Origin of the sequence: Pacificibacter maritimus (genome assembly GCF_003814915.1) — a bacterium.
Classification (GTDB): domain Bacteria; phylum Pseudomonadota; class Alphaproteobacteria; order Rhodobacterales; family Rhodobacteraceae; genus Celeribacter; species Celeribacter maritimus.
In genome coordinates this window covers 1-57,671 of sequence record NZ_RKQK01000006.1, presented here as the reverse complement: position 1 = coordinate 57,671, position 57,671 = coordinate 1, and the positions used below count along the sequence as shown (strand labels likewise).

General features: G+C 51.4%; 53 protein-coding genes (1 of these 53 running past the window's edge). 13 read left to right on the top strand and 40 right to left on the bottom strand.

Annotated elements, in window-relative coordinates; translation table 11 throughout:
- The 4 genes from EDD53_RS14575 to EDD53_RS14560 all read right to left on the bottom strand — a co-directional run.
- On the bottom strand, positions 1 to 300 hold the beginning of the coding sequence (locus EDD53_RS14575; RefSeq protein ID WP_123794299.1) for a zinc-binding alcohol dehydrogenase family protein. Its footprint begins 702 nt before the window's first position; only the first 300 of its 1,002 coding nucleotides appear in the window; the start codon lies at positions 298 to 300; its stop codon lies off the left edge, out of view.
- A gap of 12 nt (positions 301 to 312) precedes the next feature.
- A complete protein-coding gene (locus EDD53_RS14570; RefSeq protein WP_123794298.1) occupies positions 313 to 1,593 on the bottom strand; it encodes a TRAP transporter large permease in 1,281 nt (426 codons plus the stop codon).
- Positions 1,590 to 2,135, bottom strand: a complete 546-nt coding sequence (locus EDD53_RS14565) for a TRAP transporter small permease (RefSeq protein ID WP_170162781.1) — start codon at positions 2,133 to 2,135, stop codon at positions 1,590 to 1,592. Before EDD53_RS14565 ends, EDD53_RS14570 begins: the two co-directional genes overlap by 4 nt.
- Positions 2,136 to 2,197: 62 nt before the next feature.
- Positions 2,198 to 3,190 carry a sialic acid TRAP transporter substrate-binding protein SiaP gene (locus tag EDD53_RS14560; protein WP_123794296.1) on the bottom strand — a complete coding sequence of 331 codons (993 nt, stop codon included), beginning with the start codon at positions 3,188 to 3,190 and terminating at the stop codon, positions 2,198 to 2,200.
- A gap of 98 nt (positions 3,191 to 3,288) precedes the next feature.
- Between EDD53_RS14560 and EDD53_RS14555 the strand changes: the two genes are divergently transcribed.
- Complete coding sequence (locus EDD53_RS14555) at positions 3,289 to 4,188, top strand: GntR family transcriptional regulator (protein ID WP_123794295.1); 900 nt, start codon at positions 3,289 to 3,291, stop codon at positions 4,186 to 4,188.
- Positions 4,189 to 4,215: 27 nt separating this feature from the next.
- On the opposite strand, the gene EDD53_RS14550 is transcribed toward EDD53_RS14555, so the two are convergent.
- From EDD53_RS14550 to EDD53_RS14505, 10 genes are all read right to left on the bottom strand, one after another.
- Positions 4,216 to 5,121: a homocysteine S-methyltransferase family protein gene (locus EDD53_RS14550; RefSeq protein WP_123794294.1), complete on the bottom strand. Its 906-nt coding sequence runs from the start codon at positions 5,119 to 5,121 to the stop codon at positions 4,216 to 4,218.
- Positions 5,122 to 5,310: 189 nt separating this feature from the next.
- A complete protein-coding gene (locus EDD53_RS14545; RefSeq protein ID WP_123794293.1) occupies positions 5,311 to 6,747 on the bottom strand; it encodes an aldehyde dehydrogenase family protein in 1,437 nt (478 codons plus the stop codon).
- Positions 6,748 to 6,778: 31 nt separating this feature from the next.
- Complete coding sequence (locus EDD53_RS14540; protein ID WP_246002427.1) at positions 6,779 to 7,165, bottom strand: YciI family protein; 387 nt, start codon at positions 7,163 to 7,165, stop codon at positions 6,779 to 6,781.
- Positions 7,166 to 7,228: 63 nt separating this feature from the next.
- Positions 7,229 to 8,188, bottom strand: a complete 960-nt coding sequence (locus EDD53_RS14535) for a Bug family tripartite tricarboxylate transporter substrate binding protein (RefSeq protein ID WP_170162780.1) — start codon at positions 8,186 to 8,188, stop codon at positions 7,229 to 7,231.
- A 54-nt stretch (positions 8,189 to 8,242) separates the two neighbouring features.
- On the bottom strand, positions 8,243 to 9,733 hold the full coding sequence (locus EDD53_RS14530) for a tripartite tricarboxylate transporter permease (RefSeq protein ID WP_123794291.1): 1,491 nt from the start codon (positions 9,731 to 9,733) through the stop codon (positions 8,243 to 8,245).
- A complete protein-coding gene (locus EDD53_RS14525; RefSeq protein WP_123794290.1) occupies positions 9,734 to 10,213 on the bottom strand; it encodes a tripartite tricarboxylate transporter TctB family protein in 480 nt (159 codons plus the stop codon).
- Entirely contained in the window at positions 10,210 to 11,247 is a 1,038-nt protein-coding gene (locus EDD53_RS14520; RefSeq protein WP_123794289.1) for an Ldh family oxidoreductase, read from the bottom strand. Before EDD53_RS14520 ends, EDD53_RS14525 begins: the two co-directional genes overlap by 4 nt.
- Positions 11,244 to 12,131 (bottom strand): alpha/beta hydrolase, encoded by an 888-nt coding sequence (locus EDD53_RS14515; protein ID WP_123794288.1) that lies wholly within the window; start codon positions 12,129 to 12,131, stop codon positions 11,244 to 11,246. The genes EDD53_RS14520 and EDD53_RS14515 overlap by 4 nt, the downstream gene beginning before the upstream one ends.
- Before the next feature lie 144 nt (positions 12,132 to 12,275).
- A complete protein-coding gene (locus tag EDD53_RS14510) occupies positions 12,276 to 13,178 on the bottom strand; it encodes a VOC family protein (protein WP_123794287.1) in 903 nt (300 codons plus the stop codon).
- Between the two features lie 111 nt (positions 13,179 to 13,289).
- Positions 13,290 to 14,138 (bottom strand): fumarylacetoacetate hydrolase family protein, encoded by an 849-nt coding sequence (locus EDD53_RS14505; protein WP_123794286.1) that lies wholly within the window; start codon positions 14,136 to 14,138, stop codon positions 13,290 to 13,292.
- A gap of 179 nt (positions 14,139 to 14,317) precedes the next feature.
- Between EDD53_RS14505 and EDD53_RS14500 the strand changes: the two genes are divergently transcribed.
- Positions 14,318 to 14,989, top strand: a complete 672-nt coding sequence (locus EDD53_RS14500) for an FCD domain-containing protein (RefSeq protein ID WP_123794285.1) — start codon at positions 14,318 to 14,320, stop codon at positions 14,987 to 14,989.
- Position 14,990: 1 nt separating this feature from the next.
- On the opposite strand, the gene EDD53_RS14495 is transcribed toward EDD53_RS14500, so the two are convergent.
- On the bottom strand, positions 14,991 to 15,851 hold the full coding sequence (locus EDD53_RS14495; RefSeq protein ID WP_246002425.1) for a LysR family transcriptional regulator: 861 nt from the start codon (positions 15,849 to 15,851) through the stop codon (positions 14,991 to 14,993).
- 138 nt (positions 15,852 to 15,989) lie between these two features.
- Between EDD53_RS14495 and EDD53_RS14490 the strand changes: the two genes are divergently transcribed.
- Together EDD53_RS14490 and EDD53_RS14485 are read left to right on the top strand one after the other, a co-directional pair.
- A complete protein-coding gene (locus tag EDD53_RS14490) occupies positions 15,990 to 17,189 on the top strand; it encodes an acyl-CoA dehydrogenase (RefSeq protein ID WP_123794283.1) in 1,200 nt (399 codons plus the stop codon).
- Positions 17,186 to 18,337, top strand: a complete 1,152-nt coding sequence (locus tag EDD53_RS14485; RefSeq protein WP_123794282.1) for a CaiB/BaiF CoA transferase family protein — start codon at positions 17,186 to 17,188, stop codon at positions 18,335 to 18,337. Before EDD53_RS14490 ends, EDD53_RS14485 begins: the two co-directional genes overlap by 4 nt.
- Positions 18,338 to 18,378: 41 nt before the next feature.
- Here the strand turns inward: EDD53_RS14485 and EDD53_RS14480 are convergent, their stop codons facing one another.
- From EDD53_RS14480 to EDD53_RS14410, 15 genes are all read right to left on the bottom strand, one after another.
- Positions 18,379 to 18,711, bottom strand: coding sequence for a RidA family protein (locus EDD53_RS14480; protein WP_123794281.1), 333 nt, complete (start codon positions 18,709 to 18,711; stop codon positions 18,379 to 18,381).
- Between the two features lie 17 nt (positions 18,712 to 18,728).
- Entirely contained in the window at positions 18,729 to 19,958 is a 1,230-nt protein-coding gene (locus EDD53_RS14475; protein ID WP_123794280.1) for an NAD(P)/FAD-dependent oxidoreductase, read from the bottom strand.
- 33 nt (positions 19,959 to 19,991) lie between these two features.
- Positions 19,992 to 20,519, bottom strand: coding sequence for a TRAP transporter small permease (locus EDD53_RS14470; RefSeq protein ID WP_123794279.1), 528 nt, complete (start codon positions 20,517 to 20,519; stop codon positions 19,992 to 19,994).
- 58 nt (positions 20,520 to 20,577) lie between these two features.
- Positions 20,578 to 21,552, bottom strand: a complete 975-nt coding sequence (locus tag EDD53_RS14465) for a TRAP transporter substrate-binding protein (RefSeq protein ID WP_123794278.1) — start codon at positions 21,550 to 21,552, stop codon at positions 20,578 to 20,580.
- 18 nt (positions 21,553 to 21,570) lie between these two features.
- Complete coding sequence (locus tag EDD53_RS14460) at positions 21,571 to 22,854, bottom strand: TRAP transporter large permease (protein WP_123794277.1); 1,284 nt, start codon at positions 22,852 to 22,854, stop codon at positions 21,571 to 21,573.
- A gap of 11 nt (positions 22,855 to 22,865) precedes the next feature.
- Positions 22,866 to 24,395, bottom strand: a complete 1,530-nt coding sequence (locus EDD53_RS14455; RefSeq protein ID WP_123794276.1) for an amidase — start codon at positions 24,393 to 24,395, stop codon at positions 22,866 to 22,868.
- 129 nt (positions 24,396 to 24,524) lie between these two features.
- The gene (locus EDD53_RS14450; RefSeq protein ID WP_246002423.1) at positions 24,525 to 25,466 is read right to left on the bottom strand and encodes a LysR substrate-binding domain-containing protein; all 942 of its coding nucleotides are present in this window, start codon (positions 25,464 to 25,466) and stop codon (positions 24,525 to 24,527) included.
- 95 nt (positions 25,467 to 25,561) lie between these two features.
- Positions 25,562 to 25,891 carry a hypothetical protein gene (locus EDD53_RS14445; protein ID WP_123794275.1) on the bottom strand — a complete coding sequence of 110 codons (330 nt, stop codon included), beginning with the start codon at positions 25,889 to 25,891 and terminating at the stop codon, positions 25,562 to 25,564.
- A gap of 168 nt (positions 25,892 to 26,059) precedes the next feature.
- Positions 26,060 to 28,183 (bottom strand): GumC family protein, encoded by a 2,124-nt coding sequence (locus EDD53_RS14440; RefSeq protein WP_123794274.1) that lies wholly within the window; start codon positions 28,181 to 28,183, stop codon positions 26,060 to 26,062.
- 27 nt (positions 28,184 to 28,210) lie between these two features.
- Entirely contained in the window at positions 28,211 to 28,987 is a 777-nt protein-coding gene (locus EDD53_RS14435) for a metallophosphoesterase (protein ID WP_123794273.1), read from the bottom strand.
- Positions 28,984 to 30,468, bottom strand: a complete 1,485-nt coding sequence (locus EDD53_RS14430; protein WP_123794272.1) for an O-antigen ligase family protein — start codon at positions 30,466 to 30,468, stop codon at positions 28,984 to 28,986. The genes EDD53_RS14435 and EDD53_RS14430 overlap by 4 nt, the downstream gene beginning before the upstream one ends.
- Complete coding sequence (locus tag EDD53_RS14425; RefSeq protein WP_123794271.1) at positions 30,465 to 31,127, bottom strand: hypothetical protein; 663 nt, start codon at positions 31,125 to 31,127, stop codon at positions 30,465 to 30,467. The genes EDD53_RS14430 and EDD53_RS14425 overlap by 4 nt, the downstream gene beginning before the upstream one ends.
- Positions 31,128 to 31,257: 130 nt before the next feature.
- Entirely contained in the window at positions 31,258 to 31,815 is a 558-nt protein-coding gene (locus EDD53_RS14420; RefSeq protein ID WP_123794270.1) for a hypothetical protein, read from the bottom strand.
- Positions 31,816 to 31,997: 182 nt separating this feature from the next.
- Positions 31,998 to 33,086 (bottom strand): ParB/RepB/Spo0J family partition protein, encoded by a 1,089-nt coding sequence (locus tag EDD53_RS14415; RefSeq protein ID WP_123794269.1) that lies wholly within the window; start codon positions 33,084 to 33,086, stop codon positions 31,998 to 32,000.
- Positions 33,073 to 34,488 (bottom strand): AAA family ATPase, encoded by a 1,416-nt coding sequence (locus EDD53_RS14410; protein ID WP_123794268.1) that lies wholly within the window; start codon positions 34,486 to 34,488, stop codon positions 33,073 to 33,075. The genes EDD53_RS14415 and EDD53_RS14410 overlap by 14 nt, the downstream gene beginning before the upstream one ends.
- Before the next feature lie 578 nt (positions 34,489 to 35,066).
- On the opposite strand from EDD53_RS14410, the gene EDD53_RS14405 reads away from it, so the two are divergent.
- Both EDD53_RS14405 and yaaA read left to right on the top strand, forming a co-directional pair.
- Positions 35,067 to 36,257 (top strand): replication initiation protein, encoded by a 1,191-nt coding sequence (locus EDD53_RS14405; RefSeq protein WP_123794267.1) that lies wholly within the window; start codon positions 35,067 to 35,069, stop codon positions 36,255 to 36,257.
- A gap of 87 nt (positions 36,258 to 36,344) precedes the next feature.
- On the top strand, positions 36,345 to 37,112 hold the full coding sequence (gene yaaA, locus EDD53_RS14400; protein ID WP_123794266.1) for a peroxide stress protein YaaA: 768 nt from the start codon (positions 36,345 to 36,347) through the stop codon (positions 37,110 to 37,112).
- A 10-nt stretch (positions 37,113 to 37,122) separates the two neighbouring features.
- On the opposite strand, the gene EDD53_RS14395 is transcribed toward yaaA, so the two are convergent.
- From EDD53_RS14395 to EDD53_RS14385, 3 genes are all read right to left on the bottom strand, one after another.
- The gene (locus EDD53_RS14395) at positions 37,123 to 37,881 is read right to left on the bottom strand and encodes an IclR family transcriptional regulator domain-containing protein (RefSeq protein WP_123794265.1); all 759 of its coding nucleotides are present in this window, start codon (positions 37,879 to 37,881) and stop codon (positions 37,123 to 37,125) included.
- A 351-nt stretch (positions 37,882 to 38,232) separates the two neighbouring features.
- Entirely contained in the window at positions 38,233 to 41,001 is a 2,769-nt protein-coding gene (locus EDD53_RS14390) for a methyl-accepting chemotaxis protein (protein ID WP_170162779.1), read from the bottom strand.
- A gap of 70 nt (positions 41,002 to 41,071) precedes the next feature.
- Positions 41,072 to 42,223 carry an ABC transporter substrate-binding protein gene (locus tag EDD53_RS14385; RefSeq protein WP_123794263.1) on the bottom strand — a complete coding sequence of 384 codons (1,152 nt, stop codon included), beginning with the start codon at positions 42,221 to 42,223 and terminating at the stop codon, positions 41,072 to 41,074.
- A gap of 308 nt (positions 42,224 to 42,531) precedes the next feature.
- Between EDD53_RS14385 and EDD53_RS14380 the strand changes: the two genes are divergently transcribed.
- Entirely contained in the window at positions 42,532 to 43,068 is a 537-nt protein-coding gene (locus EDD53_RS14380) for a YaeQ family protein (RefSeq protein ID WP_123794262.1), read from the top strand.
- Between the two features lie 87 nt (positions 43,069 to 43,155).
- On the opposite strand, the gene EDD53_RS14375 is transcribed toward EDD53_RS14380, so the two are convergent.
- The 5 genes from EDD53_RS14375 to EDD53_RS14355 all read right to left on the bottom strand — a co-directional run bounded on the left by EDD53_RS14375 (position 43,156) and on the right by EDD53_RS14355 (position 48,329).
- Positions 43,156 to 43,947 (bottom strand): SDR family oxidoreductase, encoded by a 792-nt coding sequence (locus EDD53_RS14375; RefSeq protein ID WP_123794261.1) that lies wholly within the window; start codon positions 43,945 to 43,947, stop codon positions 43,156 to 43,158.
- A gap of 24 nt (positions 43,948 to 43,971) precedes the next feature.
- On the bottom strand, positions 43,972 to 44,754 hold the full coding sequence (locus tag EDD53_RS14370) for an SDR family NAD(P)-dependent oxidoreductase (RefSeq protein WP_123794260.1): 783 nt from the start codon (positions 44,752 to 44,754) through the stop codon (positions 43,972 to 43,974).
- Positions 44,755 to 44,769: 15 nt separating this feature from the next.
- Positions 44,770 to 46,263, bottom strand: a complete 1,494-nt coding sequence (locus EDD53_RS14365; RefSeq protein WP_123794259.1) for a sugar ABC transporter ATP-binding protein — start codon at positions 46,261 to 46,263, stop codon at positions 44,770 to 44,772.
- A 38-nt stretch (positions 46,264 to 46,301) separates the two neighbouring features.
- Complete coding sequence (locus EDD53_RS14360; RefSeq protein ID WP_123794258.1) at positions 46,302 to 47,246, bottom strand: substrate-binding domain-containing protein; 945 nt, start codon at positions 47,244 to 47,246, stop codon at positions 46,302 to 46,304.
- A 105-nt stretch (positions 47,247 to 47,351) separates the two neighbouring features.
- A complete protein-coding gene (locus EDD53_RS14355) occupies positions 47,352 to 48,329 on the bottom strand; it encodes an ABC transporter permease (RefSeq protein ID WP_123794257.1) in 978 nt (325 codons plus the stop codon).
- Between the two features lie 189 nt (positions 48,330 to 48,518).
- Here EDD53_RS14355 and EDD53_RS14350 point away from each other — a divergent pair, with 189 nt between their 5' ends.
- From EDD53_RS14350 to EDD53_RS14335, 4 genes are read left to right on the top strand one after another with little or no spacing between them, the layout of a single operon-like run.
- Positions 48,519 to 49,340, top strand: coding sequence for a transketolase (locus EDD53_RS14350; RefSeq protein WP_123794256.1), 822 nt, complete (start codon positions 48,519 to 48,521; stop codon positions 49,338 to 49,340).
- On the top strand, positions 49,337 to 50,296 hold the full coding sequence (locus EDD53_RS14345) for a transketolase family protein (RefSeq protein WP_123794255.1): 960 nt from the start codon (positions 49,337 to 49,339) through the stop codon (positions 50,294 to 50,296). The genes EDD53_RS14350 and EDD53_RS14345 overlap by 4 nt, the downstream gene beginning before the upstream one ends.
- Positions 50,297 to 50,300: 4 nt before the next feature.
- Positions 50,301 to 51,764 carry an FGGY family carbohydrate kinase gene (locus EDD53_RS14340; protein WP_123794254.1) on the top strand — a complete coding sequence of 488 codons (1,464 nt, stop codon included), beginning with the start codon at positions 50,301 to 50,303 and terminating at the stop codon, positions 51,762 to 51,764.
- 33 nt (positions 51,765 to 51,797) lie between these two features.
- On the top strand, positions 51,798 to 52,754 hold the full coding sequence (locus tag EDD53_RS14335; RefSeq protein WP_123794253.1) for a sugar-binding transcriptional regulator: 957 nt from the start codon (positions 51,798 to 51,800) through the stop codon (positions 52,752 to 52,754).
- A 73-nt stretch (positions 52,755 to 52,827) separates the two neighbouring features.
- On the opposite strand, the gene cysN is transcribed toward EDD53_RS14335, so the two are convergent.
- Positions 52,828 to 54,735, bottom strand: a complete 1,908-nt coding sequence (gene cysN, locus EDD53_RS14330) for a sulfate adenylyltransferase subunit CysN (RefSeq protein WP_123794252.1) — start codon at positions 54,733 to 54,735, stop codon at positions 52,828 to 52,830.
- Positions 54,736 to 54,792: 57 nt separating this feature from the next.
- Entirely contained in the window at positions 54,793 to 55,695 is a 903-nt protein-coding gene (cysD, locus tag EDD53_RS14325; protein ID WP_123794251.1) for a sulfate adenylyltransferase subunit CysD, read from the bottom strand.
- A 103-nt stretch (positions 55,696 to 55,798) separates the two neighbouring features.
- On the opposite strand from cysD, the gene EDD53_RS14320 reads away from it, so the two are divergent.
- Complete coding sequence (locus EDD53_RS14320) at positions 55,799 to 56,824, top strand: helix-turn-helix transcriptional regulator (protein ID WP_123794250.1); 1,026 nt, start codon at positions 55,799 to 55,801, stop codon at positions 56,822 to 56,824.
- 261 nt (positions 56,825 to 57,085) lie between these two features.
- A complete protein-coding gene (locus EDD53_RS14315; protein ID WP_123794249.1) occupies positions 57,086 to 57,424 on the top strand; it encodes a hypothetical protein in 339 nt (112 codons plus the stop codon).
- The last annotated feature ends 247 nt before the right edge of the window (positions 57,425 to 57,671 follow it).

Sequence of the window (57,671 nt, the reverse complement as noted above, 5' to 3'; positions counted from 1 at the left end):
ATTGGGTCGATTAACGGAACAGGCACGACAGGCGCCGCATGTAATGTATGGGTTCACCACAACCAGATCACCGGGTTTAAAGTCGGTCCCAGTGTAGCTTTGCGCCACGCGGGCTGACACTTCATGACCCATGACACGCGGATAGCTTAGGTAAGGCTGCGTGCCTGAAAAGATATGGTAATCCGTTCCGCAAATGCCGACACGTAAGATATCCAACGGCACCCAGCCTTCGGGCACCACAGCTTCTTCGACCTCTTTGAGAACAAGTTTATGGGGTTCGATACAAACCAAAGATTGCATGGGATTACCTTTTTAAAGACCTTTGACCACAGAAGGCAGCCAAAGTGTGAGTTGGGGCACGAAAGTGAGCAGCAAAAGCACTGCCACCAGTGGAATGAGGAAGGGCATGGTCGCGCGCACACATTTTTCAAATGGCACGCCAGAGACCTTGGACAGCACGAAAAGAACCATGCCGACAGGAGGCGTTAGAAGCCCGATCATCAGGTTGAGAATAACGATGACACCCAGATGCACAGGGTCGATGCCAAGCTGCACAGCGATCGGCAACAAGACAGGCACCAGAATAGAAATCGCGGCAATCGTTTCCATGAACAGACCGACGATCAAAACGACAAGCATGATCATCAACAAGATCAGATGTTTGTTGTCTGTGATTCCAAGCAACAAATCGGCAAATTGCCCTGCGACCTGATTGGCGGTCAAAATCCATGCAAAAACAGTAGCTGTGCCGACAATCATCAAAACCGATGCCGTGGTTTCAATGGTTTCAATCGACACATTCACAAAAGATTTCAACGATATGGTGCGGTACACAAATACACCCAAAACCAAGGCGTAGGCGGCAGCACACACGGCGGCTTCGGTCGGGGTGAAAGCTCCTGACACAATACCGCCTACAATGATCACAGGCGTCATCAGCGGCAAAAAGGCCGATACAAATTTGCGCCCTACATTGGAGATCGAGAAACCTTCATCGGTTGGATAGCCGCGTTTGCGTGAAATATACCAGACCATCAGCATCAAAGATCCAGCCATCATCAGGCCAGGCACAATGCCCGCGACAAACAGATCGCCAATTGAAACCGAGGCCATCACGCCAAAAATAACCAAAGGCAAAGAGGGCGGAATGATCGGACCGATTGTGGATGAGGCAGCCGTGACACCAACTGAAAAATCATCGTCATAACCTGCTTCGCGCATGGCTTTGATTTCAATCGCACCAAGCCCGCCAGCATCGGCCACAGCCGCCCCTGACATGCCCGCAAAAATGATCGAAGCGCCAACGTTAACATGGCCCAAACCGCCATGCATCCAACCGACAATTGCACGGGCAAAGCCAAAAATGCGACTTGTCACACCCGACGAATTCATCAAAGCCCCCGCGAGAATGAAAAACGGGATCGCGAGCAAAGGAAAGCTATCCATGCCGTTGATCATATTGTGCATCAACAACACGGGCGGCATGCCTTCCAGCAAGATATATCCAACGGATGACAGCCCAAGCGCAAATGCGATTGGCACACGCAAAAGCATCAAGCCAAAGAGCGCAATAAACAGAAAAGCAAGGGTCATTTCTTGTCTCCTTTGACAAGCGCAATGAGTTGGCCTGCGCAGACGAGGCAAAAGATGCCAATAGCTGCAAGCACAACGGCGTAAAGGTAATATTTGGGGAAGGGCAAAGAAATCATTTGCTGATAACTTGTCCGCGCAATCAATTGCCAGATCGACCAAGCGGCAAAAGCGCCAAAGCCTGCAACCGCTACGAGAGAAAAGATTTTCAGCGGCTTCACCAAGCGCGGCATCATTTGATCGACCACTTCCAAACGGATGTGGCTGTCAAGGAGCTGGCATTTGATACTGCCGACAAAGGCCAAGCAAATCAGCAAATACCGTGCGGCTTCTTCAGTCCATGCAATGGAATCATTCAACACATAGCGTGTGAAGAACTGTAAAAATACAACTGCAAACAAGCCAACAAACAGTGCAAGGGCAACGGAATCGTACCATTTGAACGGCACGCGTGGGCCATCCAACGCCTCTTGTTGTTCTTGTTCTTGTAGCAAAGCCTCGATGCGATCATCGCTGACCGCATGTGCTGAATTCTCTCGTGTCATACTGTCCCTCCCAAGGGTTAAGAGGCCCCTCAAGGAGCCTCTTAAAATCATTTGCGACTGTCTTAATCTTCGATGGCTTGCAGACGCTCATAGATGGATGCGTCCCATGGCATGTCTGCGCTGGTCAAGGCTGGCGCGACGGCTTCAATAAATGGCGCGCGGTCAACTTCGTTGACATTAGTGCCTTGGTCTTTGAACCAACCAACCAGTTCTTCTTCTGATGCTACGATCGCATCTGTGGCCCAGCCTGCGGAACCTTGCAACGATGTTTCCAGCTTTGCGTAATCATCGCCAAGTTTGGCTTTGGTCATCGGCGACACGATTGTGACGAGTGAGTTGATGATATGACCTGTAAGGTTGATATCAGACTGCACCTCGTGGAATTTTTTGAACTGAATTGTGGGCAGCGGGTTTTCTTGCGCATCTACAACACCTTGTTGCAAAGCAAGATACACCTCAGCAAAGGCCATTGGTGTCGGGTTTGCGCCCGTTTCAGCAGGGAACAACTGGTATGCGGGGGCATTCGGTGTGCGAATTTTCAAACCCTCCATATCAGAGGGCGCCAAAATAGGCTTGTTCGCTGTCACATGGCGCGACCCATAATAGGTCATCGCAGCCACGACATTGCCTGTGACCTGTGTGTAGCCTTCAGACAATTCACCAAACAGATCAGATTCCGCATAGGCTTTCCAATGATCAACGCCGCGCAATGTGAACGGGAAATCGGAAATCGCAATCGGTGGATAGGACTGCGACATAAACGCAGGACCAGTGTAAATAATGTCTACAGTGCCAAGCGCCAAAGCTTCATTCAGCGCGCTTTCTTTACCAAGCTGTGATGCTGGGAAAACCTCGATCTTATGCTCGCCGCCTGTCGCTTCCTCAAACGCGTCAGCAGCCCGCAACGCGGCCTCGTGAAATGGTGTGCCTGTTTCATAGACATGGCCAAACTTCAAAACTTCGCCAGCAAATGTTGGTAATGCTGCTGTTGATGCCAATACCAAGGCAAGGCTCATCGTGACCCCGCGGCGGGTCAGTGTTTTGTGAATAGACATTGTTTCCTCCCTAGTCCTTCATGTCTTTAATCGATAAAAGACTTGAATTGCCATGGTCAACTGTCTTTAACTATTAAAAAACAGCATCAAGGACAATCATGGCCCGCTCAGACCGCCTTTACAAACGCTGCTACAACGACACGCTTGATCTGTTGAATTCAGGCCAAAGCTTTCGATCCGTATCAGATTTGGCCAACAGATTAGATGTCAGCCGCAACACAGCGCGCCGTGTTATTGAGGCCTTGCAAGACCATGAAATCATCCGACCAGATGGGACAAATTGGCATCTTATTCAAAGCCCTAGTGCGCAAGACTATTTCGCAGCCGATGCCATTCTAACCACAGATGAAAGCATCGAAGCTGCTTTTATGGAAAAGGTTCTGGCAGGTCGCTTTGATAAAAACCATCGGTTTTCAGAGACAGCTTTAGCCAAGGAATTTGGCGTTTCAAACTCTGCCGTTCGTGAATTTTTGCTGCGCATGAGCCGGTTTGAATTCATCAAAAAAGAGCCGCAAAAAAGTTGGATTTTGGAGGGTTTCAGTAAAAAATACGCCGAAGACCTGCATGAAGTGCGCAGCATGTTTGAGCTGCGTGCCATCGAAAAGCTCATTCTATTGCCTGATGATCACCGATTCTGGCCCATGTTGCACAGAATGCATACGGAGCACCTGAAATTTGTTGAGCAATACAAAACCAATTTCAACGATTTTCCTGCATTGGATTCACGTTTTCACAGGCTGCTAAATGACGCGGCAGACAACCGATTTTTCAGCAGCTTTCAAGACGCCATTACTTTGATTTTCCACTACCATTTCAGATGGAATAAATCAGACGAAAAGGAACGCAATTTGGTGGCAGCCAAAGAACATCTGCGCATCATCGAAGCCTTGCTTTTAAAACGCGAAGATGAAGCTCTCGAAGCCCTAAAGGTCCACCTAAGCTCGGCTAAGGCCACGCTGAATGCATCGGTTAATCGCAGCGCGAATACATTTGAATAGCGTCAGCCTTGGCGCATAATGTGGAGATCAATCCGCTTTCAGGTGCGCGTGCAAAGCCGCAATATGAGGGGCATCAATGCCACAGCATCCCCCCACAATTGTCGCGCCCGCCGCAATCCATTGATCCACCCAGATGCAATACCCCGCTGGATCAAGGTCTGCGCGCACCACATTCAGGGCTTCGTTGGCGGCAAGTGGTTCATCTACTGGCGCAAAGGCATTGGCATAAACGCCAATGGGAATTTCACGACCGAGGTCACGCAAAACTTGTGCTGCAACTTCAATGGCTTGCTTCATAACTTCGGGCATGGAACAGTTGAACAAAACAGCCTTAGCGCCCATATCAATGGCCAGTTTTACCGCATCTTCTACGGCTTCATTCGAGCGCAATTGTGGTGTGGGCATTTGCTCAGGCGCTAGATCATCGCGCAATGAAAAGGCCATCCACAAGGGTTTGTCTGACGCTTTGGCGGCTTGCGCGGTCACGCGGGCCTCTTCAAGGCTGCTCATGGTTTCAGCGATCCAAAGATCGACATTCGCATCCATATTTTCGATCAAAACAGACAGGATGGCACGCGCCTTATCGGCATCAAATTGATCGGGCACATATGACCCACAGGCGGGCGGCAAAGCGCCTGCAACCTTTACTGATGGGTTGATCTGAGTGGCTTCGCGCGCGAGCTGCCCTGCCAGATGTGCCAATGCACCGCCCTGAGCTGCAAACCGATCCTCACCCAAGTGAAACGGCACAACCGCATAGTTATTGGCGATGATAACTTCGGCGCCCGCTTTGATGAATTCTTCATGGGCTTTGCGCACGATTTCAGGCTGATGGATCAAGGCCAAAGCCGACCATTCAGGTTGAGCTAATGTGGCACCGCAGCGCTGCAATTCACGGCTCATACCGCCATCAATAAGGGTAATAACTGACATTGCCTGATCCTAGGATTTACGGTTAAAGCACGCTCTTTAATCGTAAAACATCATATCGTCACGCCCAAATTTACCACAGACACACTCCCACGAGATAGGTCAATTATGTCAGCAATACTTACCTAAAAAACGACTTTTTTCTAAGCAAATACGCATCACCCCATACACGCACAACTGGTCCCGCGCGCATTAGGCCAATGTGTAGGACGTTTTGACAGTGGTGAAAAATTCGCTGGCATAGGATCCCTGTTCACGCGGTCCAAAGCTCGATCCTTTGCGCCCCCCAAATGGCACATGAAAATCAACACCTGCGGTGGGCAGATTGACCATCACCATGCCCGCCTGCGAATTGCGTTTGAAATGGGTCGCATAGCGCAGGTTTGTGGTACAAATTCCCGCAGACAGACCAAAGGGGGTATCATTGGCAATCTCAAGCGCGTGATCATAACCTTTAGCGGGGATCACAGCGGCAACAGGGCCAAAAATTTCTTCGCGCGCGATAGTCATGTCATTTGAACAGTCCGCGAAAAGCGCGGGTGTCATGTAAAAACCTTCAGTGTCACGTTTGACCAACTCACCACCCGTGACCAAACGCGCGCCTTCGGCCTTGCCTTTGTCGACATAGGCCATATTTTGATCAAGCTGCGATTGGTCCACAACAGGGCCGATGTGACTTTCAGGATCAAGCGCATTGCCAACCCGTGTTGCGGCCAAACGTTCAGACATGGCCACGAGAAAACGATCATAAATCGGCTCATCCACAATGATACGTGATGACGCCGTACAACGCTGACCTGTAGAATAAAAAGCGGAGTTCACAGCCGTCGTGACGGCCAAATCCAGATCGGCATCTTCCAACACGATCATGGGATTTTTACCGCCCATTTCCATTTGCAATTTTCGCATGAACGGCACAGATGCTTTGGCAATATGCGCGCCTGTCCCGACCGACCCTGTAAAGCTGATCGCATCAACATCGGCGCTCTCAACAATCTCTTGACCGACGATGGACCCCTTGCCCATGACAAGGTTCATCACCCCTTCGGGCAGGCCCGCGCGGTGCAAAATATCCACGATAGCCCAAGCACTTGCGGGCACCAGTTCGGCAGGCTTGAACACGATGGTATTGCCGTAACAGAGCGCTGGCGCGATCTTCCATGCGGGGATCGCAATCGGAAAATTCCACGGCGTGATCAGGCCGATAACGCCCACAGGTTCACGGGTTATTTCCACGCCAATGTCAGGGCGCACAGAGGGCATAACTTCGCCCGCCAATCGCAAGGCTTCGCCTGCGAAAAAATCGAAAACCTGCGCCGCACGCACGGTTTCGCCGATCCCTTCGGCTAGGGTTTTACCCTCTTCACGGGACAGCAACGTGCCCAACTCTTCTTTACGGGCTAGAATTTCGTCGGATGTTTTGCGCAAAATCGCATGACGTTGCATGATACCACTGCGCGACCATTCGGGAAACGCCGCCTTGGCTGCTTGGATTGCGCGCTGGGTGTCCGATGCACTCGCCTGCGAAAAATGCCCCACGATGTCGGATGTATCCGATGGATTTACATTCGGCACGCTTGCGCCCTCGACCCATGATCCCGCGATGAGATTTAGTTTTGGATTTGTCATTTCTTGCCTCCTCGGGCTTCGCCAAATTGGCCTAAAGCACGCTCATGGTTTGGTCTGAATAATTCACTTTAAAGGTCATCGACCCTTCGTTCAGCTTCCAGCGTTTCAAGGTATAGCTGCGCAGGCCAGAGCTGTGAAAAGGGTCTGCATCGGCCAAGGCGCGCGCTTCGTCACGATCTTTGGCGCGCAAGATAATCAGCCCCGCCTCGGGCCTATCGTCATCCTCGCCAAACATCGGGCCAGCGCCAAAAAGCTTGCCCTCTTGTTCCAACTTAATCTGATAGTTCAGGTGATCTTTTAGACGTTCTGCAATGCCTTCGCCGCGCACAGGCTGGGTGATGACAACGTAAAGATTAAGCCCCAACATGGACGCCATCATATCTTGTGCTGTGGGTTGCGATGTATCGGACTGTGACACGGGCGATGTGCTCCTGTGAAATTGGCCCCGCATGCGAATAAACAGGCGGGGCGCACTATCGGTTTAACGCTTTTCTACGCCTGCATCTTTCACAACAGTCGTCCAAACCCCGATCTGGGTTTCAACCAGCGTGCGGAATTCTTCTGGCGTAGACGCGGATGGTTTCGCACCCAAGGCGGTGATTTTTTCTTGCACAGATGGTAAGGCCATCACGCGCGCCATTTCTGCACTCAAAGTCGCGACAACATCATCGGACAAGCCTGCTGGTCCGCCCAATCCAGTCCATGACAAAACGTCATAGCCCTCAGCCACTGTTTCAGAAATTGTTGGCACATCGGTAGCGTCATCCCAGCGTTCGCCAGATGTCACCCCCAGAATGTCAAATGTGCCCGCTTCGGCTTGGCCCCGCGTGCTGGTGCCTGCGTCAATCATCAAATCGACCTCACCACCCAGCAAAGCCGTGGATGCCGCAGCGCCGCCTTTATACGGAATGTGCAAAAACTCGGCGCCAGACAAAAGCCCCAACAATTCGCCAGACAAATGCTGGGTAGACCCCACACCCGCATGGCCAATTTTGATTGAACCTGGCTTTTCTTTGGCCTGCGCAACAAGGTCAGCCATATCGTCAAATGCCCCCGCCTGCGTGGCTGCAAAAAACGGGAATTTCCCGATGGTCGAAATAAAGGTGAAATCCTCTTTCGCGTCATAGGGCAACTCGTTGTAAAGCGCTGCTGCGACCGAATGCCCCCCAACCATAAGCTGCAATGAATACCCATCAGGATCAGCTTTTGAAATGAAATCAGACGCCACAGTGCCCCCCGCACCCGGCTTGCTTTCCACAACAACAGGTTGACCCAAACCTTGGCTCATTTCCTCTGCAACAATGCGCGCAACGGTGTCAGCGTTTCCACCTGGACCAAAGCCATGGTAAAGACGGATCGTTTTTTCAGGGTAATCCGCGGCAAAAACAGGTGCTGCAAGAGCTGCCAATATCGGCAAAGCAATTCGTAATTTGATAGACATAGTTTCCTCCCTTTGGTGCGTCTCATCAAAGCTCAGACGCGCGAGCATTTGGCCCTAAACAGACCTATTGGCTTTTCCCTTTTGCACAGTGCTAAAGATTGAAAAAGCGATAATCAGCGCGGCCAGCCCCGTGAAAACAGCGCAAATAGGACGCGTCAAAAAGACCGTGAAATCCCCACCGTAAAGCAACATTGTGCGGCGGAAATTTTCCTCAAGCATTGGCCCTAAAACAAAGCCAAGCAACACGGGTGCGGCTTCAAAACGGTAGCGCCGCAACACATAGCCCAGCACCCCGAACATGAGCGTCATGATCACATCAACGACGGAATTGCGGTGCGAATAAACGCCAGCCGAAATCATCAAGATCACGATGGGGTAAAGCTTGTTATACGGGATGCGAATAAGCATGACCCAAAAGCGAATAAGCGGCAGGTTGATCGCAAATAGAATGATGTTACCGATCAAAAAGCTGGCGATCACCCCCCAAAACAGCGCAGGCTCGTTGGTCATTAAATTCGGACCAGGGATCACGCCATTCAAGATCAGCGCGCCAATCATCAAGGCCATGACTGCATCGCCTGGCACGCCAAGGGTCAGCGTAGGAATAAAGCTGGTTTGCGCTGCGGCATTGTTTGCAGCCTCTGGTCCACTTAACCCCGCCAGCGCGCCTTTGCCGAATTTTTCAGGGGTTTTAGACACACGTTTTTCAATCGCATAAGCCATGAAAGACGCAATCGCAGCCCCTGTTCCCGGCAAGGCCCCAAAGAAACTCCCAGACCCGCCCCCGCGCAGCAACGGCCCGACCAGCCCTTTGGCTTCGGCTCGGCTGGGCAATATATCTTTAAGGGTGATTTTCACATCAATCGCACGGCGTTTTTTCTGGCCGATGTTTTTGATCACCTCACCCAAGCCAAACAAACCCATTGCCAAGGACACAAGGCTGATTCCATCCGCCATTTCAGGGATCAAAACAAAGCGGTAAGCGCCCGAACTGATGTCAGACCCGATCAGCCCGAAAAAGATCCCCAAAGCAACCATCGCCAAAGATCGAATTTGCGATCCCGTGGCGATCATTGTGGCCGCCAGAAGGCCTAAAAACACCAGTGACGCATATTCTGGTGCACCGAATTTCAGGGCAAAGATCGACATAGGGATAGCCGCCATAATCACGATGCCAACGCCGATACAGCTGCCAACAAATGAAGACGTAGCCGTGATAAACAGCGCCTTGCCTGCTTGGCCCTTTTGCGCCATCGGATAACCGTCCAAACAGGTGACAACCGATGAAGGTGTGCCTGGCAAGTTCAGCAAAATCGACGCAATAGAGCCGCCGTATTGCGAACCATAATAAATGCCCGCAAGCATGATGATTGATGTGGTCGCGTCCAAATGAAAGGTCACAGGCAGCAGCAATGAGATCGCCGTGATCGCGCCAATACCAGGCAAAACGCCAATCAACTGACCGATGATGACCCCAACCACAGCGTAAACAAAAACGCTAGGGTCCATGACTGTGTTCAGCCCAAGAAGAAAGTTCTCAAGCATCTACCCTCTCCCAAATGCCGAAAGCGGCAATTCCAGAACATGAATAAAAAGCCCCCATGCAAAAAGGCAGACGCATAGGGTGTAAATAAGCGTGGATTTGACACTGTTTTGAGAGTCCGCGATGGTGGCCAAGGCAACCGACACAAATGTGGCAGGCACCAAGCCAGCCCGATCAATCAGAGCCGCAAATGTTAGAATACTCGCACAGACAAAAGCCAAATTTCGCCATTCAAACCGCGTATTCGAAACGGTCGGATTGGTCACATCGCTATACAGCGACAAGGCGCCAAATCCCAAAAGAGCAAAGCCAACGATACGTGGAAAATACCCTGGCCCCATCTGCGTGAGTTTGCCTGCGGAATATCCCCAGCCAATCCCCAGCACAAAACACGCAGCCACAATCAACGCCAATGATCCAAACATCGGTTCGAGCCGTGCAAATTTTTTGCCTGTTTTCATGTCGCCTCCCTTATCCGTCATGAATGACCCGCCTTATACACAGATGGATCAATGCCTAACTTGTCGGCTAAGCTTATCAGCTTGTGCCATGTGCCATCCGCAAGCGGAATTCCGTTTTGCCCACGGGATTTCGCCGATGCAAATCCGCGCTCCCCTGGCAAGCGGATCTGATCAACGCCTTTGCTAGGATTGAGTGATTTCAGAGCGTTAGATAGGTTTTCAATATTTTCAACAAACAGCTCCAAGGCACCAAAGCGCGCAATATCTAACGCAATCGCGATGCCGTTCATCCCTCCTGCTTCGCCCCTAAGCACAGGCGCAATCACAGGGTTCGAGGCCAATAACGAACACATGATTTCAATCATCAGCGATAAACCCGACCCTTTTGGCCCTGCCATAGGCACGAGGGTTTTCACGCGATCCGATTCGGTTGTTGGCATGCCGTATTCATCGATCGCCCACCCCAGTGGAATATCTTGCCCCGCATCGCGCGCCTGCATAATTTTGCCCAAAGCAACAGCCGAAGTCGACATATCCAACACGATCGGATCGCCCGAACTTGGCGCTGCTATCGCGATTGGATTGGTGGAAACCCCCGCGTCGCAAGATCCATGATAGGCCATCAACGGTCCTGAAGCGGTCATCACAATGCCAATCATATTACCGCTTGCTGCCTGCGCTGCGTAATATCCAACAGCGCCCGCATGGCTGATATTGCGCGCCACACAGCAGCCGATGCCAAATTGTGACGCTGACTGCTGTGCCAAATCCATAGCTTGGCTCATTGATGACATGCCAGGGGCACGGTGTGCATCGAGCACTGAAATCGCACCGCTTTGACAATCCACCTCAGGCTTCGCCGTGGGATCAATGATGCCTTCAGTTATCATTTCAAGATAGCGCGGTATCCGCAAAACCCCATGAGATTCAGTGCCGCGCAAATTGGCCCAGACCAGAACTTCTGCCGTCTTTGCGGCATGTTCAGCTGCAAATCCGCCCGCTGTCAGCAAATCTTGCGCAAAGCCTTGCAACTTATCTGGCGCGATTAAAGTCATGCAGCCTCCCCAAGCGGGCTTGGGAAAAATTTCGACAACCAACTTTGGATCAACACATGGGTGCGCGGTGCATCCGCTTCGGACAGCGGAAAATGCGATGTGCCCGTCACGATCATCAATTCCGCATTCTTACCCGCCTTTTCAAACAACCCCAAAGATTGTTCCATCGGCGTAATCACATCACCAGCTGTGTGAAACAGCAACAAAGGCCGTGGCGCTATATTACCGACCACATCATTGGCACGGAAATCATGCATGCTTTGCGCGGTTTCCGCCGTCACTTCGAAAATAGCCTTCGGCGATAGATTTTTGCGCAAGGCTTCGGGGATTGGCACCACATCGAAACGCGAGACCCATAAGCTTTCCCCTGTCGCCTCTTTCTGCGCGCGTCCCTGTTCCAAGATACCTGTGAATTTGTTCCAGTCTTCAGGCGTTGGGTGCTGACCACGGAATTTCTTGTGACCATCGCCCCAACCGCAAGATGAAATGCAACAGGCAAGACGATCATCAATACCCGCGGTGTAAACCGCGACTGCAGCCCCGAAACTATGGCCGATGACACCAATCTGATCGCTGGCAACCTCTGGGCGTTGCGAAATAAAGGTCAGTGCATTTTTGGTATCCGCAACCTGATCAAAGCACCGCACATCGCCGCGCGCGCCTTCGCTTTGACCACAGCCACGCATGTCAAAGCGATAAGCGCAATATCCCATATCTTCCAACATTTGCGCTTGCAGTTCAGCGTGGGATTCATCTTTGGTACCAACAAATCCGTGTAAAACCAGAAAAGTGGGCAAAGGTTGACCATCAACATAGCCATCAGGCACATGAAGCACGCCTGATATGTTCAACCCGTCTGAGGTGTAATCTAATGGTATTTGCATGGTCTCTCTCCCTACCTTGCAAGCGGAATGTTGGAGTGTGTCCTCCGCGCAATTTGCCTTGGCCCAACACATTGGGCCGTGCGGATCACCATGATCTGCAAGTCTTCCCAAAGGGTGGAAACGGCATACGCGAAAGAGCGAATGCTACCCGTGTTTGGCCCACGGAAACTCGTGCTCTAACCATGGTTTTGGCGCAGGCGTGCCCCAAACATTCATGTCGCGCACATTTTCGGGGCGTTTCAAATTGGTGATGACATTGGGCTCAAACCGCGCCTCATCAGTGACCTTGGCCATGCCGTGCGAAATCTCGCAGATCGCGCCACAGGTATCGAAATAATACGCATAGTTATTGTCGCCCGGACGGTGCCGACCAGGCCCCCAGACATATTGTTTATCTATGGTGTCCAGCAAATCACCAAGACGGTTATAATCTGTGAATTCTTCGATCTCGAAGGAATAGTGATGCAGGCCCGTGATGCCGCGCACGACACCCAAAATATGGTGCAACCCATTGCCGCCGCGCATCCAAGACAGATTGTCATTGGCCAGTCGTTCTGAAAGGCGCAGACCAAAGATTGTTTCCAATTGGTTGCGTGTCGCAACGGGATCAGGCGACAGGATATTTACATGATCCAGACCGATGGCGTTGATACCTTTCGGCGCGACGCGCCCCCCATAGATGTGACCTTTGATCGGCGAATGCGCCTCAAACAAATGGCCCTCGGGTGTTGTGAAAGATACGCCAGCTTCGCAAACATCTAGGCTGGGCGTGTCGCTCACAATTTTACAGCCCGTTGCCTCAACCCGTTCTTTGATCAACGCTACGCTGTCAGCATCTGGCGTCTCGAACCCCAAAGAGCGCATCGAATTTTCATCGGCACGGTGCAACACGATTTCGACATCGCGCCCTCCTGCTGTCAGCCACATTTGATCCGCTTCAGCGCGTGTGACGCGCAGCCCTAAGATCTGCGTTGCCTCTTCCACGAAGCTTTCAACATCCACAACATTCAATTGAATATGCCCGATGTCATTTACCAGAAATGTCATCATTCCCCTCCAAAGTCCGACTTTCATCATGCGTAGCAGATTATTTTCTATCAATCAAATATTTTCGAAAATTTATTTAATTGCTGAAAGTTTTGTCGAAATATACGGCCCTTAATTGCTGTCAGGCGCGGCTTGCACTGTGTTGCGCAGCCGACCGATGCCGTCAATTTCCACTTCTACAACATCCCCAATTCTCAAGAATTCGGGCGGGTTCCGCGTGATGCCAAATCCAGTGCATGTCCCTGTTACGATCACATCCCCAGGGGCGAGCGGCGCAAAAGTCGAGATGTAGTTGATAAGATAGGGAACATCGAAAATCATCTTTGACGTATCGGTGCTTTGCTTAATCTCGCCATTCACTTTTGTGGTTAACGCCAGCCCAGACTCAAGCGCGGGCACAGCATCAGGCGTGACCATAAAAGGGCCGAATGCCCCCGTTCCCGTGAAGTTTTTTCCAGCTGTGAATTGATGTGAATGCTTTTGCCAATCGCGCACACTCGCATCATTATATACTGCATAGCCTGCGACATGATCATAAGCGTTTTCCCTAGAAATATAACGCCCTGCCTTGCCGATGATCACCGCAAGCTCGCCTTCGAAATCAAGCTTTTGCGACTCACGCGGCTGAATAAGTGGCGCTTCATGCCCAATTTGCGATGACGACAAGCGCAGAAAAAGAACAGGGAATTGCGGTGCAGACTCTGGGTTAACATCTCCCTCGCGATAATTCACAGCCGCAAGCGCAATCATATCCGATTTTGGAATCACAGGACAAAGAGAGACCTCACCCAGCGCAAATGTGCCACAGGCAAGTTCTGATAATTTTGGCCGCGGATCACAGTCCAAGTAAGACCGCAAACTGGGGACCGCACTGCCCGCTTGTCCCAAAGCCGTGATAACATCACCCTTCACCGTTCCCCACATCGCAACACCATCGATCGTGAATGAAACAAACTTCATGCCGCACCTCTTTATTTTCGAAAATATCTTTATTTACGAAATAATACATGTATCATCACCGTAATCAACCATCCAAGATTTCCAATATGGCTGGTATTCTTGTCGAGATAAGTTGAACTTCTGCGGAACACGCTGTAGAGAAAGCCAGCTAAAAAGGCCCAGCCCTGTGCGAGGAAAGAATGACCAAAAGATCTCAAACCGATCGTGACCTCGCAAGTCGCCTGCGCCTTGATATCGTCAGCAGCGCTTTTGAACCCGAAAGCCGCCTAAAATTCGCCGAACTAACCAAGCGATATGAAGTCGGTATCGGCACGCTGCGCGAGGCTTTGACATTGTTACTGTCCGAAGGCTTCGTCACCGTTGACGCTGGCAAAGGGTTTCGCGTGGCCCCAGTTTCTGCCACCGAACTTGCGGAGATTATTGAACTTTATCTCGAACTGGAAACCCGTGCTTTGGAACAGGCAATCAAGACGGGTGACGACGAATGGGAAAGCACGATTGTTGCCGCCCACCATCGCCTAAGTCTGATCGAAAGCCTGCCGTGGGAAAAACGCATGGAACGCCACGAAGAATGGGTCGAACGCCACCGCGAGTTTCACGAATCCCTGATTTCGGCTTGCAACAGTCAATGGCTGGTGCGTCTGCGTTCTATTATGTTCAACCAGTTGGATCGCTACCGTTTTATCACCAAGCTGGCGACGGCAGGGCGCGATCAAATTAAGCTTGCGGAACACCTAGAAATCAAAAATGCTGTGCTTGCCCGCGATGTGCCAAAAGCCAAATATCTGCTTGAAGCACATATCCGCGACACCGCTCAACATGCGATCCAAAAACTCACGCCCAAGCCCTAGATCACCCACCCCCTTGGCCACAAATCCAGTCACGAAACGCAGCCAAGGCTTGGTCTTGCACACGGCCTTCGGGCCAGATCAACCAATAGGCCCCAGACACAGGCACAGCTTGGCGTAACACAGGGGCGAGGCGACCTTCCGATATTTCTATTTGAGCTAAGTAATCTGGCAAAAGCGCGATGCCCAAACCCGAAATCGCAGCTTGGATCATCATAGAAAACTGATCGACAATCATTCCTTGATGATCCACATCCACGTCACCCTGCGCCCCCATCCAATCGCGCCACGCCGTTGGGCGACTTTCCAGATGCAACAGAGAATGATTGGCCAAATCTTGAACGCCGCGCACTGCAAATTGACGCAAATAATCGGGGGCGGCGCAGGCTGTCAGCTTTTCATCAAACAGCTTCACCGCATGCACCTCATCCCAATCGCTTGGGCCAAATAAAATCGCAGCATCAAAGGCCTCATCCGCGAAATCGAATTTCTGCAAACGCGTGGATAGGTTCACCGCGATACCAGGGCGCGTTTTCAGAAATTCCGCCAAACGCGGCCCCAACCAACGCGAGGCAAAAGTGGGCAAGACCGCCAAAGACAATGTGCCGCCGTCTGGATTTGCAACCACCCCCATGCTGGAGCGCTGCACAATATCCAAGGCCCGCGCCACATCATTTTGATACCGATGGGCGATGGTATTTGGCACCAGCTTACGCCCTGTGCGCTGAAATAAATCCTTACCAAGCTGCTTTTCCAAACTCAAAATCAAACGGCTGACTGCGCTTTGTGTCAGATCCAATTCCTGTGCTGCACGCGTGATCGACCCGTGGCGCATCACAGCATCAAAAGCGAGCAGTAATTTCATCGATGGCAAAAAACGTCTGGGGCGCATGACTATTCCATTTCAGAATGTATAGATGCAGTTTAGTCGGTTTTATTTGCCTGAAACAGAGATAAAATCAATGTAACATCATATATTATCACCCCAAAAGGGACTGAAACCATGACCAAACCGCAAGCGTCCAAAGCTGAATTCAACTGGCAAGATCCGTTTTTTCTGGATGCGCAACTTTCGCCAGAAGAACAAATGATCCGCGACACCGCCGCAGCCTATGCAGCTGATAAACTGCAACCACGGATCGAAGACGCTTATTTAAACGAAAAGACCGATCCAGAAATCTTTCGCGAAATGGGCGAAAGCGGATTACTGGGCATCACAGTGCCCGACACATATGGCGGCGCAGGGGCATCATATGTCAGCTACGGATTGGTCGCACGTGAAATAGAACGTGTCGACAGCGGCTATAGGTCCATGATGTCTGTGCAATCGTCTTTGGTGATCCATCCGATTTACAGCTACGGGTCAGAAGCGCAAAAACAGAAATTCTTACCCAACCTGATCGCAGGCAAAACCATCGGCTGTTTTGGATTAACAGAACCCGAAGCGGGATCAGACCCGGGCAGTCTGCAAACAACTGCGACAAAAACCGAAAACGGCTATGTGATCAATGGCGCCAAAACGTGGATTTCCAACAGCCCGATTGCGGATGTCTTTATCATCTGGGCCAAGTCCGATGCTCATAACGGCAAAATCCGTGGCTTTATTTTAGAGCGCGGCATGACAGGGCTTAGCACTCCGAAAATTGACGGCAAACTATCCCTGCGTGCATCGATCACGGGTGAGATTATCATGCAGAATGTCGAAGTTGGCGAAGATGCCTTGCTGCCCAATACTCAAGGTTTGAGTGGGCCATTCGGCTGCTTGAACGCGGCGCGTTTTGGCATTTCTTGGGGTGTTTTGGGCGCGGCTGAGGACTGTTTCTTTAGGGCACGCGATTACGGATTGGCGCGCCATCAATTCAACCGACCACTTGCCGCCACACAGCTTTACCAAAAAAAGCTGGCAGATATGCAGACCGAGATCACATTGGGATTGCAAGCCTCACTCAGAGTTGGCCAGTTGATGGATCAGAACAATCTCGCGCCTGAAATGATTTCGATGATCAAGCGCAACAATGCTGGCAAAGCCTTAGACATCGCCCGCCAAGCCCGTGACATGCACGGCGGTAATGGCATTCAAAACAGTTACCACGTGATGCGCCATGCGCAAAATTTGGAAACCGTGAACACCTATGAGGGCACCCATGATGTGCATGCCTTAATTTTGGGGCGCGCTATTACTGGCGAGCAGGCCTTTGTATGACGCAGGCTGCAAGGACACGCCCCCCGCTTGAAGGCATCAAAGTTATCGAACTTGCGCGCATTCTAGCTGGGCCTTGGATCGGGCAGACGCTGGCCGATCTTGGGGCCGAGGTGATCAAAATCGAAGCCCCCGAGGGCGATGATACCCGCAGGTGGGGCCCGCCGTTTTTTGACCGCACATGCGATGATCGATCAGTTGAAACTGTCTCGACATATTTTCATGCCGCCAATCGGGGAAAGTCATCACAGGTTTGTAATTTTTCAGACCCTAAAGCACTGCAAAACTTGAAAGCATTGATTTCAGAAGCCGATGTTTTGATCGAAAATTTCAAAGTCGGCGGATTGAAAAAATATGGGTTAGACTATGAAACGCTGGCCAAGGACAATCCGAAATTGATCTATGCTTCGGTCACGGGGTTCGGCCAAACAGGTCCGCGCGCACATCAACCTGGCTATGATTTTCTGATCCAAGGCATGAGTGGCATCATGGACCTTACAGGCGCACCTGATGGTGATCCGCAAAAAGTGGGCGTTGCTTGGATCGATGTTTTCACTGGGCTTTACGGCGTCATCGGCATTCAGGCCGCTTTGCATGACCGCGCGCAGTCAGGTTTGGGTCAGCATATCGATATGTCTTTGCTCGATTGTGGTGTCGGCGTTTTGGCCAATCAGGCCTCAGCGCATTTATTGACTGGCACACAACCAACCCGCATGGGCAATGCCCATCCCTCTATCGTGCCCTATCAGGTCTTTCCCAGTTCTGACGGGCATTTCATTATCGCTTGCGGCAATGATCGACAATTTGACATGCTGTGCCGTGCCCTTGATCGTGCGGATCTGGCGCAAGATCCACGGTATCAAACCAATGAAGCCCGTGTCGAACATCGTGATGCCCTTTGTGCTGAGCTCACCAAAATCACCACGCGCTATACCAAAGCGGATGCCATTGCGCTGCTTGAAAAAGCGGGGGTTCCCGTAGGGCCAATCAATTCAGTCGCAGAAGCTTTGGCCGAACCACAGATCGAAGCACGCGGGTTGAAAATTCAGCCTGATGGGCTGCCAGGCCTGCGCAGCCCGATCAAATTTTCGCGCAGCACCCTAAAACACGATTCCGCTGCGCCCTGTTTGGGGGCAGGCAAATCAGAATAAAACGAGAGGCGCGATATTTTGAAACCGCGCCTCTCGTTGTTTTAGCCCTTGGCAATCACATCAATTTCGATCAGCGCAGTGTCGAGCGCCAGCCCGCAAATGATGGTGGATCTCGCAGGCAAGTGATCGCCAAAAAACGCAGCATATGCCGCATCAAAAGCCGCGAAATTCGCAGTGTCTGTCAGGTATACACCACAGCGCATCACGCTGTTGCGGTCCACGCCATTGTCTTTCAAAACGGCTTCTAGGTTTTCCAAAGTCTTTTGCGTTTGTTCGGTAATGTCGCCAGAGATCTGGCCATCAGAACCGAACCCAAGCGCGCCAGACAAATACAAAGTTTCGCCATCGCGGTATGCGGGAGTCAAATGAGGCATCGCGTTTCCTTACTGTGTTAAATGGAAAATCTTGCAGGGCTCAGGCTGGTCGGCAAAGGCAAGTCTTCCAACAGTGCCTCGGCGATCATGCGACCCGAAACTGGCCCAAGTGTTAGCCCTTGGTGCCCATGACCAAAGTTGTACCACAGGCCATTGTGCTTGGTTGATGCCCCCATCACAGGCAGCATATCTGGCATACAGGGCCGCGCGCCGCTCCATGTTGAAACAGGATTTGGATCAACGCCAAACAAACGCTGCGCCACTTTAAGCGCACGGCGCAGTTGCGGGCTATTTTTACGCGGGCCCGCCCCACCAAGTTCAGCCCCCGTATGTATCCGAATATCAGCACCTTGTGGTGACAACACAACGCCTTGTTCAACATCCAGCAATGGCACTGACAGGGCAGCGCCCCCTTGCACGACAGCGTGATACCCGCGCTTGGCAATCATCGGCACCGATAGATCAAGGCCACGCAAAACCTCTGGCGTTTGCGCCCCTGTGGCGATGACTACTTTCGAAACATCCATAATACCCGTGCTTGTCGGAACACGCCAACCTTGCCCCCTAGGCTGCAGATCACAAGCATCGCCACGCGCCATTTCGCCGCCGATCGATTTGAAATAATCAAAATAGCTTTGCAACAACTCTTGCGGCTTGGCCACGCGCAAGGGGCCAGACCATTCAAAGGCCCCTACCCCCGCGTCAGTGATCCCTGTCTCTGCCTTTGCAAACTCGGATGACGATAAAATCCGATAGGGTAAATCGTGATCCTGCGCGATTTGTGCGTGGGCCTCACTGTAGGCATTGAAATCATCATGCGATGTGAACCGCATACGATAGCCACCCGTGTGAAACAGTTCAGACGCGCCAGAAAGTTTTGCCAAGTCCAAATGCGCTTGGGTCGCTTGACGAATTAAACCTGCATAGGTTTTCGAAGCATGCGCAACACCCGCATCAGTCGAGGCAAAATAATACTGCGCCAAAGCCTGTGAAGACTTCATCACAGACGGAAACCGTAGAGACACATTTGGATTCAAACCCAAGACTGTGCGTAAAATTGTAGGTAGATCGCGCGGCATGGGAAAGGGCGACAAGGCTTCGGATTGAATGATGCCCGCATTGCCAAAACTCGCGCCCGCGCCCAAGTCTGATTTGTCGATCAACACAACCTGCGCGCCGCGCATCCGCAGCGCTATGGCGGTTGATACACCCAGAAACCCCGCGCCAAAGATCGCCAGCTCAGTCATGGCTTAGACCCTAAAGCGTCAGAATATGCCTGATCAGTCAAGCTGCGCGCCCTGTTGGCTATCGCCAGCATCGCCAGCCCAACGCGCGGCCAAATGGATCAAAATGATGATCATTGCGATAGGGACAGAGACAGAAATCCACACCATTGGAATACCTAAAGTATCTGCTGTCAGCCCTGATTGGCGTGCCAAATAGCCCTTGGCAAATCCGCCTCGCAGCCCCATGAAACAAAAGTAAACCACAGGCAGGATAAAGGTCAAAATCGCTGTGCTTTGAATAATTTCTGAAACCAACCCCATAAAGTGGGGTCGCGCGGGAAAAACGCTATCCATCAAAGTTGCATCAGACCGCGATTTAAACGATAGGGTCGCCCCCAGAAGACCTGTCCAGACCATCGCATAGCGTGCCACGTCTTCGGTCCAAACGGGCGGTTGAGAAAACACGTAGCGCGCCACGATTTGAATCATCACCGTTACGAACATCAAGGCGACAGCAAAGACCGCGATCTGGCGCGTGACACTGTGAATGCCGTTGCTCACATTTAAGATCAAATTACGCATGATTAGGTCTCTTTCGGCAAAAAGAGCGGGCCAGATATTTGGCCCGCCACAATGGTTTTTAGCGGTTGCCTTCGGACAGGTCTGTCCAGATTTTTACATCTTCAGCAGGCATTAGGTCTGACTCGTACACAGGCTTGGACGCCTCGCGGAAGACAACGCGTTCTTCATCTGTTAGGCGTTGAACTGTGACACCATTTTCTTCCAAAGACGTCAAACCTTTTTCAGATGCTGATGCCAGCCATGCGCGTGTCGCCGCATCGGCGGTGACCACGGCTGCATCGACTGTCGCGCGCTCTTCATCGGATAGATCATCGTACCAAAGCTTTGACACCAAGACCGCACGCAATGGCCAAATAACGCGCGCATCTGCGAAGTTTTTAACAAAATCGGTTTGACCGAATGTCACAGGGATGAACGGCGAATTCAGGTAACCGTCGATCACGCCTGTTTGCAGCCCTGCGGGGACTTCGCTCCACGGCACGATTGTGCCCGCAGACCCCCAAGCTTCGTACATTGCGATCTGCGCATCATCCAAGGCGCGCATCCGCAGGTCAGACATATCAGCAGGGCTACGCACGGCTTGCTTGGTTGTGATCACGCCAGATGATGGCCCAAGCGGGGCCAAGGCCAAAAGCATTACATCTTGTTTGGCCAAGTTTTCATTGATGCGTTCGAACACATTCCCAGCAGCCAAGGCACGATCCATATGTGCGATGTCATCAAAGATATACGGCAAGCGAACACCATAGATAAATGGATCAACCTGTGCGATCGCACGCACATCTGACAAAGACACTTCCAAAAGGCCTGTCGACAGTTGGTCGAATTTTTCAGCTTCATTGCCAATCGCGCCGCGTGGCAATTCGCGCACATCCATGCCGCCTTCGATCAAGGCCGTGCCAAAGGCATTGGCCCAGTTGTAAGACCCAGATGCCTCAAGATCAGGGGCGCTGTCCAAGGCGATTTTAACCTCGGCGGATGCGGATGTGGCCATTGCAACAAGTGCGGCCAGTGTGAGTGCTTTAAGTTTCATGTTAGTCCTCCCTTAAATTTAATTCACAGAAAAGCCGAACAGTCGCGGCAATGCGAGACTAAGATCAGGCCAGTAGACAAGCGCCATAAGCACCAGAATTTGAACGATAATAAACGGCATAACCGTATAGGCCAAGCGCCAATAGTTTAGGTTGGTCATCGCTGATACCACGACCAAACACTTACCCAAAGGCGGCGTGATCAAGCCCACACAAAGGTTGAAACACAGCACAATGCCAAGATGGATCGGGCTGATACCTTGTTCTAAGGCTTGGGGTGCAAACAGCGGGATCAACAGCGTCAAAGCCACAGGCGTGTCCATAAACATACCTGCGATCAAAAAGACGCCGACAAGGAAAAACAGATATTTTGGCCCTGTAAGACCAAAGGCTGCAACCCAATCTGCCAAGGCCTGTGACCACCCCATTTGACCCGCCAAATAGCCCAACACAGAAATCGCCGCCAAAATAATAAAGATCGTGCCCGTCATGCGCGCTGTAGCTTCAAGCGCGTCATAAATCATCGCGCGACTGATCCCTGTGTAATATTGACCCGCAATCAAAGCGACCAAAACGGCGATAGCTGACCCTTCGGTTGGCGTCGCAAGGCCAAACACCAATGATCCCAAAATCACCACGGGCAAACATAATGCTGGGGCTGCGCGCAACAGGCTAGGAATGAACTTTGGTACATCATAGGCCGCGCCACCAGGATGGCCTTTTAAATGGGCGATCAACGCATTCAACGCCAACAAAGCGACAGCCAAAATGATGCCCGGCACAACGCCCGCCACAAACAAAGCCGCGACAGAGGCGCCCGTTAAACCACCGTACAAAATCATAATAATCGATGGCGGAATGATCGGCCCGATCATCGAAGATGCCGCAGTGATCGCACCCGCATAATAGGGGTCATAGCCTCGTGCTTTCATTTCAGGCACAAAGGTCCGCGACAAAGCCGCACTATCGGCAACCGCAGATCCAGAAATACCCGCAAAAAACACACTGGTCAGAATATTTACATGGCCCAAACCGCCCTTAAACCTGCCAACCAACGACATGGCAAAATCAATCAGGCTGCGGGTGACACCAGCGCGACTCATGATTTCAGCCGTTAGAATAAACAAAGGCATCGCCATGAAAGAAAACACATCAAGCTGTGCAAAAATCCGTTGCGGCAAGATCGACAGGAATTGCGTTTTGTCGACTGCGATAAATGTCACAACAGACACTGCCCCCATCAAATAGGCAAAGGCCGTGCCGCTGATCAAAAGGACCACAAAAACGATTGGAATGAACCACATGGGAAGTCTTTCTATACAGCGGTACTAAGGGCCAAGGACTCATCGCCTTGATCGGTTTTGAAAATCGGGGGGTGCGTGACAAAGGCGCGCAAATCCGTTTGGGTCGGCGGAATGTTTTGCAAATCAGGTACAGGTCGCGCAGTTTCTGGGCTGGCCGCAAACAAAGTCTCAACAGATTTTGCGATCGACAAAAGCGCCTCATCCCCACGTACAGCGCCTAACAGTTGCAAACCAAAGGGCATATCGTGGTGATCCCGCCCCGCTGGAAGCGTGATCGATGGCCCGCCCATCAATGACCCACGATAAGTTAAAGCCAACCAACGGTAATAGATATCCATCTTGGTTCCGTCGATCATTTCAGGATGCGATGTGGTCCATTCAAACGGTGACACAGGCACGGTTGGCATCAAAATCACATCAAACTCTGTCATCAGCGCATTAAATTTGCGCAAGATGCGGGTCTGTTCCAGATGCGCCCAAGCGCGATCAGCCAAGCTGAATGTTTGGCCCAATTCTACATTCTCAATGATATGCGGACCAAAGTCTTCAGGTGTGTCTTGCACGCCCTTGTCAAAGGCCGCGACAAAACTTTCAGCGCGCAAAATGTCAAACACGCGGTCCATGTCGCCCAAGTTCATATCAACTGCAACACAGGCTTTCACATGTGGGGCAAGATGCGCCACACGGGCCTTAAAGGTCTCTCGAATACCTTGATCAACCGCAGCGCCGCCAAAATCTTCGCTATATCCCACACGCAGACCGCTTAGATCGCGGGGCGTAATGTCCCCAAAACGACCCGCTTTCGCTGGAATAGACAAAGGATCATTGGCATCTGCGTTTTGGCAAATATCAAGCATCAACAATAAATCATCAATCGTGCGCACCATTGGGCCAAGCACAGAAATACCCGACCAGCCAACAGGACGGGTCGGATGCGCGATCACATCAACAGAGGGGCGATATCCTGGAACGCCGCAAAGGGCAGCAGGCAAACGCAATGATCCTCCTGTGTCGGACCCCGTACACATCGGCAATAGGTTTGCAGCCAAAGCCGCTGCCGACCCGCCAGAAGATCCGCCTGCCAGTTTATTTGCGTCGAACGGGTTCGCCGTTGCCCCCCACACAGGGTTGCGGCTGTTCCCCCCTGCCCCCATTTCGGGCACATTGGTTTTGGCCAAAACAATAGCACCAGCTGCGCGCAATCGTGCAACCAGCGGCATATCTGCGTCAGGCACATAAGCGCGTCCGCGTTGACTGCCGTGGGTTGTGAGCAGGCCTTTGGTGTCTTGCAGATCTTTTACGCCAATCGGCAAACCATCAAGCGGCCCTATTGGCTGGCCTTTTGCATAGCGCATGGTTGCCAGTTCGGCTGCCTTAACCGCAGCATCAGAATCCATCGCCGTCAGCGCATTAATCTGCGGATTGACCTGTTCGATGTGAGACAAGCAAGCGGTGAGATAATCACTTGGCGTCAGGGTTTTCTGTTTAAAACGCTTCAACACTTCTTTTGCTGGCAGCGCGACAAGCTCTGACGCGGTCATAGCTGCGCCACCCCATTGAAGGTCATTTTAAACATAGACGGTGTCCTCCCAAACAACCAAAAATTTCAGTTGGTTGTGTAGTTAATCACGGCTTAAAGAAAAGTAACAATAGATTTTGTAGGCGCAACCTTAACCAAATGGAATGGTTTTTAATTCATCGGTCGCCTGCTTGACGCATTTCAAAAATAAAGACAGTGCCCTGTTTGAGGCCAATTGATCGACCCGCCAAAAGCACCGTGCCTCAGACAAAAGCCCGTGAGTGTTAATTGGCAAGGGCACGACGTCACCGCGCGTGGCATAGGTTTGCGCCATGCCTTGCGGCAAAAATCCAAGCGCAGGCATTGTGCGCAACAGTTCCAAGTTCAAAGCCAGAGACCCCGAAGCGATAATATTGCTCGGCGGCCTTTGTCCGTTTTCCGCAAAAAGCGTATCAATCGCTTTGCGCGCAACTGAATCGGTCTGCGGTAAAATCCAAGGCACATCCGTCAGATCAGACCAGTCGAACGCGGCCTGTTGTGTGAGCGGATGACCGCGCCCTGCCACGACGACGACGGGTTCGGTAAACAGAGCCATTTGATCAATGCCAGGCAATTCTTGCGGCTGCCAAACGCGCGCAATCAAGACATCTAAAGTACCATCTTCGAGTTTGGGGTAGAGCTCTGAAAAGTGACCTTCCACAACCGACACAGTTGCTAAAGGTGTATTGCGTTTGAACAAAGCGATTGTATTGGGCAGCAAGGTGGTCGTGATGGAACTGACCACGCCGATAGACACCGCACCAGACACACCGCTGGCGGCGGCTTCGATATCGAAAGCTGCGCGGTCTATTTGATTTAAGGTCAGTTTTGCGTGCTCTGCAAGCCGTTCACCGATCGGCGTCAAAAATAGGCGGTTGCGATCGCGGATCACGATGGGCGCCCCGACGATACGTTCAAGCTCTGCTATTTGTTTCGACACAGCTGGCTGCGTGACATTCAAGGCCTCAGAAACCCGCGCGACCAATTTAAGGTCGGCCAAAGCAGAAATCACGCGCAGATGGCGTAGGGTAATTGATTTTTGAAAGTCATTCACAAACACAAAGGAACCCTCTTTGTCGCCTGAGCCCTAGAAACATAAAAAAACGCGACAGATTTCTCTGCCGCGCTCTAATTCTTATAGAAGTCAGCTTAGTTAGGGCTGCCCAATTGAGCGACAACTTGCGCGTCAACTGAACCGCTTTCAACTGCAGACGCTAGCTGTGTAAAGCCTTGGCTCAAAGCAGGGTTGGACGCAGCAACGGTCGCCGCAGCTGCCTGAAGCTGAGCAGAAACACCTGCGAGTGCCGCTGGTGACATGCCTGTCAAATCAAGTGCGCCGAGAACAGCAGCACAAGAAGCAGGCGTTGCAATGCATGCGTTGATCGCAGCAGAAACCTGCGCTTCAGTCACAGCAGCAAAAACTGGGGTTGAGAAAGTAGCAGCGATTGATACTGCACCGATTGCAAGAAGCTTTTTCATTGTTAACACCTTAAAGTAAGACGAGGTTACACAGAATCACGGCCACCCGCCGCACTCTTTCAGTCTCTAAGTACATCAGTTTTTAGAATCGGTCAAAGTAGATATCCCTAAGCGCAACCGAATAGTCTTATTTTTAACACAAAACGCGCGTTTTTCACGCATTTTCCTCTATGCACCGTAATATCCATCATATCCGTAGGTGCGGCTCTTACTTTCAGAACAACTCAACACGGCCATCGTCTTGGCCCGTCCACGCGATGCGGACATCAATTGTTCGGATGCGCTGCGCACTTCAGATTGGCTGGGCACACCGTAACGCACGCACATGACAGCCGCATCAACATGCGGCGCGATATAACGCGTGTCCACAACAGGCAACAACGGGGCGGAATCGACGATAATAATATCAAAGCTTTTGCGCGCTTGCTTGAGCATTTTGATAAAGGCCGTCGATTGCAAAGGTGCGTCAGTTGGAACATTCGGCTTTTTATGACCAATAATCACACCCAGATTGCACAAAGGGTCCAAAACATAAAACTGGTTCAAGGTCGTTGCATCCGCATCGACATCATCTCCATTCGCAGCTTTAGGTTTGTTTTGCGCGATCAAATAATCGATCAAACCGCTCTCAGGCGTTGCGTTGAAAAACTTGTGCAAACTCGGGTTGCGCAAATCGGCGTCAATCAACAAAACAGATTTACCAGCCGTAAAATAAGTGCGCGCCAAAGCCAATGCAGATGTTGATTTACCCTCCGCTGCCAAAGCAGAAGTCACCAAAATAACTTTGCTGCCTTCAACCTCATCCAATTCCTCGTCGATGCTCGCCCGCAATTTCCTGTAAGCCTCAGCAAAGGGTGACATCGGTTCTGTAATCACACGATCTGCCAAAGATTCCCCTACTTCAGCATTGGGCAGATTTGGAATGGCACCCGCAATTTTAACCGGCAAAACATTTTCAAGCTGATGCGCTGACGTGATGCCGCCAAAATAGAACTCTTTCAACAAAGCGATACCAATGCCGATCCCCAGACCAAGAATCAAAGCCAACGCGAGTGTCAGTTTTTTATTCGGGAAAGAGGGGCCATTTGGCACCAAAGCTTGCGAAACGACGCGGCTGTTGGCCACTTGCAAAACCGCTTGGGTTTCAAGGTCGCGGATGCGCGACAGCAACTGGTCATATTGACGTTGCGCGATTTGCGCATCTTGCTGCAATGAATAGATATCCGTCAAAGTCGCCGCACTCAGTTCACTTTCCAACACTGCATTTTGAGCGTCATCCAACAGGGCAAACCGCGCTTGCTCCGAATTGTCCAAATTCGCAACCGCCTGCGCGCCGCGTTGTTTTAACTGCTCTTCAAGACGTTCCAACCCTGAAGTCAAATCAAAAGCCTGATCACTTCCAGCTTCCGCCGTGCCCAAACGCGCCAGCAAAGCTTGGCGTTGCGATTCAATAGACATCATCGCATTATCACCGACTGCCTGCGCCAAACTTTGCCAATCTTGCGTTTCCAACGCGATTTGAGCTGTCGTGTAAGTTTCACTGGGCTGCCCAAGCGCCTGAAGCTGTTCGCCGATTTGCAACAATGTGGCGTTGCCACTTTCTTCAGCCAAACGCGTTAGGTTTTCGCTGATGTACTCACGCAATGAATTATTGCTCGCAGACAGGCTTTGACGCGCAGTTTCAAGTTGGCTTTGCAACACATCGCGCGACGCAATCGACACATCAGAGCGCCCTGAAATTTGATCTTCGATATATGTTTGCGCATGGGCATTGGCCACATCCGCAGAGAGCTTTGGATCAGATGTTGTGACGTCCACAGACACAATATATGTCAAGCCACGGCGGCGCACAGACATCGCGTCTTTTACCCGTCTTATGGACGCATTCATGAGTGCGTCTTGTGATGGGGTTGGGGGCAAATCAAACCCCAAAGCGGCTTTGAACTTATCTGTCAAAGAAATGGATGGCCCAAATTCACTCGAGGACACCAAGTTTAGTTTTTCAATCGTTTTTATAGCGAGACTACTGGATTTTAGGATTTCAACTTCTGTCTCAAGCCGAGTAGATTCGATTGATGAATTGGTATTACCAGTTTGTGTTGGGTTTAAAATATTGGTTTCTTGCGGATCAATTTTCAGTAAGGCAGATGCCGTGTAAAGCGGCGTTGCTTGTGTCACATAGATAAAGGCAAGAGCCACAAAGATTGCAGTCACAACAGCAATCAAACGCAATTGGCGGCGCAGCAAGGCAATCACATCACGCGGATCAATAAAATCTTGGGTGTCGGTCATAAATTTTTCCGCTTTCTAATCGTGACTTTAGAGTTTGCTTTTGGTGACCTCAATCACCTTATTCTCGCCTTTTATAGCGGTAAACCGCATCGCGGCAAGCCTGCCCGACTTGTAGGCGCCAAGATCCAAGTTGATGCGATTTTTTTGCACCTCAATGTCATCCACAATCACATGCCCATGGATTAAAATTTCATCACCGCTGTGACTGTCGACGCGGCTCGGTGGCCCCCATAACAGAAAGTCTGACAACTGTTTTTGCGCAGGTTTGGCCAAAGCATATCCAGCATGCGCAAACCGTAAATGGCCAACCTCAAGCGCGAGGGGCATATCATTGATAAAATTTAGGTGCTCTGCTGGAATGCCTGTACGCAATTTATGGCGCAAGAGTTTGCGTTCGGCACGAAATCCAGAAGAGGTATTGGGGCGAATGCCATAGGACGCCAGCGCTTCTTCACCACCAAAATCCAACCATTCCATCATGCGTTCTGGCGCGGTGATGAAAGACGCCATCATATCTTCGTGGTTACCACGCAAAACGAGACGCTCAAATCCTTCGGGCGCGGGGCCCATCAAGCGGTCCAACGTACCAGATGTGTTTGGGCCACGATCCACCACATCACCCAAGCAGATGATCAACTTTGGCCCGTCAAAGGCAGCGGCATCAGCAACGATTTCTTTTTCCAACGCATCATAAAGCGCCAAACATCCGTGGATATCACCGATAGCGTAGATGGCTGCGGGCATATCAGCCAAGCGTAAAATTTTACGAACAGGTGTGTTCTGGCTATGGTGGGATTTGCTCATTGTCCGCGCCCCCTGTTTTGGTAACGCCGGCGCGCTAGCCCCAAAGCAACGATAGCCACAAACACATAGGTGTTAGCTGCGATCTCCAGGCTGAAATCCCCCAAGGAATGCACAGCGCCAACAACAATCACGCCACTCGCAGCAGCAGCGGGCACCGCCGCGCGTTCTGGATCGCGCAGGGTTTTAATCATCAAAACAAAGGCGATTGCAGCGGCCAATGGGGGAAGACTACCCGCGATGACACCCAGCTCGGTCCAAAGTGTCAGATACGTGTTATGCGGCTTATCCCATACGAAAGCAGTCGATAGCTCAGGCGTGTGGAACAGCTCGAACGACATTTGAAAGCTGTCCAAACCAAAGCCTGCCCAAGGCCGCGATGCAATCATGTCAAGCGTTTGCCTGTAAATCTCGCTGCGCCCTTCTGCATTTACCAGCGTAAAAACCAAACGTTCCAACACTGCAGATCCCGCCAGTGTCAAAATAACCGCAAGCCCAATACCGCCCGCTAAGACAGACCCCCAAAGCACACGTGACACGCGCACCCCCGTGCGCAACATCAAAGCCGACGCCGTGAACCATGCGCCCAGCAATGATGCGAACAACCCCAAACGAGATGCCGATGCCAGCAATGCACCAAAAATCACACCAACCAAAAGCATCAAAAAGACGTTCTCAATCGTGATACCCTTATGCTTCGAACTGCGCTTTGACCGTCTATGTGTGGGCATCCGAATGTCCATCACAATCAAGGCAACCCCGATCACCATGCCCATCCCCATAAAGGTGGCAAACGAATTACGGTTGATAAAAGTGCCCGTCGCATAGCCCACATAATCTGTCTTGTCTTGAAACAGCAAAGTGTCGTTGAAAACGCCCAAAGACAGCAACGCCCAAAGCGCATGAGCCACAATTCCGAAAAACACCCATTTCAATAAACGTTCCGTGCGACGACGGTTCGAACACACCTCAGACACCAGCACAAACAACAAAGCATAGGACAACATGCGCAAAATACCCAACACAGTCGCAGATGGCGACACCGTTAAACTGTTGGGTAAGACCAGACTGGGCAGCTCCATCACACCGCCAAATGAAATCGGTAAAAGCTGCATCATCGCATAAACGATCGCCAACAGACCTGGCACCAAAACTTTCCAGTAATTGCGAATCTGCATGGGTTGGCGTGGTGATAAAATGGGAAAAACCACCAAATATACCAAAGCCATCGCAGATATAATTCCTATCGCGACCAACCATGCCAATGGCCTGTTGGCACCGTATGGCACAGGAACAAGAAACAAAAACATGCCCAACGCAATAGCCATGCGGTCATTCAACAAAGACGCCGCTCTGGGGGAATCTTTCCATCCACGCTCAGCAATCTCTACGACCTCGAAATCAAACAAGGATACGGGCTTTTCCTCATCCCGCGTAGCGATGTGTTGAACAGCTTGTGGGCGCAACCCATCAAAATCCATCATTGCCCTGCCCCCGGCGCTGCTTGTTTAATGGCGCCAAAAACACGCCGCATCTGCTGAGCGTCAAGCCCTTCAAGCACATTCGAAAGCCAATCACGATGATCTGGATAGGCCCAATAATATTGCGCCACAAACTGGCGGTAACGCCCTTGATCGACAGCAATCAAAACATCTTGTGCCGCAGCATCACCCAATGCATCAGAACCGATCAAAAACGCAGTGCGCAAGCGCCGTGTTGCCAGCGCGCCCTCACTTGGGGCCGTAGATTGCGATATTGCCAGCGCATTCACTGCCGCCGGAATATCGCCAAGCTTGCGCGCAGCGCCAGCCTTCACCAAATGAGCCGATGAAAAAGATGGCGAACTTGCTAAAATTTCTTCGGCCCGCGCGCCACAGGCCTGTGCAATATTTTCATGCGCATAGGCACTGGAAAACGCCCCAAAAACCGATGTCATCCACTCGTCGCACTGGAGCATTTGCTTATAGGCGGCGAAATTAGATCCCGCCTTTGGCAGCTGCAGCAGGCCCTGTTCAGCCTCGACAAATACCTCGGCGCCATCTGGCATCGAAAAAACCACTGAAAATTCTGAACGCCACAATACGCCGACGGCACCAAGTAACACCACCGCGATCGCAGCAATGATATGACGTAAATATTTCACCATAGCCCCTTTCGCCGCCCAGCAGCATCACACCTTTTTGTGTCGTGCCAGCTTTCAGTGGGGTTTACGCACGGTACTTTGAAAAATCAACGCTTTTGCCACTTTACAGGTATTTTACACCAAGGCTGCGCTAACAATAGCGCGCACCGCCCATGCGAACCAACTGCTGCGCCGATAGGGTCAAATGATTGTTGCCTGTCAGATGCGCCGCATTTTGCAAAAACCACCGACCGACGGGACGCGGCAATTTTGCCGCCATCACCTGTGCGGCATGTCGGTTTTGTGCGGCTGATCCGCCCCTTGGTGCGTGAAATGCCAAGGTCGCTCTGCGCGTCACACATGTGTAGGGCGATCCTAGATAAAGTGTGCAGGCCGAAGCGCACCACCCATCGATCTTCACCGCTTTGCCAAAGGCTGCAGCCGTTCCGACATCCATCAGATAGCGGCTCACATTGCCACCTGCATCGTTGCGAATGATTTGGGCCTTTTGTGCCTCGGCTTGTGGCGCCAATAAAATTGCACAAAAGAAACAGAAGCGACTAAATTGCGCGACGCCAGCCCACCCTGTCCTCTTATCTTTTTTGACGCGCAGGCCGTCCACATTGCGTTCAGCCTGCGCGGTTTTACCCCACGCCAATCTCAATATTGACCAGTCACCATGACCGCCCCCTTCACCCCGAGTACCCATTGTTGCCCCCAACACTTGAAAAACCTGAGGGTAGAATGGCGGTAAAAAGTTAACAGCGGCTGGAGAGAGCGATCCTATCTTATTCAGATTTACCCTAAATTTGAACGATCCCACCCTGCCCTATCTGTTTGAGCAATCTGATTCAGTCATCCAATTTCACGCTCATCGTCGGGGCGAAATGATCAATCCGCATCAAGCAAACGGCTTAATTCACCCATTGCGACTTCGATCAATTCCCGATCCACGCGGCTTCCATTCACACGGATCAACCACCCCGAACCATCATGGTCACTGGTCAATTGCACACCCGACTTTAGCGTCACCGACCGCCCTGCCCCCGCGGTCGTTTTCTTCGGACGCCCCCCCTTTTTTGGATTTGGCTTTACAGGGTCTAACCCAGCCAAAGCAGTGTCTAGAATGGCGGCCTCATGCGCGGGGTCAGTGGGGGAATGAAGCGCCAATTCGTTGCGCAGTTTTGCCTCATATCCGTCACGCAAAGCGGCGGCAATTTTCAGACCCTCTTTCTCTTTGATGAGATCGGGGAATTTCAGCATATCGCCTAGCTCTTCAAAGATTAGCGCAAAGGAGCGAATTTTAGACCGTTTGGCTTTTGACGCCATTGGGAACAGACCGTTCACGGCTGCTTCGGTGTTTTCAAAAACGCCCTGCTGAGCGGCAATCACAGAAATGCGGCCGCGTTCGAAATGGCTTAATGCGGCGCGAATTTCGTTTTCTTCGATCATAGCCGCAAAAGTTCCACCCATTGCGTCGGGGTCGCGCAGGATGGCTTTTACCGTGTCATATTTCGGATCGCCAGTCAGGTCACGCAAGGCTTTGATCGCATGCAAACGGCGGTAGCCCGATAGCAACCCGTAGGGTTGATCCGTATCCGTCTGGGCCAGTTCGAACACCTCAATCGGCAATCGCAAACCACTTTTGGCGATTGACAGTTGCAACTCGTTCATTTGTTCTGCGTCTAAGACGACGCGATCCCGAACAAGCGCATCTGCGTGGATGTCAGAGACTGGTATTTCTATTATAATCAGACCTTTAGACTGGGCCTCGTGCAAAGTTTTAGCGTCAGTTTCATTTTTGGCCGCTTGCGCCCGCATTTCCAAGCTCCGCGGGTCATGGGCGCTGGCGGCTTCGGCAGCAACCTGTGCAATTGGGACGCTGAGCGGACTGCGCGATGGGGTTTCGCCGCGAAACTCTTGTTCGATTTGATCCAGATCTGTCGCAGATGGTGCAACCAATTTTCTACGCTTTGCCATTGTCATCACCCTCTTGCTTTTCGGCTTCTGCCATTTGAAGATCCCGCCACCATGTGCCCAAAATCACTTGCTTAATCTCGGCCCAAGTTTGATCAAATGTCTCGCGTCCGCGCACATAAGTATCGCGATTGAAGTCCCGATAATCGGTCTCGTAAATGCCCGACACTTGTTCACCCGCTTGTCCAACCATGGCCGTGACATCTTGGCGATAGGTGGTCATGAAATCCCCGAAATAGGCTTGGATGACATTGGCCAAATCAGTTTGTTGCGAGGCATCAAAGCGCGTAATCAAAGCGCGCACGGCATCCCATTCAAAGCGCATTTCTGGCAGACCATCAGCGCGCCTGATCCGGTTTTCGCCCTCTTCAATTGAGGCAAAGGTAGAATAGATCATATCAAAGAAACGCCCCGTGGAATCGAATTCCAAGAAGGACGCACCAAGCGGTACAAGTAAGATATCAGAAGCCGCCAAAGCGTTGATGGTCAGGTACCCAAGTGCGGGGGGCGTATCGAGCAAGATGATGTCGTATTCATCCAGTAGCCCACCTTCATCTAAGGCATTTGACAGTGAATCCCACAAAGCCCAAGACCTCAATTGCATACGCCAAACAGGAACCTGAAATTCCGCCCAATACAAATTCAGCTGTGCACCGATGAGGTCGATATTGGGCCAATGGGTCTTCTGCACCAAGTTTCGCGGCGAAACCTCAAGCGCTTCTGTCAGGGTTTCGTCAAATGGAAAAGGCGCCTGACCCGCAGCTTCACGCACGGTATTTTCACGTTGCAAAGCCTGCGCATAATCCCGTGCCAAAAGCGGGAAAGCTGTTTCCCATTCATCAGCAACTTGCCCGCCCATGATGGATGTCATTGACCCCTGGCTGTCCAAATCGATGACCAAAACTTTGTAGCCATCAAGGCCAGCTGACATGGCCAAATGAGCTGCTGTTGAGGTCTTGCCAACGCCCCCTTTAAAATTTGCTACAGCAACGACCTTTGCTGGCAATCCTTCAGGGCGCCAAGAGGTATATTCGCGATTGGGTGCGCCTTCTTTGGCAAAATGTTCGCGCAGCGTTAAAACGTCTTCTAGCGTGAACCACTTGGAATTACTGGCCCCGTCGCCTTGTGGCAAATCTGGATGTGCTTTCAAAACGCGCCGCAAATGCGCGGGCGCAACAGGTATGAGATATTTACAGATTTCCCAAATCGAAAACTTACGTAGACGCTTTTTGCCGTCTGGGGCATAACCTCGTTTCGCCAGATCATCACGACCACGCCCCGCGAAAGCTGCCGCTTTGGCAAAACGCGCTGTGTGAATAGGCTCTGCCAGTTTTTCTGCTGCCGCCTTAGGATCAATATTGAAATATGGGGGAAGGGACTCTTTACCCTTAGGACCTGTTGCCATCTGTTCCGTACCTGCTCATGTTCGCATTTTTATGCTATGTTCTATATTTTATAGCACGTAAGAGAGGTAAAGTGAATCCAATTGAAGCTTAACCCAGATCATAATTTAAAAATTAGAAAACAACAGACCCTGTTTAGTTCTTTTTAGAAGAATTTAAGAATCTTTACGTCGGTATAAATGTATATATTACAATAGCTTAAATGTATATTGGTGCCTGTATACAGGCTGACAGGGGACCAAATACAGGATCAAAGGCACCCTTTTGCGGGATTTTAGGTGCCGATTCTCGGGTTCAGCGCGGGAAGTCGAAGATTAGACACTCAAAATGATTGTTTAGTGTCTCTTTCGTGCGAATCGGTTTGCAGGCAGTGAATCATTGATCGCATTATTTCCTGTATTTGGGTTCCTTTAAAAGGCGCTGGGGCTTTAAGGTACCTGTCTACGGGGAGCAGTGTTCAGGTGCCAAAACAAAACTTGTTTGCGGGCACCTTATGCGAAATACTGCTAACACGTAAAAGAATACGAATCGTAGATGAGGCTTGAACAAACAAGCCCAGACGGATGAGGGCAAGCAGGCCATGGACAGTATTGAAAAAGATAAGCTCTCGGGGTCTTTGCGCCGCGGGGCGGTGAAAAAGAATGTCGCCGCTATTCACGTATCAGGAAAGCTGACGCTATTACAACGCAAGCTGTCGAATGTTTTGTTGCTCAACGCCTATGACACTTTGATGAGCCAGCAAGTGCATCAGATTGATGCGCGGACTTTATGCATGATGATCGGCTATAATTCCAACGATATGGAGACGTTGAAACAGTCATTGCGCGGCTTGGCAGAAACCGTAGCCGAATGGGATATGCTGGATGAAGAAGGACGCCAAGAATGGGGCGTTTCGTCTTTGTTGAGTTACGCCAAATTGAAAGGCGGCATTTGCGAATATGCCTATTCGCCTGCTTTGGCGCAGAAGCTGGATGATCCAAAAGTCTTTGCTTTGATCAATTTGAACATTCAACGCAAATTCACATCTGGCCATGCCTTGGCGCTATATGAAAATTGTTATCGGTTTGTGCGCACGGGCTCGACAGGCTGGTGGTCTTTGGATTTGTTTCGCAGGCTCATGGGGGTGTCTGACAGCCCGTATTATGAGGTTTATAAACATCTGAATGCCAAGATCATCAAACCCGCTGTGGCTGAGGTGAATAAAACATCGAATATTGTGGTGACGCCTGAAACCAAAAGGGTCGGGCGGTCTGTGTCTGAAATTCGGTTCAAGATTGCCGAAAATCCGCAACTGTCGATTTTGGATTTGGACGATGGCGAGGGGGTGCGCAGGTCTGATTTGTACAAACGCATGCGTGCCTTGGGGGTCAGTGATCGTTTGGCTTTGCAATGGATGAAAGAACATGACGAAGCCTATGTGCGCAAACAATTGGATTACGTAGCGGGGCAGGGGAGTGTTAAGAACCCTGTCAGCTATCTGCGCGCAGCCTTGACTCAAGATTTTAGCGGCACCACGGTTTCGCCGCGAAACCAAAGCGCGCCCGTGACCTTAAGTGCCCAAGGGGCAGAGCGTGCGCGGCGTTTGGAAATTTTACAAGGTTTGGTGAATGGGCGCAGTCCAACGCAACGCGATGCGGACAAACGTTTGTTTAGCTCTAAGCTAGAGGGTGCGGCCTTATTGGATTTTGAAAACTACGGCTGGGTGTCATCACTGAACCACGCAGAGATCATCGCCTTTTGGCAAGAAATTGATCCCGAAGCCTTTGCATAGGGTGCAGCTGATCTTGCCCTTTGTCAGGGGGCCTCTATGTAGTTGGTCACCGATGCCCAGATTGAACAACCGATTGAGAGAATGCCAATGCTTGCCGTGATATCCCCAGCGAAAAAACTTGATATGGATCCTGTGATCGGGCGCGACCGAACTGATCCAAGCTTTACCGCTGAGACCAAGGAATTGGTGCAGATTGCGCGGGGGCTTGATGTGGCGGATCTGCGCAAACTGATGGGGATCAGTGAAAAACTGGCTGAATTGAACGTAAAGCGCTTTGCTGATTTTTCTGATGACCCTGATTTTGAGACGGCAAAGCAGGCGATGTATATGTTTGCGGGTGACACATATACGGGGCTTGATGCGCAAAGTTTGGATGAGGATGCAGTGAGCTATGCGCAGGATCATTTGCGGATTTTGTCTGGGTTATATGGCGTGCTGCGCCCGCTGGATGCGATCCAAGCTTACCGTTTGGAAATGGGCAGTCGTTTGGCATCACCCAAAGGCAAGACCCTATATGCCTTCTGGGGTGATAAAATCGCAAAAAGTCTGAATGAAACGGCGAAAGCGGCAGGGGCCGATTTTGTGGTGAATTGTGCATCGACGGAATATTTTTCAGCCGTGAATCAAGATGCTTTGAAACCCAAAGTGATTACGCCTGTGTTTTTAGAGCGCAAAGACGGTACTGAAAAAGTGATCAGTTTTTATGCCAAGAAAGCCCGCGGTGCTATGGCGCGTTTCATAGTTGAAAACCGTGTGCTTGACCCAAAAGGATTGCAGGATTTTGATGCGGGTGGATATGTCTATCAAGCCGCGCAATCTGACGCGAAAACAGTTGTGTTTTCACGCGACATCTAAAGGGCAGGGGCTAGGGCAGAACGCGCCGCAAACCGTCTTGCATTTTAAGCAAGGCGGGCAAATAGGTGTCACCGATGGTGTCAGGCGTGGCGTGCAAAGCGGCCATGCCAGTGTTGAGGGCTGCGACCATGCGCCCGCGAGCATCATAGACGGGTACGGCGATCGATTTCAGGCCCAGTTCGATTTCTTCATCAATCACAGCATAGCCCTGATCGCGCACACGGCCAAGTTCGGTCATAATGTCATCGGGATCATTGAGCGAATGCACCGTGCGCGGGGTCAGGTCCATACGGTCTATTAAGGCGCGGGCTTCGGCTGGGGGCAGGGCGGCCAAAAGTATACGGCCCATAGAGGTGCAATGCGCAGGCAAACGCGATCCTGGCATCAATCCAATCGACATCACGCGGCGTTGCGCAGCACGCGCCAGATAAACGATATCGGTGTCGTCAAGGATGGATACTGAACAAGACTGGCCGATCTGATCCGACAACTGATCCAACCAAGGTTGCACAATTTGCGGCAAGGGCAGGGCGGCCAAAGTGCCCATGCCAAGGCGCAACACCCGTGGCGTTAGGGTGAAATATTTACCGTCATAGGCGGCATAACCTTCGTGGTGCAGCGTCAGCAAACACCGCCTTGCAGTGGCGCGATCAAACCCCGTCAGAGCGGCCACTTCTGCGATCGCAAGGCGCGGTCGATCTGCCCCGAAACATTCCAACACGCGCAATCCCTTGGCAAATGATCCGATAATGTCCGTGGCGTTGGTCATAAAAACCCCTTTGAGCGCAATGTGAACAAACATCATTATCCGAACTTTGATGCTAAAGTAAACCTGCGCCGACTGCGATTGTGGGCCATGATTGCAACTATCTGACGCCGATACCAAAACAGGGGGCACCTCATTTGTGACGTCTTCGTCCTTTGATTAGAGAGTGTTGAATAATAAATGTGATCAGCTGCTTTCAGCCGCAAAACCTTATCCGCGCTATTGTCGATGCCAATCGCAGGCGCTCTCGGTTTAGAGATTTTGGTGTACTGCGGACTAGAAATGCCTCTGCAAGGTGCGAGGGCATTTCTAGTTTTTTAGTCATTGCGCAATTTTTGATGCGCAGCAGGCGCGCTATGACGCGATGCGCGTATCGCTATTATGCGCTTCAATCTGTGCAATTTCCCCGATTGAGAACGATTTAACAATCTGCGATAGCGCGAGTGCTTCTGAATTGAGCAAGTGATTTGACGCCGATGTCTCTTCGAACATTGCAGCATTGTGCTGCGTTGATTGTTCCAAGTTCTGCACGGACAAGTTGATCTCTTTTAGACTGATGGCCTGCCCCGTTGCCGATTTGGTGAGGCTTTCGACAATCTGTGAAATTTGGTCAATTCCCAAATTAATCTCACCCATGGCGCTGTTTGCGTTCACGGCCAATTCTACCCCTTTGCGAACGGTTCTGGTGCTTTCTTCTACGACAGAGCTCACCTCACTGGCGGCTTGGCTGCATCGTTGTGCAAGCGTACGCACTTCTGAGGCCACAACCGCAAACCCTTGACCTGCTTTGCCGGCACGCGCCGCTTCAATCCCCGCATTTAATGCAAGCAAATTGGTTTGGAATGCGACCGAGTCAATTATGTCAACAATAGACGTGATTTTTTCGGAGGCCGTTTCGACTTGCTCCATCGCAGATTTAGCTTGATTCATGATGTCGTGATTGATTTTGGCTTGTTTTCGAACATGTTGCAGCGTGTTGTTGGCGTCATCGGCGCTTTGTGCAGCTTCGGTCACGCTTTGGGTCAATAGATCCACGGATGCAGCCGTTTCCGCCAAAGTTGACGCATTTGTTTCGGCGCGGCGCGCGAGATCGGTGGATGCTTCCGCGATTTCCATGCAGTTGCCTTCTATTGTATGCGAGCAGCCTTTAAGCTGATGAACAATCTGAGCGAGGTTTTCGATCGCCGCGTTGTAGTCATTCCGCAAAGCTTTATATGCTTCAGGAAAGTCGCGTTGAATGTGGAAGGTGAGGTCACCACTTGCCAATTTTTTGAGCCCTTGCGCGAGGTCGTCGACAACAATTGCTTGCTCTTCCATGCGTGCAATACGGTCCGCCATTTCCAATTGCTGGCGCTCTTTTGTTTCAGCATCTCGTTGAGCTTCTTGTTCGCGTTCAAGTCTTTGACGCTCCGCTTTTTCAGTAGCTCTTTGGCGTTCGTCTTGCAGGCGCGTTTGTTCAAGTGTGCGCTCGGCTTCCAATAAGGCGCGTTCGCGTTCGCGTTCTTCTTGTTGCATTTTGATTGCATCCAACGCCTTGTTACGAAAGACATGCAGCGCCAGCGACATGCGGCCAAGTTCGCCTTGGTTGGCAGGCAATCCTGTGATTTCGGATAGATCGCCACCAGCGAGACGTTCGGTAACTGCGGTCACGCGCGAAATTGGACGCGTGATGTATATCCAGAGGAAAACTGGAACAATCATGACGATTGCCAAAGCGATATAGGCGATATTGACAAGCTGAGCACGGGCACCATCGACGCTTTGGGCCAAGTATTCAGCGGTGTCTTCAATTTTTGTGAACACAGTTTCTGAGAACCGAGATGTTTCGGCTGCAATAGCGTCAACGGCGAGTGTCGCATCTTGTGCCGCGCTGAGTGCGGCCGATCGTGCATCAAGGACCAATAAACGCTTGGCGCGCAAGCCTGTTTCGGAATCCGCCAGCGCAAGCAGCGCTATGAGGTCGGCTTGTTGGTCAAATTCAGTATCGGCTTTTAATCTTAAGATGTTCTCAGCCAAAGCGGATAGATCCGATTGGCGTAGATCCAATTCTGCGATGCTTTGTGCAGAGGAAACCTGCAAAAGCAAGGTAAAGTAGTATTTTGTGGCGGCGTCTAAGCTTGCGTTGACCCGCATGCTTTCGACACCTCCCTCGACCAATTCTTTAAGTGCCGCTTGGTTCGTATCTTTGGCCTCATCACTCGCAATAACAAGGTCGAAATAGATATCGTCGAGGGCAGGGGACAGAACTGTGTCTACGGCCAAACGCGCAGAGAGCACTTCTGATTGATTTCTGCTGCTTACACCGCTTTTGAAAACTGTGCGAAATGTTGAAATTGCGTTCTCGGTCGTTGGGACCACTTCAGCAAAAGCAGGAATATTTTGCGCCTGCTCAAGCAAGTGTTCCAATCGGTCGATCGACGATGCTGCGAGATCCGCGATAATTGTGCTGATATTCGAACGGCTGTCCTGACTGTATGCAATGGCAAGGCCTGCAATCAGATTGGTCTCACCGCGGATGGCGAGGGCAGCCTGAAACTGGCCAAAATTATCGTCGACAAGACGAGTCAGGGTCTCGTCGATAGTCGCTATGCTGTCTTCGCTATTTAATGTCATGTCAAAGAATGCGTTGTCATTCGCTTCCTCGATCAGAATGCTCGTCATCTCTGCGCTTGTTGCTGCGGATTGGATCGCTTGGATCATCGCTGCGCTGACGGCAAATTCTTGGGAGCGGGCCTCTAAGAGATCAGATACCGCAACTTTTGTTTCTTCCAAAGTAGGTCGCATTGAGGCGGCAGTCGCGGGCGAGAGGCTGGCGACGGCTGCATTGAAATTTGCAAAAATATCCTGTGCAGCTTTGGCCTGAATTTCTAAGGCTGCTTGATCGTGAGCGAATAGAGTGGATGTTAGGAGGCCACGGGTCGCATCCGTTGCCGCAATGACATTTGAACTACCTTCCAGTTCGGGCATACGCTCGGCCTTAAGGACGGTCATTTGAGTGTCGATTTTTTGAAAAACAAGCCAACTGGTAAGAAGCACTGCGACGATCAGCCCCGCCAACACCATTAAAAGGAGTGCGGATCTAGCGACCAAAGAGTGAAAGGTACGAGAAATAATACGGGGCATAGCCGATGTGTCCATGATTCAAATTTGTGGCAAGTCGTTGGGCCGCCTGTTTGCCGCCCAACGCAGATGTTTAGCTTGTAGGTGAGACCGATTCGAAAGACCCATCTGGTAGGATTCTTGTTAAGAAAACGCCGTCTGATCCTTGGTTATCACCGGGGCCGAAAACCATTGGAAAGCCGCCGAAGTCGACATCCCGAAGGCCTGACATCGCCGATAGATAGGTCTCGCGGGTGAGGTCTGATCCAGCTGCTTTCAGGGCTTCGATTGCGAGGCGACCTGTCAAATACCCTTCGAGTGATACAAATCCAGGCTCGACTGATGGGTCATGAGCTTTTAGCGCAGCTTGATAATCTGCAACGACGGGGATTGAAGTGTCCCATGGTTGCGGCACCACTTGGCTGATAATCACGCCTTCACCATCTGTGCCGAGTTCTGTGGAGAGGGCTTTCGATCCCACAAAGGATATCGTTACAAAGGTGGGATCCATGCGCATTTTTTTTGCTAGCTTTACAAACTCACTCAAGGGTTTGTAGGCGCCCACCATAACTATGGCTTCGGGTTTTGCTTTGCGAATTTCCAGCAATGCAGATTTTACAGCGACGGTGTTTCGCGTGTAAGTACCTGTGGCAGAAAGTGCCATGCCGCGTGCATCAAGAGCTTTTGTCACACCGCTCAGTCCGACACGCCCAAACCCATCATCTTGATAGAGGATTGCAATATTACTATAGCCCAAATCATCAACAAGGTGGTCGACCCATGCAGCTGTTTCAGCATCGTATGATGCACGCATATTGATGACGTTTTTCAACGCGGGGTCACGCAAGAAACCAGCCCCAGTGAAAGGGCCAATGACAGGCATATCGGCCGCGGTCGCGATAGGTTGCGTTGCCTTGGTTGTTGGGGTTCCTACAGGGCCGATAAGCCCCAGATACTCGTCCGACTGAATGACAGATTTGACGGCGTCGATTGAACGGCTTGGTTCATAACCATCATCAATACTGTCCAAGGTTAGGGTGCGGCCAAACACGCCGCCTGCACTGTTAACTTCTGCGAAGGCTGCAAGAATGCCTGATTGCATTCCTGTCCCTAGGGCTGCGGCGGGGCCTTCGATGGCTGCCACCTGTGCAAATTTGATTTCTGTATCGCTGACGCCTTGATCCGCGCTTGCCGCAGTTGCAAAGCTAAAGGCCGCAACCGTGACTATTTTCGCAAAATTCCGCATTTAAAACTCCCGAATATGAATGCAATATGTGGAAGGTGTAGCGACCAACCATTTTTTTCTGGTTAAATGTAAAAGGCTAACATTCTGAAAGTTTGTCATGTCGGAACATGGCGAATAATCAAGATTATGTTAAATTCTAATGTGCGCAGCCGATGAGTTTATGCGCCATCAGGCCACACAGAAAGATTATAGGCCTGCTGTGTCTCTCGATTGCTTGGATGTGTCTGCCAGACGAAAAGTGCTTTTGCCTTTCACAATAGTGGCGCAGGCCGTAAGCACGGACATCTGAATTGGTTTAGGGGCAAAACATGGCGCAAAAAGCCACGATTTACAAAGTTGAGCTATCTGTTTGTGACATGGATCGTCACTATTATGAGACTCATAAGCTGACGGTTGCCAAGCATCCTTCTGAAACCGACGAACGTTTGATGGTGCGCTTGCTTGCTTTTGCGCTGAATGCCAGTGAACAACTTGAAATGACCAAGGGTTTATCGACCGATGACGAACCTGATATTTGGCAAAAAAGTCTAAGTGACGAGCTGGAACTGTGGGTCGCTTTGGGATTGCCAAGTGAAAAGATCGTGCGGCAATCTTGCGGTAAATCCAAGCAGGTGATCGTCTATTGCTATGGCGGGAATCCTGCTGCGGTGTGGTGGGATAAAATCAAAAACAGCACCACCCGTTTTGACAATCTGCAAGTGATCAATCTATCACAGACAGACACCGCCGCTTTAAGTGATTTGGCTGGTCGATCCATGCGGTTACAGGTCAATATTCAAGACGGCGAAATCATGGTCAGTGCCGATGACAGCATCGTCTATATTACGCCTGAACAGTTGAAATAAGGGCACGGAGCCGCTGAGTTTCATAGCGCAAAGCCCGCCCACGAGGGAGCGGGCTTGCGGCAAACTCTAGGGCTATTCAAGCGCAGCCTACCAGCAGCAAAATCCACCATCGACCAAAAGATCGACACCTGTGCAGTAAGAGGCGGCATCGGACAGTAAAAAGACCGCAGGGCCAACCATTTCATCGACGTTGGCCATACGTTGCATCGGGGTTTGGCTTTCAAATTCTTTGGTTTGATGCACCATTTCTGGACGGGTGTTCATGGGCGTGGCTGTGTAACCTGGACTGATGGTGTTAACACGAATGCCGCGATCGACCCATTCCATCGCCAAGGATTTTGACATATGGATAACGCCCGCTTTTGAGGCATTGTAATGGGCCTGCATCAGGCCACGATTGACGATGACACCCGACATAGAGGCGATGTTCACGATAGAGCCGCCAAGCCCGTGCGCGATCATTGCGCGGCCTTGCGCACGGCATGTGAGCCAAATCCCCTTCATGTTGATATCCATCAAGGTTTGATATTGATCTTCTTCCATGTCTTCACAGGCATTGGCATTGGCTATTCCTGCGGCGTTCACGGCCAACTGTAACGGGCCAAGATCTTTTTGCGTTTGAGCAACAGCATCTGCAAGGGCCGATTCTGACGTGACATCTGCAGCGATTTGCAAGGATTTACGCCCAAGGGCGGCAATGAAATCGGCAGTTTGGGCCAGACCGTCATCTGTGCGACGATCGAGTAAAGCCACATCCGCACCGCATTGGGCCAGACCCATGGCGATGCGTTGCCCGATGCCGCTGCCTGCGCCTGTCACAAATGCGACACGGCCAGACAAATCGAACAGAGCGGGTGCATTTAAAGTTGGTGTCGTCATGTTGGTCATCGCCTTTTAAGTGGATCAGGACATTATCAAGCCGCCATCAACATTGATGGTTTGGCCTGTGATATAAGATGCATCTTCGCTGGCCAGAAAGGCGATGAGGGCGGCGACATCTTTGCCTTCGCCAGCGCGTTTCATTGGGATGTTTTGCACCCAGCTTTCCATCAATTCGCCCGGTCCAAAATTGCCCATCATCTTGCCCCAAACGCGGTCATTATAGTCCCACATATCCGATTGGATGATGCCGGGGCAGACCGCATTCACAGTGATATTATCAAGGGCAACTTCTTTGGCGATGCTTTGGGTCATGCCCATGACACCGTATTTGGAGGCGGCGTAATGCGGTGTATAGATGAACCCATCGCGCGCCTGACCTGAGGCCATGTTAATCAACTTGCCGCCCTTGCCAGATTTGCGCATCCGCTTGATCGCCTCTTGGCAACACAGGAACGCCCCTTTTGTGTTGACGTTTAGGTTGGCATCCCATTCTTGTTCGGTCAGATCTTCGATTTTGGCGATGGTGATGACACCAGCGTTTTGCACTGAAATGTCGATGCTGCCGAATTCAGTTTCGGCGCGCTCATACATATCGATCACGGCAGATTTATCTGTCACGTCACAGATAACACCGATGGCAGATGCCCCTGCTTTGCGCAATTCTGCTGCGGCTTCATCGACCTGCGGCTCAAAAGATCCGATCACCACATTGGCGCCTTCATCGGCAAAGCGTTTGGCAATCGCAAAGCCGATCCCTTTGTTGCCACCTGTCACAACCACTGTTTTATCTGTGTATCGGTTCATGGGAAATCCTTACTTTTAGGCTGTTGCCAATTCAATTATTGAGACATCATTTGCCTCGCTGTGATCCAAAATGCCCGCTTGGCGCCCCGCTGCCATGACCAAAATGCGATTGGACACGCCAAGCACTTCTTCAAGGTCAGAGCTGACCACAATCACAGCAACGCCTGCCTCGGCAAGCTCGTGGATAATTTCGTAGATTGAAGACCGCGCACCGACATCAATGCCGCGCGTTGGTTCATCAAGCAATACAACTTTGGGGTTGCGCGCCAGCCATTTGGCAATCACGACTTTTTGCTGATTGCCCCCAGACATTTCGCCGACATTCTGGCGACCCGAGCCTTTGACGCCAAACTTGGCGATGTTTTCATCGGCAAAGGCTGTTACCTTTTTGGTACTGATCCAACCTGCGGTGCTAACGGCGTCAAAGTTCGAATAGGCGATGTTTTCGCGAATCTTGTGATCGACGATGATGCCTTGCAATTTGCGATCTTCGGGCACCAAAACGATGCCGTTTTGGATTGCCTCTTTGGGGGATCGAGGCGTGACATCTTTACCGTTCAGGGTGATCGTCCCAGATTTGATAGCGTCGGCACCAGCAATGGCGCGTACCAATTCGGTGCGCCCTGCCCCGACCAGCCCTGCGACCCCCAGAATTTCACCTTTTTTCAGCGTAAAATTCACATCTTCAAATTGACCTGTCGGCGATGACAGTCCTGCGATTTCAAGCACGGTTTCACTGGTCGGTGTCGCCAAAGGTGGGAACATTTGATCCATACTGCGCCCCACCATGGCTTCAACGATTTGGCGCACGGGGACATCGGCTGATGGGAATTCTTCGACCTTTACGCCATCGCGCATTACAACGATACGGTCAGCGATTTGTCTGATTTCTTCCAAACGATGCGAAATATAGACGATGCCCACACCTTCGGCTTTGACCCTTTCGATTTGCTTGAACAAAAGCTTGGTTTCTTCGCCACCAAGGGCCGCTGTCGGTTCGTCCAAGATCAAAAGTTTCGACCCTAAAGTCAGGGCTTTTGCAATTTCAATGAGCTGTTGGCTGGCGGTGGACAGCCCTTCTACAAGGCGCTTGGGCGAAATATCCAACCCCAGACGTTGCAGGCCCGCGCCTGCACGGCGTTCCATTTCGCGCCGATCAAGACGGCCAGCTTTCATCGGGTAGCGCCCGACAAACATATTTTCAGCGATAGACATATGCGGTAGCAACAGCAGTTCTTGGTGGATCATGCCGACGCCTGCATCAATGGCTTCGCGGGGGTTGGCGGGCGCATAGGGCGCGCCCTGCCAAGTCATTTCTCCAGCACTTGGGAGGACCGTGCCAGACATGACATTTGAAACCGTCGATTTTCCTGCGCCATTTTCACCTAGCAGGGCCACAACTTCACCTGGGGCAACATCCAAATCAATCCCGTGCAACACTTGGATAGGTCCGTAAGATTTACGAATTCCGCGCAAAGATAGGATCGGTGTTTTTCCAGTTTGGGTCATGGCACTGCTTTCTGATCTATGGGTTGGGGACCTGCGGTTTATGGGTGCTTTTCGACAAAGGCAGCCGCATCGTCACAAGTGGTCAAAACCGCATTCGGAATTTGACGCGCGGGTACGGATGCACCGTTGGCCACAGCAATCGCCGAATTCACAGCCAAGACGCCCATAGCCTGCGTGCTTTGCGTTGCGGTCACGATAAACGGCGTGTCGCATGCGACCAGAGATTCCAGCGCTGCGCCGTCACCATCATAGCCGCCAATGATGACTTGGTCCGCAAGGCCCGCAACTTCGACGGCTTTTGCAGCGCCCATTGCCAGACCATCAGCTTGGCCAAAGATGATGGTGATGTCTGGGTTCGCTTGCAGCATGTTTTGCGCGATGTTGAAGCCTTCGTCAGGTGACCACTGTTGGCTCCACTGTTGGGCGACGAGTTCCACGCCAGGATTTTCATCGATGGCCATTTTACAGCCTTCAAAACGCTGAACTTCTGGAGTTGTTCCTTTTTGACCGTGGATGGTCACCATTTTGCCTTCGCCGCCCGCGAGTTCGATGATGTGATTACACACTTGGTAAGCTGAGACGACATTTTCGCCATAGATCACTGTATCACCTGGCGCGCCATCTGGTTCGCGGTCTACGTTGATCACGGGAATACCTTCTGCGCGGGCCAAACGTGTTGGCACTGCGGCGGCAGCCGCCCCTGCTGGGATATAGATAAAGGCATCAATGCCTTGCGTGATCAAATCTTGGACTTGGCTTACTTGGGTCGCGGTGTCGTTTTTGGCATCTACAACGATAACTTCGATACCCAGCTTGGTTGCGTAGCTTTCGACACCCAGCTTGATCTGGTTGAAAAAGTCGGCTTGCAAATTTGGCACAGCGAGGCCGATTTTATTGATGCCACCGACACCTTCTGCGGTGGCTGCGCTTGTGGCACATGTTGCGACCGAGGCGATAAGAGCTGCCTTTAGGGTAGATTTCATAAGTGTTTCCTCCGTGTTGAGTGATGCCAAAGACTTGCTTTGGTCTTTAGAGCGCTCGGATATGAGCGTAGGTTCCTGCGCCGCCTCCCCGCGGCGCCGAAAATTTTAGCGGCGGTGTTTAAAGGTTTCCGCCACCACAGCCAGCAAGATGACAGCGCCAATAATGACCGCCTGCAAGAATGGCGAAACGCTGAGCAGGTTTAGGCCATTGCGCAGAACGCCGATGATCAAGACACCGATCAAAGTTCCGCCAACGCCGCCAGTGCCGCCCGATAGGCTGGTGCCGCCGATGACCACTGCCGCGATGGCATCGAGTTCATAGGCCACGCCAGAGCTGGGTTGTACGGAATCTAGGCGTGCTGCTAACAAGACCCCCGCAAGGCCAGCAAGCACACTGCACGCGGTATAAACAGCGATGGTTTTGCGCTTTACGCTGATACCCGCAAGGCGGGCGACTTCTGGGTTTCCGCCAATTGCATAGAGTTCGCGCCCGCCTTGACGGTAGCGTTGAAATAAGATTGCAGCGGCAAAAACGACCAGCATCACGGCGACAGTCATGGTTAGAAAGCCGCCATATCGAATGATCGCGCCCATATTGAACCAAGCTGGGAAACCGATGATCTGAGATCCGTTCGTAATCATATTGGCCACACCGCGTGCGATAGACATCATTGCGAGGGTCGCGATAAAGGCAGGCACTTTGAATTCAGCGATCATAATGCCTGCGAAAGCTCCAGATAGGGCGCAAGCGAGCAAAGCGCCTGAGATAGCAATCCCCATTGGCAGGCCTGCGGTGACATTAAGATAGCCAAGCACCATCATCGCGAGGGCCAGAACAGATCCAACGGCCAAGTCGATTCCGCCGATTAAGATAACAAAGGTCATGCCGACGGCCAGAATGCCAAGAACGGTGATCTGATCCAGAATGTTCAGAAAGTTCCGAAAGGACAGAAATGAATCTGTTGCGATGGACAGAAAGACGCAGAGTAAAATCAGGCCTATGAAAGGGCCCGTTGCGCCACTGAGTGAGAAAAGCTCACGTATATTAGGTTTTGCATCCTTCGGAATAGGCGCTGCGGTCATCATATCCTCCCTTGCAAGCATAAATATTCACACTTGATGAAAAATGCCTAGCTGAGGTATTTTCATCTGTCAAGCTTGCCAAGAGTGGAAATTTGCAAAAATGGCATAAAGAAATTTCTGAGAATCTCACTTGACGTTTGGCTATTCGCATGAATAATGATGGACGAATAATTATGCAGAGGCCGAAAAATGACCCCAACAGAGCTCAGCAAACTCGCCAATCGAAACCGTGCCCGTGATCTTAGGGGCGTCTTTGAAGCGGGCGCTGGCCACATTGGTGGCGAAATGTCGGTGATGGATATCCTGACCGCATTGTATTTCGACACCATGTCGGTCGACCCGAAATCCCCTCTTGATCCCAAACGTGATCGTTTGGTGCTTAGTAAGGGGCATACCGCGCTCGCGCTTTATGTCGTATTGGCGGAAAAGGGGTTTATTCCCAAAGAAGAAATTTCAACATTTCTTCAGCCCAATTCGCGCCTAAACGGTCACCCAAATCGCGTGAAAATCCCAGGTGTTGAAACCAACACAGGGCCACTTGGGCACGGGTTGCCTATCGGTGTCGGCATGGCCACGGGCGCAAAGCTGAACGGAGACGACTGGCGCACATTTGTCATTACAGGCGACGGCGAAATGCAAGAAGGGTCGAACTGGGAAGCCATTATGGCGGCCGCGCAATTCAAATTAGACAACCTGACTTTGATCATTGACCATAACCGTTTGCAACAAGGCGCGAGATTGGAAGACACCAATAACATCGCGCCATTGGTGCCCAAGCTTGAGGCCTTTGGCTGGGCTGTCGAAGAAATCGACGGACACGATATGGATCAGATCTGTGCTGCTTTGTCGCCAGATACGATCACCGCGGGTAAACCCAAGTGCATCGTCGCCCATACCAACAAAGGGCAAGGCATTTCCTTTATGTCTGACAATGTCGCATGGCACCACAAAGTTCCCAACCAAGCCCAATATGAACAGGCCCTAAAAGAGCTTGAGGAGGCCAGCAAATGACCAATCCATTTCAAGATGCAAAATTGCATGATTGCCGCGATGCATTCACAAACGTCCTAGAAACAGTCGGCGAAACCAACGAAAATATCGTCGCCGTGTGCAATGATTCCGTTGGATCATCCAAGCTGGGGGGCTTTAAAGACAAGTTTCCCACACGCCTGATCAATGTCGGCATCGCAGAACAAAATATGGTGGGTGTTGGTGCGGGTTTGGCCAATGCAGGTAAGATCCCATTTGTCTGTGCGGCCTCTCCCTTTTTGACTGGGCGCGCGCTCGAACAGATCAAAGCCGATGTGTCCTATTCGCAAACCAATGTGAAACTTGTCGGCATCAGTTCTGGAATGGCATACGGCGAACTTGGCCCCACGCATCATTCCATCGAAGATTTCGCCTGGATCAGAGCTTTGCCAAACATTCCTGTGATTGCCCCTGCAGATCGTCATGAAACCGCTGCAGCGATCAGATGGGCCGCTGCTCATGATGGCCCGTGTTTCTTGCGCCTTAGCCGTGTCGGCGTGCCTGATTTGTTTTCACAGACCCATGAATTTGTGGTCGGGCGTGCGGATATGTTGCAAGATGGTGGCGACCTTACCATAATCGCCAACGGTGTTTTGACGCATCGCGCGATGATGGCTGCCGCTCTTTTGAAAGAACAGGGTATTTCGGTGCGGGTGTTGAACATGGCAACAGTGCGCCCTATCGATGCGGATGCGATTGTCGCCGCTGCGCGTGAAACAGGCGCGATTGTGACATGCGAAGAACATACCACCTTTGGGGGTTTGGGCAGTGCGGTTGCAGAAGTTGTTGTGGACAGGCAACCTGTGCCAATGTGCCGTCTTGGTGTGCCGGGTGTCTTTGCGCATACAGCGTCAGCCAATGCGCTTTTGGATGATTTTGGCATGTCGCCGACAGCCATCGCAAATAGCGCCCAAGCCCTCTTAAAACGAAAGGCCTAAGTATATGGCAGATCAGGCTATTCTTGCCATCGATGAAGGCACCACCAATTCCAAAGCGGTGCTTGTGTCGCAAGCTGGCCAAATCATCTCCAGCGGATCTGCCCCCGTGCCCATTGAACACCCGCAAGCGGGTTGGGTGCAGCAAGATGCAGAACAGATCTGGATCGCAACGCAAAAAGCGATTGCGGCCTGTCTGGCAAAAGCGCCTGACACACAGATCACAGCCCTTGGTATTTCCAACCAACGGGAATCTATTTTGATTTGGGACAGGGTCACAGGTGCGCCGCTTGGCCCTGTTATATCATGGCAATGCCGCCGCACGGCTGCGCAATGCGAGGCGCTTAAAGCTGCGGGGCATGAAGCCGATGTGATCGCTAAAACAGGTTTGCCGCTTGATCCTATGTTTCCTGCCACCAAGGCCGCTTGGTTGGTGCAAAACCATGCTGCGCCCCAGACTGATGTCTGCATCGGCACCGTTGACAGTTGGTTGATCTGGAAACTTTCTGGCCATCAAGTTCACGCCACTGACAGTTCAAATGCGGCCCGCACGCAATTGTTTAATCTGGTGGATCAAAAGTGGGACGATGCTCTGTGTGATCTGTTTGGCGTGGATATGTCAATCCTGCCAAAGGTTCACGATTCATCGCATATTTTTGGCGTCACCAAAGGCGTGCAAGGATTGCCTGACGGCATTCCTATTGCGTCGGCTATAGGTGATTCACATGCGGCTTTGTTTGGTCATGGGGCTTTTGACAGTGGCGATGGCAAGATCACATTTGGCACAGGGTCGTCTGTTATGACGACCTTGCCCAGATTTGTTGCGCCCCCAAAAGGCATCACCACAACCATCGCTTGGTCTATTGGCGGCAGGCCAACCTATGCGCTGGAAGGCAATATTCTCGTGAGTGCTTCCATATTGCCATGGGCTGCCAAACTGTTGGGATTGGAAAATATAGAAGCCTTGCTGGAATTGGCGCAATCAGTGCCTGACGCGGGCGGGGTGTCTTTGGTGCCTGCCCATGTTGGTCTGGGCGCACCCCATTGGGACGCCGAGGCTCAAGGTCTGATTTGCGGGCTGTCTTTTGGGGCTGGTCCTGCGCAAGTAGCGCGGGCAGCCGCAGAGAGCATGGCCTTTCAGGTGCAAGATGTGTTCGAAATTATGGCGCAGACGTCGCAAGACTTTGGGCGCCTCTTCGTAGATGGAGGCCCCAGCAATAACGGGTTTCTGATGCAGCTTGTTGCGAATTATTTGGACCATTCAGTGATTCAATCGGAGAACTCTTCAGCCTCTGCTATTGGTGCGGCTTATTTGGCTGGTTTGGCCACAGGTTTTTGGGCTGACATCCCCACAGTGGCAAACTTGGGGCGGCATGGAACACAGATCGCAGCCAATCTGCCCGCGTTGCAGCGCAGTGATGACATTGCGCGGTGGAGAAAGGCTATTGCCCGAACGGTGCAAAGCGTTTAGTGAATAAATATTCACGTTAGAAGGGGCTAATATATGTCGCGTACCAACGAGCTTCGCCTTATCGCCCGTGTCGCGCAGATGTATTATGTCGATGGGCAACGCCAAGCCAGCATCGCACAACACCTGCGTATTTCGCAGGCAACAGTTTCACGCATGCTGAAGAAAGCGCAAGACGAAGAAATCGTGCGCACCACGGTTGTCTCCCCTTCTGGCACCTATGCTGAACTCGAAGCGGCCTTGCGGCAAAATTATGGTCTGTCCGAAGCGATTGTTGTGGAATGTTCAGAGGATCGCGACGGGGCGATCATGGCGCGCATTGGCGAGGCGGCAGCGCATTTTCTTGAGGCCACCTTGCAAACTGGCGAAATTATCGGGGTATCCAGTTGGTCTGAAACCATCTTGAAGATGGTTGATAATATCCACCCGATGAAAAACGGCAAAGCGCGCTATGTGGTACAAATCATGGGCGGCGTTGGCGATCCTACCGTGCAAACCCATGCCACGCAGCTGACCTCACGCCTTGCCCGCCTGACGGGTGCCGAAGCACATTTGCTGAACGCGCCAGGTGTTGCGCAATCACGCGAAGCAAAGCTGGTTTTGCTCAGCGATCCTTATGTGCGTGAAACGATGGATATGTTTGGCAAACTTAGCTTAACTATCGTGGGCATCGGTGCGATCGAACCTTCGACCATGCTGGCGCGCAGTGGCAACGTGTTTTCATCGCGTGAATTGGAAGAGATAAAAGACGCGGGCGGGATCGGTGAAATTAGTTTGCGGTTCTTTGATGCGGATGGTGCTTTTGTCAAAACGCCCTTGGACGAACGCGTTATCGGTATGACCTTGGAAGCGCAAAAGGACGTTGATCGTGTTATTGCCCTTGCAGGCGGCCAAGCGAAAACCGACGCAATTCGCGCGGCACTCAAAACGGGTATCATTGACCTGTTGATCACAGACAAATTCACTGCTGAGCGCCTGACAGACAGCAAGTAAAATTCAATAAATACAATAAAAAAAGCCCCCAAACCCGACTGGCAGGTTTGGGGGTCTATTTTTGCGCAATGCCTTATGGGATAAGGCGCGCGATGATCGCCTCTGCCGCCTCTTCGGGCGTCATTGCGGTTGTATCGATCCGCATGTCTGGCGATTCAGGATGCTCATAAGGGCTGTCGATGCCTGTGAAGTTTTTCAACTCACCCGCACGTGCTTTCGCATACAGGCCTTTGACATCGCGGCTTTCGGCCACTTCCAAAGGTGTATCGACAAACACTTCAACAAATTCACCTGGCTGCATCATAGAGCGCACCATTTCACGCTCTGAACGGTAAGGCGAGATGAAGGCGGTGATCACGATCAGACCCGCATCCGTCATCAACTTGGCCACTTCACCAACGCGGCGGATGTTTTCCACACGGTCCGCTTCGGTAAAGCCAAGGTCTTTGTTCAATCCGTGACGCACGTTATCGCCATCCAGCAAGAAGGTGTGACGGTTCATCCGCGCCAGTTTTTGCTCAACGATATTGGCGATGGTGGATTTGCCAGACCCAGACAGACCTGTCAGCCAAAGCACCGCTGCTTTTTGGTGCTTCATGGAGGCGTGGTGATCACGGCCCAAATCAGTGGCCTGCCAATGTACGTTTTGCGCCCGACGCAATGAGAAGTGCAACATGCCCGCGGCAACCGTTTGATTGCTGATCTTGTCGATCAGAATAAAGCCGCCAAGATCATGTGACTCATCGTAGGATGCGAAAGGAATTTCACGGTCCGTCGTGATATTGGCGATGCCGATGGCATTCAGATCCAATGTCTTCGATGCAAGGTGTTCTTGCGTGTTCACATTCACTTCGTACTTGGGTTCTTGCACGGTGGCTGAAACGGTTTGTGACCCGATTTTCATCCAGTAAGCACGACCAGGCACAAGCTCTTGCTCGTCCATCCACACCAATGTGCTTTCGAACTGATCCGCAACTTCGAGTGGAGACTTCGCTGCGACAATCACTTGGCCGCGCGAACAGTCAATTTCATCGGTCAAAGTCAGCGTGACAGATTCACCCGCAACAGCCATGTCGCGGTCGCCGTCAAAGGTGACGATCTTGTCGATGGTTGATGTTTTGCCCGATGGCAAAACGCGTATTTCATCACCTGGGCGCACTGTGCCCGATGCGATCAAGCCAGAGAAACCACGGAAATCAAGGTTCGGGCGGTTCACCCACTGCACAGGCATGCGGAAAGGCTCGGCTTGCTCTAGGCTATCTTCGACAGAAACTGTTTCAAGATGCGGCAACAAGGCTGTGCCTTCATACCAAGGCGTGTTTTCACTCGCGCCTGTGATATTGTCGCCTTTAAAGCCAGAAATCGGAATCGCTGTGAAGTCTTCGATGCCGATGGTGTCGGCAAACTCGCGGTAATCAGCAACGATCTGGTTGAATGTGGCTTGATCGTAATCGACCAAATCCATTTTGTTCACAGCCAAAACAACGTGGCGAATGCCCAGAAGTTTCACGAGATAGCTGTGACGGCGCGTTTGGGTCAAAATGCCTTTGCGTGCGTCGATCAAGATAACAGCAAGGTCAGCCGTGGACGCACCTGTCACCATGTTGCGTGTGTATTGCTCATGACCTGGCGTATCAGCCACGATGAATTTACGCTTTTCAGTGGCAAAGAAACGGTAGGCCACATCGATGGTGATGCCTTGCTCGCGTTCAGCCGCCAAACCGTCAACCAAAAGCGCGAAATCAATTTCTTCGCCTTGGGTGCCAGAGCGTTTGCTGTCTGCTTCGAGTGTGGCAAGTTGGTCTTCAAAGATCATCTTTGAATCGTACAACAAGCGACCGATTAAAGTGGATTTGCCGTCATCGACAGAACCACAAGTGATAAAGCGCAGCATGGTTTTATGCTGGTGTGTTTCAAGATACTGATCGATGTTTTCAGCGATCAAAGCATCGGTTTTATAGATAGGATCCGGGGTCGTCATAAATAGTCACCTGAACTGAAAGGGCAAAAAGAGGGCGATCTTGGGCGCAAAAAGCGCTTAGAAATAGCCTTCCTGCTTTTTCTTTTCCATCGAAGCCGCTTGATCGTGGTCGATGGCGCGGCCCTGCCGCTCGGAGGTTGTGGTCAACAGCATTTCCTGAATGATCTCAGGCAATGTCGTGGCCTCACTTTCCACTGCGCCAGTCAGCGGGTAACACCCAAGTGTACGGAACCGCACAGAGCGCATCACAGGTTCTTCGCCATTCAGCGGGAAACGGTCGTCATCAACCATAATGGTCAAGCCATCACGCACAACGGTTGGGCGCATCGCAGACATATACAAAGGAACGATTTCGATTCCTTCCAAGTGGATGTACTGCCAGATGTCCAATTCGGTCCAGTTGGAAATCGGGAAAACACGAACGCTTTCGCCTTTGGCTTTGCGTGCGTTGTAGATGTTCCACAATTCAGCGCGCTGGTTTTTTGGATCCCAACGGTGATTGGCTGAGCGGAAAGAGAAGACGCGCTCTTTTGCACGCGCTTTTTCTTCGTCGCGACGCGCGCCACCAAAGGCCGCATCAAAGCCGTATTTATCAAGCGCCTGTTTTAGGCCCTCTGTCTTCCACATATCTGTGTGCAAGCTGCCGTGGTCAAACGGGTTGATCCCACGCTCTTGCGCTTCTGGGTTTTGGTAGACCAGCAATTCCATGCCAGCCTCTTTGGCCGCTTTGTCGCGCAGTTTGTACATTTCTTGGAACTTCCAAGTTGTATCTACGTGCAGCAAAGGAAAGGGCGGCGGCGATGGGTAAAAGGCTTTTTTCGCCAAATGCAACATGACAGCACTGTCCTTGCCAACGCTGTAAAGCATGACTGGGTTTTCTGTCTCGGCGACGACTTCACGCATAATGTGGATGCTCTCGGCTTCCAAACGCTGAAGGTGTGTGAGGGTTTTGTTGGCCATAGGCCCTCTCTCTTATTTCTAAATGAACTGTTGTCCGTATTTATCCTTGCCAAGATCACTTCACACCCCCCATATGGGGGTCATGCAGATAAGGTGATGACAGATGTCAGATGAAACCCAACTTCTTACAGCGCTGTTTAACGTCGCGCTCGGCCAAACAAGTGACAGGCAAGCTGCAACAGGTGTCGATGGTGGTGTCGGAGATTGGACAGGATTCCTATCGGTTTTGGCGCGCATATCTCATGCGGACACAGTGCAGTTGCATCTGATTGACAGCGCAGGCGTGCAGCGCTGGCAGTTGGGCGATGACCTAGGGACCGTTGATATACAAGCCAGCGACAAAATGCGGACCAGTCGCGTCTATTCGCAATCCGATCTGCCCAGTGGTCTCGATCAAACGCATCCGTTGCGGTCCATCCGCTGGCGCAATGGTGCTGATGCATGGGGGATCTTGACCCTTAGGCGGCGCGCGGATGACTTTCGCGCAGCCGATAGCCAACATTTGTCCAATCTGTTGCCCTACCTTGCTCCGACTGTTCATGGTTGGCAGGCGCTCATGCGCACGCGTCTTCACAATACATTGTCACAGCAAACCTCGGCGGCGCTAGGTGCGGCTTGGATTCTATTTGCACAAACGGGTCAGATGACCGCCACCGCAGAAGGATTGCCCGATCAGCTCGAAGCTGTGGCAGGCATCAAAACAAGTGCAGACGGGCGCCTACTGCTTGATCCCGAAGCGGCGCAACAGATGCGGGCCGCCTTGAATGCTATCGCCGCTGGCGAGACCGCGCCGCAAGCTGTGCGGCTGTCTGCGTCTGGACATGTTCAGATGATTTTGTCGGTGATGAATTATGGTGGCGATATGGTCGTGGTGGGATGTGTGCGTTTTCCTAAACTGGCGCGCGACCTGCCCTTATCGCGGGTGATGGATGTCTTTGCACTCAATCGCAGCGAAGCCCGTCTGGCGGTCGCACTTTGTGACGGTCTTACATTGGCGCAAGCCGCCGAAACATTGGGCTGGACAATCGAAACAGCGCGCAGCACATCAAAACAACTGTTCGCGCATATGGGCGTTTCTGGCCAGCCTAGCGTGGTGCGAGCGATGCAATCCAGCGCGATATGGTTTTGATCCAGACAGGCGATATGCACAACTTGATCACCATAAACGCGCCATGAACTGATTTCCGTCTGTGCAAAAAAATAAAGTTATATGCGCGTTGAAGCACTCACATAAAAGTCAATTTTCGCTCTTATTCTTGTGAACTATCAGGGGCTTACATTTTTCGCCGATATGTCTAAATCCAACGACAAGGCAGCAAACAAGCCAGTTGGCCTGCTGCCAAATAAATTGGAAACGCGTCAAATTATGGCGTCTTGAAAGGACTATAAAATGTTTAACTCTACTGTAAAAACTCTCGTTGCTGCTGCTGTTCTTGTTGGTGCTGGTTCAACCGCATTCGCATCTGACCACATCTTTGCTAACCCAAACCAAAATCTGAAATCATATGTTTCTCTTGACCTTGTTCGTGCAACATCTGCTGGCACAGTTGACGTTTACGAATTGAATGCAGACGGCCGCGGCGAACTTTTGGGGTCTGCAGCTGTACACGCTGGCGCCAACACAAACGTTAAAGTTCAGTTGAAAAACAACATCAGCCAAGATGTCGTCGCTGTTTTGAACACAGGCAGCGTTGATGCTGCGCTCGAAGAGATCGCGCGTATCGACTAAGCGCCCTTAGAATTCATACCAACTCCCTCTCGACGATTAGGCGGCCCTTCGGGGTCGTCTTTTTGTTGGGCAGGTGGATATTCCGGGCGATTTACGTCTGCGATCCACTATTGGATCACTTAAAGCGCTAGAATTAGCGTGCAAAAATATTGAGCAATCTGCGCGTTGAAGCACTCACGAAAAAGTCAAATTTCGCTCTTATTCTTGTGATCGATCAAGCACTTACAATTTCTTCAAAGCAGTCTAA

What these genes read in the sequence shown, in the direction of transcription:
- EDD53_RS14570 (WP_123794298.1), bottom strand. Translation starts at nt 1,593, where the DNA reads ATGACCCTTGCTTTTCTGTTTATTGCGCTCTTTGGCTTGATGCTTTTG.
- EDD53_RS14565 (WP_170162781.1), bottom strand. Translation starts at nt 2,135, where the DNA reads ATGACACGAGAGAATTCAGCACATGCGGTCAGCGATGATCGCATCGAG.
- EDD53_RS14560 (WP_123794296.1), bottom strand. Translation starts at nt 3,190, where the DNA reads ATGTCTATTCACAAAACACTGACCCGCCGCGGGGTCACGATGAGCCTT.
- EDD53_RS14555 (WP_123794295.1), top strand. Translation starts at nt 3,289, where the DNA reads ATGGCCCGCTCAGACCGCCTTTACAAACGCTGCTACAACGACACGCTT.
- EDD53_RS14550 (WP_123794294.1), bottom strand. Translation starts at nt 5,121, where the DNA reads ATGTCAGTTATTACCCTTATTGATGGCGGTATGAGCCGTGAATTGCAG.
- EDD53_RS14545 (WP_123794293.1), bottom strand. Translation starts at nt 6,747, where the DNA reads ATGACAAATCCAAAACTAAATCTCATCGCGGGATCATGGGTCGAGGGC.
- EDD53_RS14535 (WP_170162780.1), bottom strand. Translation starts at nt 8,188, where the DNA reads ATGTCTATCAAATTACGAATTGCTTTGCCGATATTGGCAGCTCTTGCA.
- EDD53_RS14530 (WP_123794291.1), bottom strand. Translation starts at nt 9,733, where the DNA reads ATGCTTGAGAACTTTCTTCTTGGGCTGAACACAGTCATGGACCCTAGC.
- EDD53_RS14525 (WP_123794290.1), bottom strand. Translation starts at nt 10,213, where the DNA reads ATGACGGATAAGGGAGGCGACATGAAAACAGGCAAAAAATTTGCACGG.
- EDD53_RS14520 (WP_123794289.1), bottom strand. Translation starts at nt 11,247, where the DNA reads ATGACTTTAATCGCGCCAGATAAGTTGCAAGGCTTTGCGCAAGATTTG.
- EDD53_RS14515 (WP_123794288.1), bottom strand. Translation starts at nt 12,131, where the DNA reads ATGCAAATACCATTAGATTACACCTCAGACGGGTTGAACATATCAGGC.
- EDD53_RS14510 (WP_123794287.1), bottom strand. Translation starts at nt 13,178, where the DNA reads ATGACATTTCTGGTAAATGACATCGGGCATATTCAATTGAATGTTGTG.
- EDD53_RS14505 (WP_123794286.1), bottom strand. Translation starts at nt 14,138, where the DNA reads ATGAAGTTTGTTTCATTCACGATCGATGGTGTTGCGATGTGGGGAACG.
- EDD53_RS14500 (WP_123794285.1), top strand. Translation starts at nt 14,318, where the DNA reads ATGACCAAAAGATCTCAAACCGATCGTGACCTCGCAAGTCGCCTGCGC.
- EDD53_RS14495 (WP_246002425.1), bottom strand. Translation starts at nt 15,851, where the DNA reads ATGAAATTACTGCTCGCTTTTGATGCTGTGATGCGCCACGGGTCGATC.
- EDD53_RS14490 (WP_123794283.1), top strand. Translation starts at nt 15,990, where the DNA reads ATGACCAAACCGCAAGCGTCCAAAGCTGAATTCAACTGGCAAGATCCG.
- EDD53_RS14485 (WP_123794282.1), top strand. Translation starts at nt 17,186, where the DNA reads ATGACGCAGGCTGCAAGGACACGCCCCCCGCTTGAAGGCATCAAAGTT.
- EDD53_RS14480 (WP_123794281.1), bottom strand. Translation starts at nt 18,711, where the DNA reads ATGCCTCATTTGACTCCCGCATACCGCGATGGCGAAACTTTGTATTTG.
- EDD53_RS14475 (WP_123794280.1), bottom strand. Translation starts at nt 19,958, where the DNA reads ATGACTGAGCTGGCGATCTTTGGCGCGGGGTTTCTGGGTGTATCAACC.
- EDD53_RS14470 (WP_123794279.1), bottom strand. Translation starts at nt 20,519, where the DNA reads ATGCGTAATTTGATCTTAAATGTGAGCAACGGCATTCACAGTGTCACG.
- EDD53_RS14465 (WP_123794278.1), bottom strand. Translation starts at nt 21,552, where the DNA reads ATGAAACTTAAAGCACTCACACTGGCCGCACTTGTTGCAATGGCCACA.
- EDD53_RS14460 (WP_123794277.1), bottom strand. Translation starts at nt 22,854, where the DNA reads ATGTGGTTCATTCCAATCGTTTTTGTGGTCCTTTTGATCAGCGGCACG.
- EDD53_RS14455 (WP_123794276.1), bottom strand. Translation starts at nt 24,395, where the DNA reads ATGACCGCGTCAGAGCTTGTCGCGCTGCCAGCAAAAGAAGTGTTGAAG.
- EDD53_RS14445 (WP_123794275.1), bottom strand. Translation starts at nt 25,891, where the DNA reads ATGAAAAAGCTTCTTGCAATCGGTGCAGTATCAATCGCTGCTACTTTC.
- EDD53_RS14440 (WP_123794274.1), bottom strand. Translation starts at nt 28,183, where the DNA reads ATGACCGACACCCAAGATTTTATTGATCCGCGTGATGTGATTGCCTTG.
- EDD53_RS14435 (WP_123794273.1), bottom strand. Translation starts at nt 28,987, where the DNA reads ATGAGCAAATCCCACCATAGCCAGAACACACCTGTTCGTAAAATTTTA.
- EDD53_RS14430 (WP_123794272.1), bottom strand. Translation starts at nt 30,468, where the DNA reads ATGATGGATTTTGATGGGTTGCGCCCACAAGCTGTTCAACACATCGCT.
- EDD53_RS14420 (WP_123794270.1), bottom strand. Translation starts at nt 31,815, where the DNA reads ATGGGTACTCGGGGTGAAGGGGGCGGTCATGGTGACTGGTCAATATTG.
- EDD53_RS14415 (WP_123794269.1), bottom strand. Translation starts at nt 33,086, where the DNA reads ATGGCAAAGCGTAGAAAATTGGTTGCACCATCTGCGACAGATCTGGAT.
- EDD53_RS14410 (WP_123794268.1), bottom strand. Translation starts at nt 34,488, where the DNA reads ATGGCAACAGGTCCTAAGGGTAAAGAGTCCCTTCCCCCATATTTCAAT.
- EDD53_RS14405 (WP_123794267.1), top strand. Translation starts at nt 35,067, where the DNA reads ATGGACAGTATTGAAAAAGATAAGCTCTCGGGGTCTTTGCGCCGCGGG.
- yaaA (WP_123794266.1), top strand. Translation starts at nt 36,345, where the DNA reads ATGCTTGCCGTGATATCCCCAGCGAAAAAACTTGATATGGATCCTGTG.
- EDD53_RS14395 (WP_123794265.1), bottom strand. Translation starts at nt 37,881, where the DNA reads ATGACCAACGCCACGGACATTATCGGATCATTTGCCAAGGGATTGCGC.
- EDD53_RS14390 (WP_170162779.1), bottom strand. Translation starts at nt 41,001, where the DNA reads ATGCCCCGTATTATTTCTCGTACCTTTCACTCTTTGGTCGCTAGATCC.
- EDD53_RS14385 (WP_123794263.1), bottom strand. Translation starts at nt 42,223, where the DNA reads ATGCGGAATTTTGCGAAAATAGTCACGGTTGCGGCCTTTAGCTTTGCA.
- EDD53_RS14380 (WP_123794262.1), top strand. Translation starts at nt 42,532, where the DNA reads ATGGCGCAAAAAGCCACGATTTACAAAGTTGAGCTATCTGTTTGTGAC.
- EDD53_RS14375 (WP_123794261.1), bottom strand. Translation starts at nt 43,947, where the DNA reads ATGACGACACCAACTTTAAATGCACCCGCTCTGTTCGATTTGTCTGGC.
- EDD53_RS14370 (WP_123794260.1), bottom strand. Translation starts at nt 44,754, where the DNA reads ATGAACCGATACACAGATAAAACAGTGGTTGTGACAGGTGGCAACAAA.
- EDD53_RS14365 (WP_123794259.1), bottom strand. Translation starts at nt 46,263, where the DNA reads ATGACCCAAACTGGAAAAACACCGATCCTATCTTTGCGCGGAATTCGT.
- EDD53_RS14360 (WP_123794258.1), bottom strand. Translation starts at nt 47,246, where the DNA reads ATGAAATCTACCCTAAAGGCAGCTCTTATCGCCTCGGTCGCAACATGT.
- EDD53_RS14355 (WP_123794257.1), bottom strand. Translation starts at nt 48,329, where the DNA reads ATGACCGCAGCGCCTATTCCGAAGGATGCAAAACCTAATATACGTGAG.
- EDD53_RS14350 (WP_123794256.1), top strand. Translation starts at nt 48,519, where the DNA reads ATGACCCCAACAGAGCTCAGCAAACTCGCCAATCGAAACCGTGCCCGT.
- EDD53_RS14345 (WP_123794255.1), top strand. Translation starts at nt 49,337, where the DNA reads ATGACCAATCCATTTCAAGATGCAAAATTGCATGATTGCCGCGATGCA.
- EDD53_RS14340 (WP_123794254.1), top strand. Translation starts at nt 50,301, where the DNA reads ATGGCAGATCAGGCTATTCTTGCCATCGATGAAGGCACCACCAATTCC.
- EDD53_RS14335 (WP_123794253.1), top strand. Translation starts at nt 51,798, where the DNA reads ATGTCGCGTACCAACGAGCTTCGCCTTATCGCCCGTGTCGCGCAGATG.
- cysN (WP_123794252.1), bottom strand. Translation starts at nt 54,735, where the DNA reads ATGACGACCCCGGATCCTATCTATAAAACCGATGCTTTGATCGCTGAA.
- cysD (WP_123794251.1), bottom strand. Translation starts at nt 55,695, where the DNA reads ATGGCCAACAAAACCCTCACACACCTTCAGCGTTTGGAAGCCGAGAGC.
- EDD53_RS14320 (WP_123794250.1), top strand. Translation starts at nt 55,799, where the DNA reads ATGTCAGATGAAACCCAACTTCTTACAGCGCTGTTTAACGTCGCGCTC.
- EDD53_RS14315 (WP_123794249.1), top strand. Translation starts at nt 57,086, where the DNA reads ATGTTTAACTCTACTGTAAAAACTCTCGTTGCTGCTGCTGTTCTTGTT.